The sequence below is a fragment of the Streptomyces sp. NPDC016469 genome (genome assembly GCF_040632905.1).
GTDB lineage: Bacteria > Actinomycetota > Actinomycetes > Streptomycetales > Streptomycetaceae > Streptomyces.
The window spans coordinates 167,476-225,146 of record NZ_JBEYCQ010000009.1; the positions used below are offsets into that span (position 1 = coordinate 167,476).

The 57,671-nt window shown below is 72.9% G+C and carries 45 protein-coding genes and 1 tRNA gene (2 of these 46 only partly in view); 26 read left to right on the forward strand and 20 right to left on the reverse strand.

The annotated features are described in order from the left end of the window. The 4 genes from eccCa to ABZ565_RS13045 form a co-directional block, all read right to left on the reverse strand. Positions 1–3,780, reverse strand: partial view of a type VII secretion protein EccCa gene (eccCa, locus tag ABZ565_RS13030; protein WP_361024528.1) — the 5' portion only. It extends 231 nt beyond the left edge of the window; only the first 3,780 of its 4,011 coding nucleotides appear in the window; the start codon lies at positions 3,778–3,780; its stop codon lies off the left edge, out of view. Between the two features lie 97 nt (positions 3,781–3,877). Beyond that, positions 3,878–5,026 carry a MinD/ParA family protein gene (locus tag ABZ565_RS13035; protein ID WP_361024531.1) on the reverse strand — a complete coding sequence of 383 codons (1,149 nt, stop codon included), beginning with the start codon at positions 5,024–5,026 and terminating at the stop codon, positions 3,878–3,880. Positions 5,027–5,090: 64 nt separating this feature from the next. Continuing rightward, positions 5,091–6,431, reverse strand: coding sequence for a type VII secretion integral membrane protein EccD (gene eccD / locus ABZ565_RS13040; protein ID WP_361024534.1), 1,341 nt, complete (start codon positions 6,429–6,431; stop codon positions 5,091–5,093). 59 nt (positions 6,432–6,490) lie between these two features. Further along, a complete protein-coding gene (locus ABZ565_RS13045; RefSeq protein ID WP_161212351.1) occupies positions 6,491–6,748 on the reverse strand; it encodes a hypothetical protein in 258 nt (85 codons plus the stop codon). Between the two features lie 191 nt (positions 6,749–6,939). Between ABZ565_RS13045 and speB the strand changes: the two genes are divergently transcribed. The 3 genes from speB (at position 6,940) to ABZ565_RS13060 (ending at position 10,661) form a co-directional block, all read left to right on the forward strand. Next, a complete protein-coding gene (gene speB / locus ABZ565_RS13050; protein WP_361024537.1) occupies positions 6,940–7,908 on the forward strand; it encodes an agmatinase in 969 nt (322 codons plus the stop codon). After that, positions 7,905–9,590, forward strand: a complete 1,686-nt coding sequence (locus ABZ565_RS13055) for a thiamine pyrophosphate-binding protein (protein WP_361024540.1) — start codon at positions 7,905–7,907, stop codon at positions 9,588–9,590. The genes speB and ABZ565_RS13055 overlap by 4 nt, the downstream gene beginning before the upstream one ends. Positions 9,591–9,701: 111 nt before the next feature. Beyond that, the gene (locus ABZ565_RS13060) at positions 9,702–10,661 is read left to right on the forward strand and encodes a serine hydrolase (protein ID WP_361024543.1); all 960 of its coding nucleotides are present in this window, start codon (positions 9,702–9,704) and stop codon (positions 10,659–10,661) included. Positions 10,662–10,725: 64 nt separating this feature from the next. Here the strand turns inward: ABZ565_RS13060 and ABZ565_RS13065 are convergent, their stop codons facing one another. Further along, entirely contained in the window at positions 10,726–11,487 is a 762-nt protein-coding gene (locus ABZ565_RS13065) for a ZIP family zinc transporter (protein WP_361024546.1), read from the reverse strand. Positions 11,488–11,653: 166 nt separating this feature from the next. Here ABZ565_RS13065 and ABZ565_RS13070 point away from each other — a divergent pair, with 166 nt between their 5' ends. The 3 genes from ABZ565_RS13070 to ABZ565_RS13080 all read left to right on the forward strand — a co-directional run bounded on the left by ABZ565_RS13070 (position 11,654) and on the right by ABZ565_RS13080 (position 16,879). Then, positions 11,654–12,154, forward strand: coding sequence for a metallophosphoesterase (locus ABZ565_RS13070; RefSeq protein ID WP_361024765.1), 501 nt, complete (start codon positions 11,654–11,656; stop codon positions 12,152–12,154). Positions 12,155–12,359: 205 nt separating this feature from the next. Then, the gene (locus ABZ565_RS13075; protein WP_361024549.1) at positions 12,360–12,893 is read left to right on the forward strand and encodes a hypothetical protein; all 534 of its coding nucleotides are present in this window, start codon (positions 12,360–12,362) and stop codon (positions 12,891–12,893) included. 188 nt (positions 12,894–13,081) lie between these two features. Continuing rightward, entirely contained in the window at positions 13,082–16,879 is a 3,798-nt protein-coding gene (locus ABZ565_RS13080; protein ID WP_361024552.1) for an ABC transporter ATP-binding protein, read from the forward strand. Positions 16,880–16,881: 2 nt separating this feature from the next. Here ABZ565_RS13080 and ABZ565_RS13085 read toward each other — a convergent pair whose 3' ends face one another. Further along, a complete protein-coding gene (locus tag ABZ565_RS13085) occupies positions 16,882–17,373 on the reverse strand; it encodes a hypothetical protein (protein ID WP_361024555.1) in 492 nt (163 codons plus the stop codon). A gap of 185 nt (positions 17,374–17,558) precedes the next feature. Here ABZ565_RS13085 and ABZ565_RS13090 point away from each other — a divergent pair, with 185 nt between their 5' ends. Both ABZ565_RS13090 and ABZ565_RS13095 read left to right on the forward strand, forming a co-directional pair. Next, a complete protein-coding gene (locus ABZ565_RS13090) occupies positions 17,559–17,975 on the forward strand; it encodes a hypothetical protein (protein WP_361024558.1) in 417 nt (138 codons plus the stop codon). 144 nt (positions 17,976–18,119) lie between these two features. Next, the gene (locus tag ABZ565_RS13095) at positions 18,120–19,595 is read left to right on the forward strand and encodes a S28 family serine protease (RefSeq protein WP_361024561.1); all 1,476 of its coding nucleotides are present in this window, start codon (positions 18,120–18,122) and stop codon (positions 19,593–19,595) included. Between the two features lie 53 nt (positions 19,596–19,648). Here ABZ565_RS13095 and ABZ565_RS13100 read toward each other — a convergent pair whose 3' ends face one another. The 3 genes from ABZ565_RS13100 to ABZ565_RS13110 form a co-directional block, all read right to left on the reverse strand. Further along, a complete protein-coding gene (locus ABZ565_RS13100) occupies positions 19,649–21,499 on the reverse strand; it encodes a glycoside hydrolase family 3 protein (protein ID WP_361024564.1) in 1,851 nt (616 codons plus the stop codon). Positions 21,500–21,681: 182 nt separating this feature from the next. After that, the gene (locus ABZ565_RS13105; protein ID WP_361024567.1) at positions 21,682–22,470 is read right to left on the reverse strand and encodes a sugar phosphate isomerase/epimerase family protein; all 789 of its coding nucleotides are present in this window, start codon (positions 22,468–22,470) and stop codon (positions 21,682–21,684) included. A gap of 80 nt (positions 22,471–22,550) precedes the next feature. Further along, a complete protein-coding gene (locus ABZ565_RS13110; protein ID WP_361024570.1) occupies positions 22,551–23,615 on the reverse strand; it encodes a LacI family DNA-binding transcriptional regulator in 1,065 nt (354 codons plus the stop codon). A gap of 117 nt (positions 23,616–23,732) precedes the next feature. On the opposite strand from ABZ565_RS13110, the gene ABZ565_RS13115 reads away from it, so the two are divergent. From ABZ565_RS13115 to ABZ565_RS13125, 3 genes are read left to right on the forward strand one after another with little or no spacing between them, the layout of a single operon-like run. Next, on the forward strand, positions 23,733–24,884 hold the full coding sequence (locus tag ABZ565_RS13115; RefSeq protein WP_361024573.1) for a Gfo/Idh/MocA family oxidoreductase: 1,152 nt from the start codon (positions 23,733–23,735) through the stop codon (positions 24,882–24,884). 37 nt (positions 24,885–24,921) lie between these two features. Then, entirely contained in the window at positions 24,922–26,067 is a 1,146-nt protein-coding gene (locus ABZ565_RS13120; RefSeq protein WP_361024575.1) for a dihydrodipicolinate synthase family protein, read from the forward strand. Then, the gene (locus ABZ565_RS13125; protein WP_361024578.1) at positions 26,064–26,891 is read left to right on the forward strand and encodes a sugar phosphate isomerase/epimerase family protein; all 828 of its coding nucleotides are present in this window, start codon (positions 26,064–26,066) and stop codon (positions 26,889–26,891) included. The genes ABZ565_RS13120 and ABZ565_RS13125 overlap by 4 nt, the downstream gene beginning before the upstream one ends. A 57-nt stretch (positions 26,892–26,948) precedes the next feature. Here the strand turns inward: ABZ565_RS13125 and ABZ565_RS13130 are convergent, their stop codons facing one another. Then, a complete protein-coding gene (locus ABZ565_RS13130) occupies positions 26,949–27,302 on the reverse strand; it encodes a helix-turn-helix domain-containing protein (RefSeq protein WP_361024768.1) in 354 nt (117 codons plus the stop codon). A 127-nt stretch (positions 27,303–27,429) separates the two neighbouring features. Here ABZ565_RS13130 and ABZ565_RS13135 point away from each other — a divergent pair, with 127 nt between their 5' ends. Beyond that, on the forward strand, positions 27,430–28,074 hold the full coding sequence (locus ABZ565_RS13135) for an NAD(P)H-binding protein (protein WP_361024581.1): 645 nt from the start codon (positions 27,430–27,432) through the stop codon (positions 28,072–28,074). A gap of 11 nt (positions 28,075–28,085) precedes the next feature. On the opposite strand, the gene ABZ565_RS13140 is transcribed toward ABZ565_RS13135, so the two are convergent. Continuing rightward, the gene (locus ABZ565_RS13140; protein ID WP_361024584.1) at positions 28,086–28,343 is read right to left on the reverse strand and encodes a Txe/YoeB family addiction module toxin; all 258 of its coding nucleotides are present in this window, start codon (positions 28,341–28,343) and stop codon (positions 28,086–28,088) included. Next, complete coding sequence (locus ABZ565_RS13145) at positions 28,340–28,615, reverse strand: type II toxin-antitoxin system prevent-host-death family antitoxin (protein WP_361024587.1); 276 nt, start codon at positions 28,613–28,615, stop codon at positions 28,340–28,342. Before ABZ565_RS13145 ends, ABZ565_RS13140 begins: the two co-directional genes overlap by 4 nt. Before the next feature lie 104 nt (positions 28,616–28,719). Here ABZ565_RS13145 and ABZ565_RS13150 point away from each other — a divergent pair, with 104 nt between their 5' ends. Further along, positions 28,720–31,041 carry an ATP-dependent RecD-like DNA helicase gene (locus ABZ565_RS13150; protein ID WP_361024591.1) on the forward strand — a complete coding sequence of 774 codons (2,322 nt, stop codon included), beginning with the start codon at positions 28,720–28,722 and terminating at the stop codon, positions 31,039–31,041. A gap of 129 nt (positions 31,042–31,170) precedes the next feature. Further along, positions 31,171–32,469: a citrate synthase gene (locus tag ABZ565_RS13155; protein WP_018518088.1), complete on the forward strand. Its 1,299-nt coding sequence runs from the start codon at positions 31,171–31,173 to the stop codon at positions 32,467–32,469. A 525-nt stretch (positions 32,470–32,994) separates the two neighbouring features. On the opposite strand, the gene ABZ565_RS13160 is transcribed toward ABZ565_RS13155, so the two are convergent. The 3 genes from ABZ565_RS13160 to ABZ565_RS13170 all read right to left on the reverse strand — a co-directional run bounded on the left by ABZ565_RS13160 (position 32,995) and on the right by ABZ565_RS13170 (position 36,640). Next, a complete protein-coding gene (locus tag ABZ565_RS13160) occupies positions 32,995–35,427 on the reverse strand; it encodes a heavy metal translocating P-type ATPase (RefSeq protein WP_361024594.1) in 2,433 nt (810 codons plus the stop codon). A gap of 115 nt (positions 35,428–35,542) precedes the next feature. Beyond that, positions 35,543–35,851 (reverse strand): heavy-metal-associated domain-containing protein, encoded by a 309-nt coding sequence (locus ABZ565_RS13165; protein WP_073965131.1) that lies wholly within the window; start codon positions 35,849–35,851, stop codon positions 35,543–35,545. A 78-nt stretch (positions 35,852–35,929) separates the two neighbouring features. Further along, positions 35,930–36,640, reverse strand: a complete 711-nt coding sequence (locus ABZ565_RS13170) for a TetR/AcrR family transcriptional regulator (protein ID WP_361024599.1) — start codon at positions 36,638–36,640, stop codon at positions 35,930–35,932. A gap of 184 nt (positions 36,641–36,824) precedes the next feature. On the opposite strand from ABZ565_RS13170, the gene ABZ565_RS13175 reads away from it, so the two are divergent. Further along, entirely contained in the window at positions 36,825–39,029 is a 2,205-nt protein-coding gene (locus tag ABZ565_RS13175; RefSeq protein ID WP_361024602.1) for an MMPL family transporter, read from the forward strand. Between the two features lie 49 nt (positions 39,030–39,078). Here ABZ565_RS13175 and ABZ565_RS13180 read toward each other — a convergent pair whose 3' ends face one another. After that, positions 39,079–39,507, reverse strand: a complete 429-nt coding sequence (locus tag ABZ565_RS13180) for a peptidoglycan-binding domain-containing protein (RefSeq protein ID WP_361024605.1) — start codon at positions 39,505–39,507, stop codon at positions 39,079–39,081. A gap of 288 nt (positions 39,508–39,795) precedes the next feature. Between ABZ565_RS13180 and iolC the strand changes: the two genes are divergently transcribed. Genes iolC through ABZ565_RS13200 form a run of 4 tightly spaced genes read left to right on the forward strand, consistent with a single transcriptional unit; the run spans position 39,796 to position 45,064 of the window. Then, positions 39,796–40,782 carry a 5-dehydro-2-deoxygluconokinase gene (gene iolC / locus ABZ565_RS13185; protein ID WP_361024608.1) on the forward strand — a complete coding sequence of 329 codons (987 nt, stop codon included), beginning with the start codon at positions 39,796–39,798 and terminating at the stop codon, positions 40,780–40,782. Then, entirely contained in the window at positions 40,779–41,660 is an 882-nt protein-coding gene (gene iolB / locus ABZ565_RS13190) for a 5-deoxy-glucuronate isomerase (RefSeq protein ID WP_361024611.1), read from the forward strand. The genes iolC and iolB overlap by 4 nt, the downstream gene beginning before the upstream one ends. After that, positions 41,657–43,552 carry a 3D-(3,5/4)-trihydroxycyclohexane-1,2-dione acylhydrolase (decyclizing) gene (iolD, locus tag ABZ565_RS13195; protein ID WP_361024614.1) on the forward strand — a complete coding sequence of 632 codons (1,896 nt, stop codon included), beginning with the start codon at positions 41,657–41,659 and terminating at the stop codon, positions 43,550–43,552. Before iolB ends, iolD begins: the two co-directional genes overlap by 4 nt. Before the next feature lie 12 nt (positions 43,553–43,564). Then, positions 43,565–45,064, forward strand: a complete 1,500-nt coding sequence (locus tag ABZ565_RS13200) for a CoA-acylating methylmalonate-semialdehyde dehydrogenase (RefSeq protein ID WP_361024617.1) — start codon at positions 43,565–43,567, stop codon at positions 45,062–45,064. A 40-nt stretch (positions 45,065–45,104) separates the two neighbouring features. Here the strand turns inward: ABZ565_RS13200 and ABZ565_RS13205 are convergent, their stop codons facing one another. After that, positions 45,105–45,575 (reverse strand): GNAT family N-acetyltransferase, encoded by a 471-nt coding sequence (locus ABZ565_RS13205; RefSeq protein ID WP_361024620.1) that lies wholly within the window; start codon positions 45,573–45,575, stop codon positions 45,105–45,107. 96 nt (positions 45,576–45,671) lie between these two features. After that, a complete protein-coding gene (locus tag ABZ565_RS13210) occupies positions 45,672–46,391 on the reverse strand; it encodes a VC0807 family protein (protein WP_361024622.1) in 720 nt (239 codons plus the stop codon). Between the two features lie 249 nt (positions 46,392–46,640). Here ABZ565_RS13210 and ABZ565_RS13215 point away from each other — a divergent pair, with 249 nt between their 5' ends. Together ABZ565_RS13215 and ABZ565_RS13220 are read left to right on the forward strand one after the other, a co-directional pair. Continuing rightward, positions 46,641–47,456: a hypothetical protein gene (locus tag ABZ565_RS13215; RefSeq protein ID WP_361024625.1), complete on the forward strand. Its 816-nt coding sequence runs from the start codon at positions 46,641–46,643 to the stop codon at positions 47,454–47,456. A 55-nt stretch (positions 47,457–47,511) separates the two neighbouring features. After that, complete coding sequence (locus ABZ565_RS13220; RefSeq protein ID WP_361024628.1) at positions 47,512–48,129, forward strand: DUF4291 domain-containing protein; 618 nt, start codon at positions 47,512–47,514, stop codon at positions 48,127–48,129. Here ABZ565_RS13220 and ABZ565_RS13225 read toward each other — a convergent pair. Then, on the reverse strand, positions 48,126–48,656 hold the full coding sequence (locus tag ABZ565_RS13225) for a hypothetical protein (protein ID WP_361024631.1): 531 nt from the start codon (positions 48,654–48,656) through the stop codon (positions 48,126–48,128). The genes ABZ565_RS13220 and ABZ565_RS13225 overlap by 4 nt on opposite strands. A 162-nt stretch (positions 48,657–48,818) precedes the next feature. Here ABZ565_RS13225 and ABZ565_RS13230 point away from each other — a divergent pair, with 162 nt between their 5' ends. The 3 genes from ABZ565_RS13230 to ABZ565_RS13240 all read left to right on the forward strand — a co-directional run bounded on the left by ABZ565_RS13230 (position 48,819) and on the right by ABZ565_RS13240 (position 54,079). Continuing rightward, entirely contained in the window at positions 48,819–51,482 is a 2,664-nt protein-coding gene (locus tag ABZ565_RS13230) for an alpha/beta fold hydrolase (RefSeq protein WP_361024634.1), read from the forward strand. Continuing rightward, positions 51,479–52,357, forward strand: coding sequence for an ABC transporter permease (locus ABZ565_RS13235; protein ID WP_361024637.1), 879 nt, complete (start codon positions 51,479–51,481; stop codon positions 52,355–52,357). Before ABZ565_RS13230 ends, ABZ565_RS13235 begins: the two co-directional genes overlap by 4 nt. A gap of 132 nt (positions 52,358–52,489) precedes the next feature. Beyond that, positions 52,490–54,079: a von Willebrand factor type A domain-containing protein gene (locus ABZ565_RS13240; protein WP_361024639.1), complete on the forward strand. Its 1,590-nt coding sequence runs from the start codon at positions 52,490–52,492 to the stop codon at positions 54,077–54,079. 154 nt (positions 54,080–54,233) lie between these two features. On the opposite strand, the gene ABZ565_RS13245 is transcribed toward ABZ565_RS13240, so the two are convergent. Continuing rightward, positions 54,234–54,306: transfer RNA gene (locus tag ABZ565_RS13245), tRNA-Arg, on the reverse strand. A gap of 318 nt (positions 54,307–54,624) precedes the next feature. Here ABZ565_RS13245 and ABZ565_RS13250 point away from each other — a divergent pair. Then, a complete protein-coding gene (locus tag ABZ565_RS13250; protein WP_361024772.1) occupies positions 54,625–56,277 on the forward strand; it encodes a dynamin family protein in 1,653 nt (550 codons plus the stop codon). Further along, positions 56,274–57,671 carry the 5' portion of a YfjP family GTPase gene (locus ABZ565_RS13255; RefSeq protein WP_361024642.1) on the forward strand. 501 nt of this gene lie beyond the right edge of the window, so only the first 1,398 of its 1,899 coding nucleotides appear in the window; the start codon lies at positions 56,274–56,276; its stop codon lies off the right edge, out of view. Before ABZ565_RS13250 ends, ABZ565_RS13255 begins: the two co-directional genes overlap by 4 nt.

Below are 57,671 nucleotides of genomic sequence, written 5' to 3' on the forward strand. Positions count from 1 at the left end.
GCCGATGTCCACGGCGGAGGGGATGTACGGGAGGAACGCGGCCAGCGGCGACTGGCCCGCCGTCGTCAGCACGTCGTAGTCGTCCACCAGGACCACGATGCGCGGGCCCGTGCCCCAGCTGCCCGGCTCCAGATCCTCCAGAGGGGCGTTCTCGTCCGGCAGCCGCTTCTCCAGCTCGGAGGCGATCGCGGCCGAAAGGCCCATGCAGAGCTTGGAGTTGTACGCGTAACCGCCGTTCAGCTCCTCCGGGACCACCCCGCGCAGCGACCGCCGGGGGTCCATCACCGCGAAGACGAGGTCGTCCTCGCCGTAACGGTCGGCGAGACCCTGGGCGACCGCCCGCAGCAGGTTCGTCTTGCCGCACTCGCTGTCGCCGAGCACCAGCAGGTGCTGGTCGTGGCCGAACAGGTCCAGCAGCACGGGCGCCAGGGCCGACTGGTCCAGGCCCAGCGGCACCCGCTCCGGCTCCGCCGCCCGGCCGGGCAGCAGGGACGGTTCGAGCAGGTGCGGCAGCACCCGTACCGGCTGGGCGACCTCGCCGTGCCAGGTGGCCCGGACCGTGCGCGCGGCGCGTTCGAGGACCGCGCCCAGCTCCGCCGTCTCCGCGACCCCGTCCGTGCGGGGCAGGGCCACCTGGGCGAAGAGCTTCCCGTCGGTGAGGACGCGGCCCGGCTCGTCGGGGGAGAGGGTCTCGGCGAGCTTGCGGTCGACGCTCGACTCGCCCGGGTCGTTGAGCCGCAGCTCCACGCGGGTGCCGAAGTTGGACTGGATCGCGATGCGCACGTCGTTCCACCGGAGCATCCCGGCGACGACGTGGATGCCGTAGCCGCCACCCCGCTTGAGGATGTCCGCGACCGCGTCGTCCAGCTCGTCGAAGTCGTCGCGCAGCGCGCCGAACCCGTCGATGACGAGGACGATCTCGGCGGACGCCAGCTGCGGCAGGCCGCCCGCCGCGTGCAGGGCGCGCAGCTGCTCGACCGAGTCGATGCCGTGCTCGCGGAACAGCTCCTCGCGCAGGGTGAGCATCGCGCGCACCTCCTCGACCGTGCGCGCGGCCCGCTCCCGGTCGGCGCGGCCGGCCACGCCGCCGACGTGCGGCAGCTCGGCGAGGGCCTGGAGGCCGCCGCCGACCAGGTCGAGGCCGTAGACGCCGACCTCCTGCGGGGTGTGCGTGAGCGCGAGCGAGAGGACCAGGGTGCGCAGCAGCGTCGTCTTGCCGGACTGCGGGCCGCCGATGACCGCCGCGTGCCCGCCGGCCACCGTGAGGTCCAGGAGCCACTGCCCCTGCCACTGCTTGGCCGGGTCGTCCAGCAGCCCGAGCGGCACCAGCAGCGGGCCCCGCTGCCGGGTGCCCGGCCTCCCCGCGTCCGGGCGCACCCCGGTCAGCCGCATCCCGCGCGGCCCGGCGTCCAGCGGTCCGGCGACGGCGTCCAGGGTGACGGCATGGGGCAGCGGGGGCAGCCAGATGCTCCGTACGCCGGGTGCGGCGCCGGTCAACTGGTCCACCATGACCGCGAGTTCGGTCGGCCCGGTCTCGCGGCGGCGGGCCGGGGGCTCGTGGTCCTGCGGGGCGCTCTCCGGCCCGGCGAGGGTGTTGTACGCCTCGTACGGGAGGGCGAGCGGCCCGGTCTCCTCCTCGTCGGCGCTCCGCACGGGCCCCCGGTACGCGCCGGAGACGTAACCCGCCTTGAAGCGCGTGTAGTGGCTGGTGTCCACCTTGAGGAAGCCGAAGCCGGGCAGCGGCGGCAGGTGGAAGGCGTCCGTGGTGTCCAGGACCATCCGCGACTCGTCGGCGGAGAAGGTCCGCAGGCCGAGGCGGTACGAGAGATAGGTCTCCAGGCCCTTGAGCTTGCCGCTCTCGATGCGCTGGCTGGACAGCAGCAGATGCACGCCGATGGACCGGCCGATCCGGCCGATGGAGAGGAACAGGTCGATGAAGTCCGGCTTGGCGGTGAGGAGTTCACCGAACTCGTCGATCACCACGAACAGGTGCGGCAGCGGCTCCAGGTCCGGCCGCTTCTGCGCGCGCAGCGCCGCGTAGTCCCCGATGTCCGCGACGTTGCCCGCGTCCTTCAGGGCCTGCTGGCGGCGCTTGACCTCGCCGGCGAGCGAGGAGTGCACCCGTTCGACCAGACCCGCCTGGTTCTCCAGGTTGGTGATGACCCCCGCGACGTGCGGCAGGTCCGCGAACGGGGCGAAGGTGGCGCCGCCCTTGTAGTCGACCAGGACGAGCGCCAGGTCCTCCGGCGGATGGGTGGCCGCCAGGCCGAGGACGAGGGTGCGCAGCAGCTCCGACTTGCCGGAGCCCGTCGCGCCCACGCACAGCCCGTGCGGGCCCATGCCCAGCTCGGAGGACTCCTTGAGGTCCAGGAGCACCGGCTCGTGCGCGTCGCTGATCCCGATCGGCACCCGCAGGAAGGCGCGTTCGCCGCGCGGCGCCCACAGCCGGTCCAGGTCCAGCGCCGCCACGTCCTGGATGCCGAGCATCGCGGCGAACTCGACCGGACCGGCCAGCGGCGCGTCGGCCAGGGACTCGGCGGACAGACGCAGCGGCGCGATCATCCGGGCCAGGCCCTCCGCGAAGTCCACCCCGACCTCGTCCACGGTGCCGTGCGCCTCGACGGTCTCCGCCGCGCGCAGGTCCTCCACGACCACGTCGGTGGAGTCCACGGTGAGGCGCACGTTGACGTGGTCCGGCTCCTGGACCCGCCGGTCGAGCAGGTGCACCACGGTCACGCCCATCTCGCGCAGCCCGACCGCGTCGTCGGGGCGCGGCAGGTCCACGGCGTCCTCGCCGTGCCCGTCGACCACCACGAGCAGCCGGGAGTTCATCGCGAGCGCGTCCCGTCCGGCCAGGCCCCGGCGCACCTCGGCGGCGTAGGAGGCGCGGCGGCGCAGCTCGGGTCCGAGGAGGCGGGCCAGCCGGGCGGCGGAAGGCGCGATGCGGCGGGCGGCGACCGGACCGTCGGACTGCTCGGGGTCGAGCAGATGCGGCAGCCACTTGGCCCACTCCCAGTCGGCCATGCGCTCACCGGAGGCGGCGACCGCGATCGCCACGTCGTCCGGCGCGTGCAGGGCGGCCGCCTGGACGAGCAGGGCGCGCACGACCCGCAGGCCGTCCTCGCGGGGGCCGACCACGCTGACGTTCCCGGCCCGGTCCAGCGGGACGGTCAGGGGCAGCTCGGTGCCGTTGCGGAACCGCTTCACCACGGCCGACGCCTCGTTGAGCATGAAGAGGTCGGGCGGGGTGAGGACGGACGAGCCCTGCTCGCCGATCCGGAGGTCCCGCAGCGGCATCTCGCCCGTGCCGGCCCGTATCCGCAGGAAGTCGTCGTCGGCCCTGCGCCGCTCCCAGAGGCGGGCCGGGTCGCGCACGATGTCGTAGAGGGCGTACGGGGACGGGTTCAGCACGTCCGCCTGCTCGCGCCGGGCCCGCTCCTCGGCCGACAGCTCCTCGCGCAGGTCCTCCACATAGGCGAGATACGCCTCGCGCTGGGTGCGCCGGGTCCGCTGCGCCTTGCCGCGCTGGGAGAGCAGCAGCACCGCCGAGCCGATGACCGTGACGACGAGGATGATCGCGCCGAGCCCGGCGAACTGGCTGTTGCGGACCACCGTCATCATCACCACGGACGACATGACCCCGGCGACCGGGAGCAGCGACATCGCGATGTTCCCGGACTTGCCCTCGGGCAGGTTGGGCGGCGCCTCGATGGTGCGCGGCTCGGAATCGGCCGGCGGGCGCGTGGTGCGGGCGGGGCGGTGGATCAGGCGGGTGCTCATCGGCTCCGTCCGGGGATCTCGGCCGGGTGGGCGTACGGGCTCGGGCACGGTGTCGCGCGGCGGACGGGAAGGGCGGGACAGGCCATCGGCACCGGGATCACCGGCGCTTCTGGGACAGCTCGAAGACCTCGGCGGCGAGGCGGGTGGCGGCCAGCCGGGCCGGGCGGGCGAGCAGTCCGGTGCGCAGCGGTCCGCCCGCCGCCAGGTGCCGGTCGTAGGGCAGGACGTGGACGCGGGCGCCGGTCGTCGCGAGGCGTTCGGCCGCCGCGTCGATGTCGATGCCGGGGCGCGGGGTCGTCACGGAGAGCGCGACGACGGTCCCCTCGATGACGTGCCGGGGCAGCGCCCGGAGCCATTGCAGCACGGCGTACGTGCTGGTCACGCCGTCGAGCGTGGCGGGGGCCGCGAGCACCCGGGCCTGCGCGGCGGACAGGGCGACCCGGGCGACCTCGGCGGGCAGCGTCTCGCAGTCCACCACGGTCACCCCGAAGTAGCGGCGCAGGGCGACCATCACCCGTTCGTACGTGACGGTGTCGACCATGGCCCCGATCCGGCCCTGGCTCCCGGGCAGCAGCCAGGCGTTGTCCGGGAGCTGGACGAGATAGCCGGTGACGTCGAGCAGCGACATCTGCGGCGCGGCGATGTCCGCCAGGTCGGCGGTGGTCCACCGCAGCGTCTCGGCGCCCAGCCGCAACGGCAGCGAGCCCAGGGCCGGGTCGGCCTCCACGAGGAGGACCGGGTCCTGCCGGTAGTGCGCGTACGTGGTGCCGAGCAGCGCGGTCACCGTCGTCTTGCCGGCGCCGCCCCGGATGGACGTGACCGCGATCTGCCGCCCCGTCGTCACCGGCTGCTGGAGCACTTCGGCGGTACGGGTGAGCGCGGCGACCTCCCGCGCGGCGGACCCGGAGACGATACGGCGCACGGCGCGCGCGGCCCGTACGACGGCCGCCTCACCGCGCACCGGCCGCCGCGCCACGGCGGCCATCGCCTGGTCGAGGACGGGGAGCGAATCGGGGGTGGGCGGAGGCGCGGGGGTCCCGGGCCAGGCGCCGGCGGCGGGCCCGGCCGGGGCGGGGGCGTGCGTCGCCTCCCGCGCGGGGGCGGCCGGGGCGGCGGGCTCGGGCCGCGCACGCGGCACCGCGGGGCGCGGGTCCGCCGGGGTCCCGGTGTCGCCGGCCCCGGCCGGGTCCGGCCCCTTCAGGTCGCGCAGGAGGTCGCCCTGCCAGTTGTGGTCCGCGTTCGGCATGTCTGCCCTTCTTCGCCGCTTCGATGCCCCGCCGGGAGCGCCCGCGTCGGTGGTGTCGGAGTCGTCAGAACTTGTTCAGCAGCTGCCCGTAGACGCCGAACACCCCGACCGCGAGCGGGAAGAGCCCCACGACGCCGATGGACTCGATGAGGTCGGCCGTCCGCCGCAGCCGCACCCGTACGTGCTCCGGCGGCTCCGCCACCAGCGCGAGCAGGGGCAGCAGCGCCGCCGCGCACAGGACCGCGACCGGCCCCGCGCCCCCGGAGTGGTCCAGCCACAGCACCACCAGCCGCACCGACACGAACGCGGCGGCGGCGAACAGCGCCACCACCTCCGCCACCAGCGGGAACGCCCGCGCCCGGGACAGCAGCACCACCGCCACCAGGCACGCCAGCAGCACCGTCCACACCGTCGGCCGGTCCGCCGTGGTGAGGAGGTACCCGCCGGCGGCGGCCGAGACCCCCGTGACGAGCGTCGCCAGGGCGAGGCCCCGGTGCGTGGCGGCCAGCGCGTTGCCCACGTCGTGGCGGCTGACCGAAGCGCCTCCCGAACGGCGGTCGTCCAGCCCCGTGAGGCCGGACGCCATCAGGGCGAGCCGGGGGAGCAGGCCGAGGAGGACCACGGAGAACACGGCCATCACGGCGCCGAGCCGGGCCCGGTCCTCCGCCACGGCGGCGACGACCTCCCAGACCCCCGTCACCACGGCCGTGGCCAGCCCGCCGATCAGCCCGCCCCGGCCCAGCGGCGACAGCAGCCCGAGCAGCACCAGCGACAGGGCGACCGCCCCGGCCACGGCCGCCAGCCGCAGCGCACCGGACCAGTCGTGGGCGTCGGCGGCCGTCCACGCCGTGAGGACGCCGAGAGCGGCCGAGACGAGGAGCAGCGCGGTCGCCGGCGAGCGGTTGCCCCGGCCGAGCCGGGCGACCAGGGCGCCGGCCACCAGCAGCAGGGCCGTGACGCCCGTCAGCGCCCCGGCCAGGGCGCCCAGCGGGAACTCGCGGCGGGCGAGCAGTGCGGCGATCACCGCGAAGACCACGGCCGCCGCGCCCGCGCCGGCACGGCGGGCGGCCGGACGCCAGCGCCAGGTCTGGAGGTCCAGGCTGTCGGCCACCTGGTCCGTGACGTCGTGGACCACGGGGGCCGGCGGGGCCGCGTGGATGCGGACCAGCCGGAGCACGGCACCGTCGCCGATGCCCGCCGAGGCCAGGGTGGCGTCGAGCGGCAGCGCCGAGCCGTCGGCGGTGAGCAGCTGCCTGGTCAGCGGGCGGGACGCGGCCCGGTCGTCCAGCAGCCGGAGAATGTCCGGAAGGAGCTGCCCGACCGGGGTGTCGGACGGCAGGACGAGATCCGCGCGGCGCCGCTCGCCGACGAGGGTCACCCGGCTCATTTCCGCTCGGGAAGCCATTGCCGTACTCACTGACGAAAACCAATCATCGCGACGTCCAGGAATTCGGGGTGAACCGGTCAGCGGTTGTACTGCTGGTACTGCCGCTGCTGCTTCTCCTGCTCGGCCTTCTGCTTGTCCAGGGTGTGCTGGAGGAAGGACCAGCCGACGCAGCCCGCGCACAGCACGGCGGTGATCGCGATGCCCGCGAACACCTTGCCCAGGCGCTCGTCGGCCGTCCGCCGCGCACGGCCGGTGCCGAACAGGAGCGCGTCGCGCATCCGCCGGCGGCGTACTCCCACCGACTCCAGCAGCTGACTGTCGTAATCCCGCGCCATGCGACCCCCCTTTGCCACTGCAACATAAGCCATGGGGCGCTGCAGGGGACACCTCAGGGTGGCCGGATCAGGGGGCGCGGGTGGTTTCATCCGTTCCGGTGGGTGAGTGGACGAAACGTACACTTCAGTCCGGCCCCGCGGCCGCCTAGCGTCGCCTCGGCACACGCATCCCAGGAAAGGGCACCCCCCTCATGACCAGCAACGAGACGCCCCGCGGCCCCGTCGACTCCTCGCGCATCCCCCGGTACGCCGGGCCCGCGACGTTCGCCCGGCTGCCCCGCCTGGACGAGGTCGGCACGGCGGACGTGGCCGTCGTCGGGGTGCCGTTCGACTCGGGTGTCTCCTACCGGCCCGGCGCCCGCTTCGGCGGCAACGCGATCCGTGAGGCGTCGCGCCTGCTGCGCCCCTACAACCCGGCGCAGGACGCCTCGCCGTTCGCCCTGGCGCAGGTCGCCGACGCGGGGGACATCGCGGCCAACCCGTTCAACATCGAGGAGGCCGTGGAGACCGTCGAGGCGGCGGCCGACGAACTGCTGTCCACGGGCGCCCGGCTGATGACGCTCGGCGGCGACCACACCATCGCGCTGCCGCTGCTGCGCTCCGTCGCCAAGAAGCACGGCCCGGTCGCGCTGCTCCACTTCGACGCCCACCTCGACACCTGGGACACCTACTTCGGCGCCGCCTACACCCACGGCACGCCGTTCCGCCGGGCCGTCGAGGAGGGCGTCCTCGACACCTCGGCGCTCTCCCACGTCGGCACGCGCGGCCCGCTCTACGGCAAGCAGGACCTGACCGACGACGCCAAGATGGGCTTCGGGATCGTCACCTCGGCCGACGTGATGCGCCGCGGCGTGGACGAGATCGCCGACCAGTTGCGGCAGCGCATCGGCGACCGGCCGCTGTACATCTCGATCGACATCGACGTGCTGGACCCGGCGCACGCGCCCGGCACCGGCACCCCCGAGGCCGGCGGCCTCACCTCCCGCGAGCTCCTGGAGATCGTGCGCGGGCTGTCCTCCTGCCACCTGGTCTCCGCGGACCTGGTCGAGGTCGCCCCCGCGTACGATCACGCGGAGATCACCTCCGTCGCCGCCTCGCACACCGCGTACGAGCTGACGACGATCATGACCCGCCAGATCGCGGAGGCCCGGCAGCGTTGAGTCACGACCACCACGACGAGCGGCCCGAGCTCACCCCGGCGCAGATCGAGGCCGCGCTGAATCCCCCGCCCGGGCGGACCGGCGGCGACCTCGTCATCGAGACGCTGCGCGGGCTCGGCGCGACCACGGTCTTCGGGCTGCCCGGACAGCACGCGCTGGCGCTGTTCGACGCGCTGCGCCGCTCGTCGCTGGAGTACGTGGGGCTGCGCGTCGAGAACAACGCGGGCTTCGCCGCCGACGCCTACGGGCGGATCACCGGCGAGGTCGCCCCGCTGTTCCTGTCCACCGGGCCCGGCGCGCTGACCTCGCTCGCCGCGCTCCAGGAGGCGGCGGCCGCCTCCGCGCCGGTCCTCGCGGTCTCCAGCCAGATCCCGGTCAGGGGTCTGGGCGGCGGACGCCACGGCCATCTCCACGAACTGCGCGACCAGCAGGCGTCGTTCCGGGACGTGGTGAAGTCCGTCCACACCGTGCGCGCCGCCTCGCAGATCCCGTCCGCGATCGCCGCCGCCTGGGAGTCCGCGCTGACGGCCCCGCACGGCCCCGTCTGGGTCGAGATCCCGCAGGACGTCCTGGACGCGGAGACCGCGCTGCCCGTCGTCCTCGCCCCGGACGCCACCCCGCGCGAGCTCCACGCCCGCCCGGAACTCATCGCGGTCGCCGCGCACCTGCTGTCCCACGCGGAGCGCCCGGCGATCGTCGCGGGCGGCGGAGTCGTACGGTCGGACGCGTCCGGCAAGCTGCGCGCGCTGGCCGAGAAGCTCGACGCCCCGGTCGTCACGACGTACGGCGGGAAGGGCGCCTTCCCCTGGGGCCACCCGCTCTCGCTCCAGTCGTGGGTGGAGGACCGGCACGTCACCGACTTCCTGGAGGACGCCGACGTCCTGCTCGTCGTCGGCTCCGGACTCGGCGAACTCTCCTCGAACTACTACACGTTCGCCCCGCGCGGCCGGGTGATCCAGATCGAGGCGGACGCAGGCAAGCTGGAGGCCAACCTCCCGGCGCTCGGCATCCACGCGGACGCCCGCGACGCGCTCGCCGACCTCATCGACGCGGTCGCCCCGCGCGAGGACCCGGCCGCCGCCGACCGGGCCGCCGGGGTCCTCGCCCGGGTCCGGGACCGGATCGCCGGCCAGGGCCGGGACCTGGAGCAGGGCCTTCTCGCCGCGATCCGGACCGCCCTGCCCGACACCTCGCCCAGCTTCTGGGACATGACGATCCTCGGCTACTGGGCCTGGGCCGCGTTCGACGCCCGCCGCCCGAACACCATGCACTCCGCCCAGGGCGCGGGCGGCCTCGGCTACGCGTTCCCGGCGGCGCTGGGCGCGGCGGTGGCCGACCCGGCGCGGCCGGTCCTCGCGGTCTCCGGCGACGGCGGCGCGATGTACTCGGTCGCGGAACTGGCCACCGCCCGGCAGTACGGCCTGCCGGTGACCTGGCTGATCGTGGACGACGGCGGCTACGGCATCCTGCGCGAGTACCTGACCGGTGCGTTCGGCGAGACCACCGGTACGGAGCTGGCCCGCCCGGACTTCACGGCCCTCGCCGAGTCCTTCGGCGTCCCCGCCGTCCGTACGAGCCCCGAGACGCTCGCCGCCGACCTGGCCGAGGCGTTCGGACGGCCGGGACCCTCGGTCGTCGTCCTCCCGGTCCACCTGACGATGTTCGAGCCGACGCACAGGTAACAGGCCCTCATCGGCCCCTGTGGCGCGTACAACCTTCCGGCCCCCCGGGAGTCATCTCTTGCGGGCGCGCCGGGGGGGCCGCCCGCAGGAACCATTCAGGGGGAACGCTCCATGACCATGTCCCGTACCACCGGGCGCACCCGCGCCGCGCTCTGTGCCGCCGTCGCGGCCGGGGTCCTCGCACCCATCGCCCTCGTCGCGGCGCCCGCGTCCGCCGCGACCGCGCAGGTGAGCTGCACCTCCAAGCGGGCCGGGCTCGCCGCCCAGCTGACCAAGGACATCACCGCAGCGCTCAAGGGCCGCAAGTCCACCGTCGCGCTCGCGCTCTACGACCGGTCCACCAACACCACGTGCACGCTGCGCGCGACGAGCACGTACGACTCCGCGAGCGTCGTGAAGGCGACCGTGCTGGCCACGCTGCTGTGGGACAACGCCAAGCACAACCGCTACCTCACCCAGCGCGAAATCGACCTCAGCACCAAGATGATCACCAAGTCCGACAACGACGCGACCACCAGCCTGTGGAAGCAGCTCGGCGTCAGCAAGGTCAACGCCTTCCTCAAGGCGGCCGGGATGAGCCACACCGTGCCCGGCTCCGGCGGCTACTGGGGCCTGACCCAGATCACGGCCCAGGACGAGCAGCGGCTGCTGACCCTGCTCACCTCGAAGAACTCCGTGCTCACCGACAGCGCCCGCTCCTACGAACTGGGGCTGATGAAGAAGGTCGTCTCCTCGCAGCGCTGGGGCACCCCGGCCGGCGCCGTGACCGGGACCACCGTCCAGGTCAAGAACGGCTGGCTGCCGCGCGCCACGCACGGCTGGCGGGTCCACAGCATCGGCGCCTTCACGGGCAACGGCCACGACTACGGGCTGACCGTGCTCACCCAGGACAACAAGACGATGAACGACGGCATCAACACCATCCAGGCCGTCGCCCGGGCCGTCCACAAGGACCTCAACCCGCGCATCATGCAGCCCAGGGCCGTCGCCGTCCCCGCCGCCCCGCAGGAAGCCGTCCCGCCGGTCCCGGAGGCTCCCGCCGGCCGCATGCTCACCGCCAAGCGGAGCTAGCGGGCCTTCCGCCCGGTTCGGGAGCGGGCCCGGACCGGACGGGGGACCCGGCCCGCAGCGCGGGTCAGGTGTGGGAGAGGGCGAAGGAGACGAGGAAGCCGCTCACCGTGACGAGGCCGATCGCCAGGTGGGCCTCCTGGAACGCCTCCGGGATCATGGTGTCGGCGACCATCGCGAGGATCGCCCCGGCGGCGACGGCGGTCACGGCGGCGATCACGGCGGGGGAGAAGCCGCCGACCACGCTGTAGCCGAGAACCGCGGAGAGGGTGCCGGCGGCGGCGATGGCACCCCACACGCCGAAGACGTAGGCCTTTCCGCGGCCGGCCTTCTTCATTCCGGCCGAACTGGACAGCCCCTCGGGCACGTTGCTGATGAAGACCGCCGCCACGGTCACGAGGCTCACCGCACCGCCGTCGAGCAGGCTCACACCGATGACCGCCGACTCGGGAACGCCGTCGAGCAACGCACCGAAGGCCAGCGCGAGGCCCGAGCCGCTCTGCTGGGCCTCGGAGGGCTGGGCCTGCTTCCGATCGTGCCCGGACCGTTTGCGGTGCCGGGCGCCCCGGCCCGCCAGCCACATGTTCCCGCCGGTGTAGGCCAGGGCGCCGGCCAGCGTGCCGACTGCCGCGGGCATCAGTCCCGCCTGCTCGTACGCCTCCCCGACCAGTTCGAAGCTGACCGCGGACAACAGGACCCCGGCCCCGAAGGCCATCACCGTCGCGATCACCTTCTGCGGAATCCGCAGACCGTACCCCGCCACCGCCCCGACCAGCAGCGCCGAACCCGCCACCAGCCCCCACATACCCGCCTGAACCGCTCCCGCCATGATCCCCTGGGTACCCGGTACGGACGGCGCCATGTGCGTCCGCGCCGGAGTCCGGGGGCCATCCGGCCCGGACCCGGCACCGATACGGGTGGAACAGGGCGACGAACCAGAGGAACGGCGGGCGAAGATGGACGGTGACACGACCTCGGCGCGGGTGCACCCACCCGTGCGGCTGGTGCTCGTCTCGGACACCCATGTCCCGCGGCGCGCCAAGCGGCTCCCCGGTGAACTGCTGGACGAGGTGGACCGCGCGGACGTCGTCATCCACGCCGGGGACTGGGTCGACGTCGCCACCCTCGATCTGCTGGAGCGACGCGCCCGGCGCTTGGTCGGCGTGTACGGCAACAACGACGGCCCCCCGCTGCGGGCCAGGCTGCCCGAGGTGGCCCGTGTTCGGCTGGGAGGCATGCGTTTCGGCGTCGTCCACGAGACCGGCGCCTCCCGCGGCCGGGAGGCGCGCTGCGCCGCGCTCTACCCGGACCTGGACGTCCTGGTCTTCGGCCACAGCCACATCCCCTGGGACACCCGGGCACCGGGCGGGCTGCGCCTGCTGAACCCCGGGTCGCCGACGGACCGCAGACGGCAGCCGTACTGCACGTACATGACGTGCACGGTGACGGACGGCGCACTCACCGAGGTCACCCTGCACCGCCTGCCCGGACGCTGAGCCGGACGTGACGCCTGCGCACCCGGGGCCCGGCGCGGTGTCGTCATCCGGGCGGGCGAGGGCCGCTACGCCCCGGGCCCGATCCCCTTGCCGGGAGCCTGCGCCGGAAGGCGTGTCCGAGCCGCCGCGGGGGCGGATGTGGGCGAGCGGCGCCGGTGACAGCCTCGGGGTGTCGCCACTCGCTCCGCCATCGAGGAGCCGTCCTGTGACCAGCAGCGCGTTGCCGTCCGCCCCCGCGCTCCCTGCCCCCACGGCCCCCGCCCCGTTGTGGGCGCGGCGTGCGGCGTCCGCGGTCCTATGGGCGTCGATGCCCTCGGCGCTGTGGCGGTTCGCCGTGGTGGCCGGTGTCCCGTTGGGGCTTGCCGAGTCCGAGTACGACGCGATGCTCATTCCCGGCTGGGGATACCTCGTCGTGCCGTTGCTCTCCGTGTTCCAGGAAGCCCTGGCCTTCCTGACGCTGGGGCTCGTGCGGCCCTGGGGCGAAGTGTGGCCGCGGTGGATCCCGCACCTGGGCGGGCGCCGCGTTCCCGTCATGGCCGCGACCGGGCCGGCGGCGGTGGGGGCGCCGGCCTGCACGGTCTACGGCGTGCTCTTCGTCTGGACGACGCTGCACGCCGACATGGCGATCACACCGTGGGGACAGTGGGTGATGAACCTCTGCTACCTGCCGATCATCGCGTGGGGGCCGCTGCCGGCGGTCGTCACCGCCCACTACCACCGGCGTCGCACACGCCCCTGACCGGCCCGGGCCGCGCTCGGCGCCGACCCGCACGAGCAGGGCGGTGAAGACCTTCTCCTTGCCCCCGCCGCCGGCCGGCCGGGAGGAAGGACCTAGGTCCCAGGTCCCGTATTTGTTGCGGAGGGATGAAATCCGCACCACACCGTGTTGGTGCCTTCCGTCGGATCAGGTCGGACGGGAGGCACCGGGTGGCGGACGCACGGGAGACGCAACAGGGGCAGCGGGGTGGCTGGGCGCGGAGACTGAGCGGCTACGCCTGGCGGTACCGGCGCAATGTCCTGCTGGCGCTCGGCTCCTCGCTCGCGGGCATGGCCGTGATGGCCCTCGTCCCCCTGATCACTAAGGTGATCATCGACGATGTGGTCGTCGGCCACACCCGCTCCCTCGCCGTCTGGACCGGCCTGCTGATCGTGGCGGCCGTCCTCGTCTACGCCTCCACCTACATCCGCCGCTACTACGGCGGCCGGCTCGCCCTCGACGTCCAGCACGACCTGCGGACCGGCATGTACGGGACGATCACCCGGCTGGACGGCAGGCGTCAGGACGAGCTGTCCACCGGTCAGGTCGTCGGGCGCGCCACCAGCGACCTCCAGCTCATCCAGAGCCTGCTCTTCATGCTCCCGATGACCATCGGCAACGTGCTCCTGTTCCTGATCTCCCTGGTCATCATGGCCTGGCTGTCGCCGCTGCTGACCCTCGTCGCCGTCGCCGTCGCCCCCGCCCTCTGGTACATCGCCCGCCGCTCCCGCGCCCGCCTCTTCCCCGCCACCTGGTACGCCCAGTCGCAGGCGGCAGCCGTCGCCGGCGTCGTGGACGGAGCCGTCTCCGGCGTCCGCGTCGTCAAGGGCTTCGGACAGGAGGAGCAGGAGACCGGCAAGCTGCGCGAGGTCGGCCGCAGGCTGTTCGCCGGCCGGCTGCGCACCATCCGGCTGAACTCCCGCTACACCCCCGCCCTCCAGGCCGTGCCCGCCCTCGGCCAGGTCGCGATGCTGGCCCTCGGCGGCTGGCTGGCCACCCGGGGCGAGATCACCCTCGGCACGTTCGTCGCGTTCTCCACGTACCTCGCGCAGCTCGTCGGCCCGGTCCGGATGCTCGCCATGGTCCTCACCGTCGGCCAGCAGGCCCGGGCCGGCGTGGAGCGCGTCCTGGAACTCATCGACACCGAACCCACCCTCACCGACGGCACCAAGGAGCTGCCCGCCGACGCCCCGGCGAGCGTCGAGTTCGACGACGTCCGGTTCGGCTACGCCCCGCAGCGCCCCGCCTCCGCCGGTGACGAGGACCTCGGGGGCGGGGCCGAGACCCGCCGCCCGGTCCTCGACGGCTTCTCGCTGACCATCGAACCCGGCGAGACCGTCGCCGTCGTCGGCGCCTCCGGCAGCGGCAAGTCCACCGTCTCGCTGCTGCTGCCGCGCTTCTACGACGTGACGCACGGCGCGGTCCTCGTCGGCGGCCACGACGTGCGGGAACTGACCCTGGACTCGCTGCGCGCCGCGATCGGGCTCGTTCCCGAGGACAGCTTCCTGTTCTCCGACACCGTCCGCGCCAACATCGCGTACGGCCTGCCCGGCGCCACCGACGAGCAGATCGAGCAGGCCGCCCGCTCCGCCCAGGCCCACCGCTTCATCGCCGAACTGCCGAACGGCTACGACACCAAGGTCGGCGAGCACGGACTCACCCTCTCCGGCGGCCAGCGCCAGCGCATCGCCCTCGCCCGCGCCATCCTCACCGACCCCCGCCTCCTCCTCCTGGACGACGCCACCTCCGCCGTGGACGCCCGCGTCGAGCACGAGATCCACGAGGCCCTGCGCCAGGTGATGGCCGGCCGTACGACGCTGCTCATCGCCCACCGCCGCTCCACCCTGAATCTCGCGGACCGCATCGCCGTCCTCGACGACGGCCGCCTCGCCGACCTCGGCACCCACGAGGAGCTGGAGCGCCGCTGCGCCCTCTACCGGCGCCTGCTCACCGACCCGGACGAGCTGGGCGCCCCGTCGCCAGGCCACCGCCCGGCCGCCGCCCCGAAGGCCGTCGAGAACGCGGAACGGGACCGCGCGCTCCAGGAGGAGATCGACGCCGAGTTCGACGCCGAGCGCGGCATCACGCCCGAGCTGTGGGTCCGCAGGGAGGAGGGCCGGGGCACCGACACGGCGGGCACGCCCGCCACGCCGGAACTGCTCGCCCAGGTGGACGCCCTGCCCCCGGCGAACGACACCCCGGACGTGGACGAGGCCCGCGCCGTGCACCCCGAGGACTCCTACGGGCTGCGCAGGCTGCTGCGCGGCTTCGGGCTGCCGCTCCTGGTCAGCCTCGGCCTCGTCGCCGTGGACGCCGGGGCCGGACTGCTGCTCCCGGTCCTGATCCGGAACGGCATCGACGACGGGGTCACCCAGCTCGCGCTGGGCGCGGTCTGGACGGCGTCCGCCTTCGCCCTGGCCGTCGTCCTCGTGCAGTGGGCGGCCCAGATCGGCGAGACCCGGATGACAGGCCGCACCGGTGAGCGGGTGCTGTACGCGCTGCGGCTGAAGATCTTCGCCCAGCTCCAGCGGCTGGGGCTCGACTACTACGAGCGCGAGCTGACCGGCCGCATCATGACCCGGATGACGACGGACGTGGACGCGCTGTCCACGTTCCTCCAGACCGGCCTGGTCACCGCCTTCGTCTCCGTCGTCACCTTCCTCGGCATCATGGTCGCGCTGCTGGTCCTCGACGTGGAGCTGGCCCTCGTCGTCTTCGCGACCCTGCCCGTTCTCGTCGTCGGGACCGTCTTCTTCCGCCGCAAGAGCGTCAAGGCGTACGAGCTGGCCCGGGAGCGGATCAGCGCCGTCAACGCCGACCTCCAGGAGTCCGTCGCCGGCCTCCGCATCGTGCAGGCGTTCCGACGCGAGCGGGACGGGGCCGACGCGTTCGCCGCCCGCAGCGACGAGTACCGCGAGGCGCGGGTGCGCGGGCAGTGGCTGATCTCCGTCTACTTCCCGTTCGTCCAGCTGCTGTCGTCGGTGGCCGCGGCGGCGGTGCTGATCGTCGGCGCGGGCCGGGTCGACGACGGCACGCTCACCGCGGGCGCGCTGGTCGCCTACCTGCTCTACATCGACCTGTTCTTCGCGCCCGTCCAGCAGCTCTCCCAGGTCTTCGACGGCTACCAGCAGGCCGCCGTCTCCCTCGGCCGCATCCAGGAACTCCTGCGCGAGCCCGCCTCCACCACCGACCGCGACGAGGCACGGCACGTCCGCGAGCTGCGCGGTGAGATCGCCTTCGAGGACGTGTCGTTCGCTTACGGGGACGAGGAGGCGGCCCTCCGGGGCATCGACCTGCGCATCCCGGCCGGGCAGACCGTCGCGTTCGTCGGGGAGACCGGGGCCGGGAAGTCGACCCTGGTCAAGCTGGTCGCCCGGTACTACGACCCGACGGACGGCAGGATCACGGTGGACGGCGCCGACCTGCGCGGCCTCGGGCTCACCGCGTACCGGCGCCGGCTCGGGGTCGTACCGCAGGAGGCGTACCTCTTCGCCGGGACCGTGCGGGACGCCATCGCCTACGGGCGGCCGGACGCCACCGACGCGGAGGTGGAGGCGGCCGCCAGGGCGGTCGGCGCGCACGACATGATCGCCACGCTGGACGGCGGCTACCTCCACGAGGTCGCCGAGCGGGGCCGCAACCTGTCGGCCGGACAGCGCCAGCTGATCGCGCTCGCCCGCGCCGAGCTGGTCGACCCGGACATCCTGCTCCTGGACGAGGCGACCGCCTCGCTCGACCTGGCCAGCGAGGCGCAGGTGAACCAGGCGACCGACCGGCTCGCGGGCCGCCGCACCACGCTGGTCGTCGCCCACCGCCTGACCACCGCCGCCCGCGCGGACCGGGTCGTGGTGATGGACCACGGCCGGGTCGTGGAGGACGGCACGCACGACGAACTCCTGGCCCGCGACGGGCACTACGCGGTGCTGTGGCGCACGTTCATAGGGGAGGACGAGCCGGCCGGGGTGTGAGGCTACGCGCCGTCGCGGATCGCCGAGATCTTCCCGGTCGCCAGGTCGGATCGCACGGTCAGATAGGTGTACGTGGGGTCCTGGGGCGATCCCCAGGTGAGCCGGACCGTGGACCAGGTGTGGCCGGCGCCGCTGTGGCCCGGGGTGACCAGGTGGTCCACCGGGACGTCCTGGGCGAGGAGCACGCCGTCCGCGTGGTTCGCCGCCTCCCAGTCGGCGAGGCGGGCGCGGAACCCCGGGGTGAGGTAGAAGCCGCGCAGCGCGGAGGCGAGGTCCCCGCCGTCCTCGGCGGCCACCGCGTCGACGTACGCGCTGTAGAAGTCGTCCACCAGCCGGGATTCCTGGGTCGAGGTGTCGTCCCGGACCGTCGCCCCGGCGGACGCCTCGCGCGGGGCGGCCGTGGCGGCGGCGGGCACGGCGACGGCGGCGGCGAGGAGCGTGGAGGCGAGCAGTGTACGGCCGGCGGTGCGCCGGGCGGAGCGGGTGCGGGTCATGACGGTTCCTGCCTTTCGTGGTGATCTGTCCTGTCCGGCTCCATGGTGGGGCGCTCCGGTCCGCGCGGGCGCCGGGCCCGCCGGATGCAACCTCCGGATGGCCTCCCGCGTCGTACGCAGGTACAGGCGTATGCGCCCAGGTGTCGGGTAGAGGCGCGGATGTTCGATGAGGCGATGGGGCTGCTGTGATCAGAGGGACCGAAGGACACGCTTGGGGCGCGCGGCGCGGGCTCCGCCGGCATGCCGTGGTCCTGGCCCTGGCCACCGTCCTGGCACTGGTGACCGGCGGGGCGGTCGCGGGGAGCGCGGACGCCGCCTCGGTCTGCGCGGGGCGCCCGAAGAAGACGGTGCCGTTCGCGACGGGCGAGCTGCGCGTCTACAAGTCGCGTACCTACGCCTGCGTCACCGCCGTCGCCGCCGAACCCGGCAAGCGCCGCCCCATGTCCGTGACCATCCAGCCGCGCGGCGGCCTCCCCGTCACGGACAGCGGCCGCTACACCCAGCGGGCGGGCCCGGTGACCGTCCACGCGCTGAACCGGTGCGTGCGGGTCTCCGGCAAGGTCGACGGCAAGGGCGCCCGCACGGGCTGGATCCTGTGCTGACCGGGTGACGCCTCCCGGACGTCGGCAAGGAGGTCTGGCGGTACGTGTGTTGCCCCGCTAGGTTCACCGCGTCAGCTGTGAAGCAAGAGGCGTCTCCCGGGGCTCCGGTCGAGCGGCGGGGCGCCTCCCCAGGGGAGGACGCGCATGCGCAAGGCGCTCAGAGGAATCCTGTCGCTCGCGGTGCTCATCGGCACGGTGAGTGCGACGGGTGCCTCGGCCGGGGCGGCCACCGCCGCCGGACCGGCCTCGCTCCGCACCGCCGTGAGCGACAGCGGAACGAGCACGGACATCAAGGACCGCATCCTGGCCATCCCGGGCATGAGTCTCATCGAGGAGAAGCCCTACGCGGGCTACCGCTACTTCGTCCTCAGCTACACCCAGCCGGTCGACCACCGCCACCCGTCCAAGGGAACGTTCCAGCAGCGGATCACCCTGCTGCACAAGGACACCTCCCGCCCCACGGTCTTCTACACCGGCGGCTACAACGTCTCGACCAACCCCAGCCGCTCCGAGCCCACCCGGATCATCGACGGCAACCAGGTCTCGCTGGAGTACCGGTACTTCACCCCGTCGCGCCCCTCGCCCGCCGACTGGTCCAAGCTCGACATCTGGCAGGCGGCCAGCGACCAGCACCGCGTCTTCACTGCGCTCAAGCGGATCTACTCCCGGAACTGGCTGACCACCGGCGGCTCCAAGGGCGGCATGACCGCCACGTACTACGAGCGCTTCTACCCGAAGGACATGGACGGCGTCGTCGCCTATGTCGCCCCCAACGACGTGGTGAACAAGGAGGACTCGGCGTACGACCGGTTCTTCGCCCGCGTCGGCACCGAGGAGTGCCGCGACAAGCTCGGGGGCGTACAGCGCGAGGCACTGGTGCGCCGCGCGCCGCTGGAGGAGAAGTACGCCCGGTACGCCGCAGACAACGGCTACACCTTCGACACCGTCGGCTCGCTGGACAAGGCGTACGAGGCCGTCGTCATGGACTACGTGTGGGCGTTCTGGCAGTACAGCCTGCTCGCCGACTGCGACACCCTCCCGGCCGACGCGAAGAAGGCCACCGACCAGGAGATCTGGGACTCGGTCGACTCGATCTCCGGCTTCTCCGCCTACGCCGACCAGGGCCTGGCCAACTACACGCCGTACTACTACCAGGCGGGCACCCAGCTCGGTTCGCCCGACATCAAGCAGCCCTGGCTGGGCGAGCTGAGCCGCTACGGCTACCAGCCGCCGCGCAACTTCGTGCCGCGCTCCATCCCGATGAGGTTCCAGCCGTCCGTGATGCGCGACGTCGACACCTGGGTGAAGCACCACGCCACGCACATGCTGTACGTCTACGGCGAGAACGACCCGTGGGGCGCGGAGCGGTTCCGGCTCGGAGCCGGCGCCCGTGACAGCTACGTGTTCACCGTGCCCGGCGGGAACCACGGCTCGAACGTCGCCGGTCTGGTGCCCTCGGAGAACGCCACGGCCACGGCCGCGATCCTGCGCTGGGCGGGCGTCGCTCCGGCCGCCGTACAGCAGGACGAGTCCAAGGCGAAGCCGCTCGCGAAGTTCGACGCGCGGCTCGACAACAAGGACCTGACGACCGACCACCGCCTCGGCGTCCGGCGCCCGTGAGGTGAACCCGCCCCGGCAGCCGTGGTGACGCGGCCGCCGGGGCGGGACCCGGGTCAGTACGTCAGCCCGTACCCCACCGGGTACAGCACCTTCGACGGATCGTCCGCCCGCTGCACCGGCACCGGCAGCTTCCCCTCCGGCCGGACCCGGCCCGCGATCACCCGGGCCGCCGCGCGCAGTTCGGCATCGGTCCAGGAGTACGCGGCCAGGTGCGCCCTGTGCCCGGTCCCCGCCAGTTGCGCGATGTCGTACGGATTGCGGATGGCGATCGTGATCACCGGGACGCCCGTCGCGGCCAGCGCGGTGACCAGGGTGCGCTGCGAGCTGGTCGCCGAGACGTTGTACGTCCCCACGACCACCGCGTCCTTGCCCTGTGCCGCCGCCACTGCCGCGTCGATGGCCGCCTTGGCCGGCGCGGTCCCGGTGGACAGCGCGGTCGCGGCGAAGCCCAGCTCGTTGAACGCCCCGGCCAGCGTCGTCGTCGGCGGGCCCGTGGTGCCGGAGGGCGAGGCCGGGTCGGCCCCCACCACCAGCAGGTTCCGGTGCGAGCGGCGCGACAGCGGCAGCAGCCGGCCCTCGTTGGCCAGCAGGGTCGTCGTGCGCTCGGCGATCCGGTCGGCGGCGGCCAGGTGCGCCCGGGTGCCGACCGTACGGTCCACCCCGTGCCCGGAGACGAACGGCTGGTCGAAGAGCCCCAGCTTCGTCTTCAGGCGCAGGATGCGCAGGATCGATTCGTCGAGCCGGGCCTCGCTGACCTCACCGCTCTTCACGGCCGCCAGCAGCGCGTTCCACGAGACGTCCAGGCTCGGCGGGTTGAGCAGCTGGTCCACCCCGGCCCGGAGCGCGAGCACCGGCACCCGCTCGTCCCCGTACTTCGTGCGCACGCCCTGCATGCCGAGCGAGTCGGTGACCACGACCCCGTCGTAGCCCAGCTCCTCGCGCAGGATGCCGGTGAGGATCGGCTTCGAGAGGGTCGCCGGGTCCTCGGCCGGGTCGAGCGCGGGCACCACGATGTGCGCGGTCATGATCGAGTCGATGCCCGCCGCGATGGCCGCCCGGAACGGGGGCGCGTCCAGCTCCGCCCACTGCTCCCGGGTGTGGCCGATGACCGGCAGGCCCGTGTGGCTGTCGGTGCTCGTGTCGCCGTGGCCCGGGAAGTGCTTGGCCGTGGAGGCGATCCCGGCGCTCTGATACCCCTTCACCTGCGCGGCCACCATGCCCGCCACGGACTGCGGGTCCGAGCCGAAGGAGCGGACGCCGATGACCGGGTTGGCCGGGTTCACGTTGACGTCGGCGTCCGGCGCGTAATTCTGGTTGATGCCGATCGCCGCCAGCTCGGCGCCCGCGATCTGCCCGGCCCTGCGGGCGTCGGAGCGCGAGCCGCCCGCGCCCAGCGCCATCGCGCCCGGCATCAGCGTGGCCGGTTCGCCGACGCGGCAGACGATGCCGTGCTCCTGGTCGGTGGAGATGAGGAGCGGCAGGCCGGACGGGCCCGCGAGGCCCGCGCGCTGGATGCCGTTGGAGAGCTCCGCGATCTGGTGCGGGTCGCGGGTGTTGTGGGCCCAGGCGAAGTAGATGATCCCGCCGACGTGGTACTTGGCGATCATCTCAGCGGCCGTACGCACCCCGATCTCGGCGAGGTTGGCGTCGATGTCGGCCTGGTCGGGGTCGGTGGCGGAGTGCCCGTAGACCCGCATGACGAAGAGCTGGCCGACCTTCTCCTCCAGGCTCATCCGGGAGATGAGCCGCTTCAGCCGCCGGGTCGTGGCGGCGGAGGTGTGACTGCTGTGCGCGGAGCCCTGGGAGGCGAGGGCCCCGGGGGCGGTCGCCATGCCCGCTGCCGCCGCGACGGCGGTGGCGGCGGTGGCGGTGAGGAGGGTGCGTCTGGAGGTGCGGTGGTGCACGTGAGCTCCTTCGGCCGTTCTCGGTGACGAGGGGGTGAAAGAAACTTCCAAGGAGCACGGATATCCAGAAAATAACTTCCGGTCAAGGGTGCGGGCTGTTTTGAGCGCGTCCCGGACGCCCTCGCCCGCCGCAGCCCTCCCGCACCCGTCCGCCCCGCGGACCGCCGCCCGCCCGATACCGCTTACTGCTTGGGCGCGCCCAGCCGCAGCAGGTGCTCGCGCCCCGCGCCCAGCAGCCCCGGCAGCTCCGCCGCCCCCGGGTACCAGCGCTTCTCGTACTCCCAGCAGACCCAGCCGTCCGGGTCCAGCGTGTCCAGGCACGCCCGCAGCGGCAGCACCCCGGCCCCGAGGGCGAGCGGCGTGGTGTCGTCGGCCGACGCGATGTCCTTCACCTGTACGTAGCCGAGGTGCGGGGCCAGCACCGCGTGACTGGCCACCGGCTCCTCGCCCGCCAGCCAGGTGTGCATGACGTCCCACAGCGCACCGATGCTCTTGTGCCCCACCGTGCCGGCCACCCGGGCCACATCGGCCCCCGCCCGGTGCGAGTCATGGGTCTCCAGCAGGATGCGTACGCCCAGGTCGGCGGCGTACGGGGCGGCGGCGCCCAGTCGCCGCGCGGCGATCTCGTCGGCCTCCGACGGGTCCTGGTCACCGCCGCCGGGGAACACCCGGACGTACGGAGCGCCCAGGTCCCGGGCCAGCTCGGTCAGCGCGGCCAGCTCGTCCAGGACCGGCTGGTCGTATCCCTCGGCGGCGACCTTCGCGTACCCGGCCACGCCCAGGACCTCGACCCCGCCGCGCTCGAACTCGGCCACCACCGAAGCGCGTTCGGACTGCCCGAGGCCCAGGTGCACCGGCTCCTCGGGCTCGGCGCGCAGCTCCACCCCCTGGTAGCCGTTCTCGGCGGCCAGCCGGACGACGTCGGCGATGGGCAGCCCCGGCACCCCGAGGGTGGAGAAAGCGAGCTTCACGTGCGTGTTCCTTCCGTCGTTCCGTGCGGCCGCACCCTACGAGAGGCGGGCGCCCTGACACGTACCCCACCCCGTGCGGCTCACCCCCGGGGCGCCGCCGTCGAGCCGCGCACCATCAGCTCGGCCGGGATCAGCGCGATGCCGCCGGGCGGCGGGTCCTCCTTGCCCATGGCCAGCCGCCCCGCCCGCGCCCCCGCCTCCACGAGCGGCAGCCGCACGGTCGTCAGGGCCGGGACCACGTCCACCGAGAACGGCAGGTCGTCGAAGCCGGCCACCGAGATGTCCTCGGGGATGCGCAGTCCCCGGTCGCGGATCGCCGCCGCCGCACCGAGCGCCACGGTGTCGTTCGCGGCGACGACCGCCGTGATCTCCGGTTCGCGGCGCAGGAGTTCGACCGTGGCGTCGTAGCCGGAGCCCCGGTCGTACGAGCCGTGCACGGTCAGCCGGTCCTCGTCCCCGGCCGCCCCCGCCGCGCGCATCGCCTCCCGGTGACCGGCCAGGCGGTGGCGGGTGGTGGTCCGCTCCAGCGGGCCCGCGACATAACCGATCCGGCGGTGGCCCAGGGAGAGCAGGTGAGTGGTGAGGCGCCGGGCGCCGCCCTGGTTGTCGAAGGCGAGCGCGGCCACCACGGACGCCCCGTCCGGCAGCGGGGGCCGCCCGCACAGCACGACCCGGGTCCCCGCCTCCGCCAGCTTGGCGAGCTTCGCGGCCATCGCCGCCTGGTGCTCCGGGTCCTCCACCGCGCCCCCGGTGAGGACGACGGCGGCGGCGCGCTGGCGCTGGAGCAGGGTGAGGTAGGTCAGCTCGCGGGCGGGGGAGCCCCCGGTGTTGCAGACGACCGCCAGTTTCTCGCCACCCGCCCGCCCGGACCCGTCGCCGGGCCCGCCGATCTCGGTCTGCGCGGCGCCCGCCATGATCCCGAAGAAGGGGTCAGCTATGTCGTTGACGAGGACGCCGACCAGGTCGGAGGTGGCCGCCGCCAGGGCGCTGGCCTGCCCGTTCAGCACGTAGTCCAGGTCGTCCACCGCGCGCAGGACCCGTTCCCGGGTGGACGCCGCCACCGGGTAATTGCCGTTCAGTACACGGGAGACGGTGGCCGGGGACACCCGGGCGCGGGCCGCCACGTCCGCCAGGGTGACTGTCATCGCTTTCCTCCGTGGCCTGTGACCGATTGACGGGCCCCTCTTGTCCGGGCCGCTGTCGGCAGGCTAGCGTCATCCCGCATAGAAAGCGCTTGCTACGGCTGTACGGAGGGAACTTTCGTGACACGCAGGACAGTGCGCATCGCCATGAACGGCGTGACGGGACGCATGGGATACCGGCAGCACCTGGTGCGCTCGATCCTCGCGATCCGCGAGCAGGGCGGCCTCGACCTCGGCGACGGCGATGTGCTGTGGCCCGAACCGATCCTCGTCGGCCGCCGCGCCCACGCCCTGGAGGAGCTGGCCGCCCGCCACGGTCTGACCGAGTGGTCGACCGACCTGGACGCGGTCCTCGCGGACGACACCGTCGACATCTACTTCGACGCCCAGGTCACCCAGGCCCGGGTCGAGGCGATCAAGAAGGCCGTCGCCGCCGGCAAGCACATCTACACCGAGAAGCCCACCGCCACGGACGTCGAGGGCGCCCTCGACCTCGCCCGCCTGGCCCAGGAGGCCGGCATCAAGCACGGCGTCGTCCAGGACAAGATCTTCCTGCCGGGCCTGCTGAAGCTGAAGCGCCTCATCGACGGCGGCTTCTTCGGCGAGATCCTGTCCGTGCGCGGCGAGTTCGGCTACTGGGTCTTCGAGGGCGACTGGCAGGAGGCCCAGCGCCCGTCCTGGAACTACCGCGCCGAGGACGGCGGCGGCATCGTCGTGGACATGTTCCCGCACTGGGAGTACGTGCTGCACGAGCTGTTCGGCCGGGTCACCACGGTCCAGGCGCACGTCCAGACCCACATCCCGGAGCGCCGGGACGAGCGCGGCGAGCCGTACGCGGCGACCGCCGACGACGCCGCCTACGGCATCTTCCAGCTGGAGGGCGGCGCGGTCGCCCAGATCAACTCCTCCTGGGCGGTCCGGGTCAACCGCGACGAGCTGGTCGAGTTCCAGGTGGACGGCACCCACGGCTCCGCCGTCGCGGGCCTGCGCAACTGCCGGGTCCAGCACCGCTCGGCCACCCCGAAGCCGGTCTGGAACCCGGACCTGCCGGTCACCGAGTCCTTCCGCGACCAGTGGCAGGAGGTCCCGGACAACGCGGTCTTCGACAACGGCTTCAAGGCCCAGTGGGAGCTGTTCCTCCGCCACATCGTGCTGGACGAGCCCTACACCTGGGACCTCATGGCGGGCGCCCGTGGCGTACAGCTCGCGGAGCTGGGCCTGAAGTCCCACGCGGAGGGCCGCCGCCTGGACGTCCCGGAGCTGTCCCTGTGAGCCGCCGCCTCCCCCTCGGCCCCCTGGAGCCGTCGCCGTGACCATCCATCTCCCGCAGGGCCCGTACGAACCCCGGGCCACCCCGCTGGACCTCGCCCCCACGGGGGCGCCGCTCGCCTCCCGTACGGTCTTCTCCGCCGCGCACGTCGTGGCCGACCCGTACGCCGACGTCACGCCGGACTCCCCGGCCGCCGTCGACTGGGATGCCACCCTCGCCTTCCGCCGCCACCTCTGGTCGCACGGCCTGGGCGTGGCCGAGGCCATGGACACTGCGCAGCGCGGCATGGGCCTGGACTGGGCGGGCGCCGAGGAGCTGATCCGCCGCTCGGCCGCCGAGGCCAAGTCGGTCGGCGGCCGCATCGCCTGCGGTGTCGGCACGGACCAGCTGCCGCCGGGCCCGGCGACGCTCGCCGAGGTGCGTGCGGCGTACGAGGAACAGCTCGCCGTGGTCGAGGAGAGCGGCGCCCAGGCGATCCTGATGGCCTCCCGCGCGCTCGCCGCCGCGGCGAAGGGCCCCCAGGACTACCTGGAGACGTACGCCCATCTGCTGCGCCAGGCCACCGAACCGGTCGTCCTGCACTGGCTGGGCCCGATGTTCGACCCGGCGCTCGACGGCTACTGGGGCTCCACCGACCTGGACCGGGCCACCGACACCTTCCTCCAGGTCATCGCGGAGCACCCGGACAAGGTCGACGGCATCAAGATGTCCCTGCTCGACGCGGACCGCGAGATCGACGTCCGCCGCCGCCTGCCGGGCGGGGTCCGCTGCTACACCGGCGACGACTTCAACTACCCGGAGCTGATCGCGGGCGACGACCGGGGCTTCAGCCACGCGCTGCTCGGCATCTTCGACCCGCTGGGCCCGCTGGCCGCGCACGCGGTACGGGTGCTGGACACGGGTGACACAAAGGGCTTCCGCGAATTGCTCGACCCCACGGTCGAGTTGTCCCGGCACCTGTTCCAGGCACCGACGCGCTTCTACAAGACGGGCGTCGTCTTCCTGGCCTGGCTGGCCGGCCACCAGGACCACTTCACGATGGTGGGCGGCCTGCAGTCGGCCCGCTCGCTCCCGCACCTGGCGAAGGCGTACCGACTCGCGGACGAGCTGGGCCTGTTCCCGGACCCGGACCTCGCGGAGTCCCGGATGCGCGCGCTCCTCACGGTCAACGGAGGCACCCGATGAGCGACGGCCGTCTCTCCGTCAACCAGGAGACCATCAAGCAGTGGTCGCTGCCGGAGCTGGCCGAGGGCTGCGCGAAGGCGGGCATCGACAAGGTCGGCCTGTGGCGGGCCCCGGTGCAGTCGTACGGGGTCGAGGCGACCGCCCGCCTGCTCTCCGACCACGGCCTGACGGTCACCAGCCTGTGCCGGGGCGGCTTCCTCACCGCCACGGACCCGGCCGGGCGCGCCCGCGCCCTGGACGACAACCGCGCCGCGCTGGACGAGGCGGCGGGCGTGGGCACGGACACCCTGGTCCTCGTCTCGGGCGGCCTGCCGGAGGGCAGCAAGGACCTGTACGCGGCCCGCGAACGCATCGCGGACGCCCTGGCCGAGCTGGCCCCGTACGCCGCCGAACGCGGGGTGCGCCTGGCCATCGAGCCCCTGCACCCCATGTTCGCCTCGGACCGCTGCGTGGTCTCGACGCTCTCCCAGGCCCTGGACCTGGCCGAGCGCTTCCCGGCCGACCAGGTGGGCGTGGTCGTGGACACGTACCACCTCTGGTGGGACGACCAGGCCCCCGCCCAGATCGCACGGGCCGGCGCGTCCGGCCGCATCCACTCCTTCCAGCTCGCGGACTGGATCACCCCGCTCCCGGCGGGCGTCCTGCTGGGCCGGGGCCAACTCGGCGACGGCAGCGTCGACTTCCGCTTCTTCCGCGAGGCGGTGGAGACGGCGGGCTTCGACGGCCCGATCGAGGTGGAGATCTTCAACGAGGCGCTGTGGGCGAGGGACGGCGCGGAGGTCCTGGCGGAGGTGGCGGCCCGGTACGCGGAACACGCCTGCTGAGTGCGGTTCGCCCGGGGCCCGCCTGTGCGGTGCGGGTCCCGGGGCGGGCGCTGCGGCTCAGGCGTCTGAGCCCGCCAGGTGCTCATACGCCTCGCGGGCGCCCTCCACCTCCGGCAGATGCGCGGCGGCCCAGGCGCAGCAGGCCGCCATGGGGGCGAGCACCGAGCGGCCGAGCGGGGTGAGCGCGTAGTCGACGCGGGGCGGGATGCCGTCGCCGACGGTACGGGTGACCAGGCCGTCCCGTTCCATGGAGCGGAGGGTCTCGGTGAGGACCTTCGGGGTGATGCCGCGCAGGGGGACCGCGAGTTCGGAGAAGCGCCGGGGGCCCTCCTCCAGGCACCGGACGATCTTCGCGGTCCACTTGCCGCCCAGGCGGAACGGCGATTCGGTGTGGTCGCAGGCGGTGAACATGTCGGCATCAAGGGGTTGGCTCACGCCGTCGAGCGTACGTAACTATCGTTGCGGAAACCATGGGGCGCCGGTCTAGCGTCGCGGCAACGGCCCACGGACGACGCGGGCCCTGGCGAGGGGACAACCCATGGGCAGGATCGTCGTGTTCGGAGCCGGTGGACGCGCGGGGCGGCGGGCGGTCGGGGAGGCCGTGGAGCGGGGGCACCGGGTGACGGCCGTGGTGCGGGACCCCGCCGCGTATCCGGGGCTCGGCGGACCCGGGGTGGACGTGGTCCCAGGGGACGTGACCGACGCGGAGAGTGTGGCGGCGGTGGCGGAGGGGCACGACGCGGCGATCGGGGCGGCGGCGCCGAGGGACATGCCGTCCGCCGAGTTCTTCGTGAGCGCGGCCCACGCGCTGCTGGGCGGGCTGGAGCGGGCGGGCGTGCCCCGGCTGGTGCTCGTCGGAATCGGTACGACATTGGAGGCGGCGCCGGGCGTGATGCTCCACGACACCCCCGGATTCCCGGCGGACGCCCGGACCTTCTCGCTCGGCCACGCGGCGGAACTGGACGTACTGCGCGCCGCCGAAACAACCGTCGACTGGCTGGTGCTCGCCCCGCCGGCGGTCTTCCTGGACGACGAGGCCGACCGCACCGGCCGCTACCGGACGGGCGGCAACGCACTGTTGCCGGACGCCGACTTCCTCTCCTACGCGGACCTGGCGGTCGCCCTCGTCGACGAGATCGAGACCCCGAAGCACAGCCGCTCATTGACCGCGGTGGCCTCCTGACCGCCGCCAGGTCAGGTGTAGTGGTATCGGGCCTGCACGACGACGAGTTCCGACTCGGTTGCTCTGTAGACCAAGCGGTGTTCGTCATCGATGCGCCTCGACCAGTAGCCGCTCGGATCGCCACGCAGAGGTTCGGGTTTCCCGATGCCGTCGAAGGGATCGCGCAGCGCGTCGGTGATGAGCCGGTTGATGCGACGCGTCATACGCCGGTCGCTCCCCGACCAGAAGGTGTAGTCGTCCCAACCGCGCGTGGTGAACGCGAGTTTCACGCGCGGCCCTCGCCGTCGTCGTCCGGCACGTCCGCCAGTTCGTGGTACTCCGTCCCGCCCGCCTCGGCTTCCGCGATGGAGTCGAGCAGTCGACGCGCGTTGGCGGGGGTGCGCAGCAGGTAGATCGTCTCCTGCCACGAGGTGAAGTCCTGCTCGGACATGAGGACCGCGTTGCCCTTGCGCGAGGTGATGTGCACGGGGGCATGGTCCTCGTTGACCTGCTCGATCAGCGGGAAAAGGTGCTTCCGGGCTTCGCTTGCCGTTATCGACATCTCGGACCTCTCCCACTGCGACCGACTGGTACTGCTTATGGTACCAGTCGGTCCCTTCTCGTGCTGATGCTCGCGCTGTCGCACCCGCCCGATACCGTCGCCCCATGGCCACCACCGCGTCCCACACCCCCAACCTGGCCGTCCTCGAAGGCGTGCTCGAACGCATCACGTACGCGAACGAGGAGAACGGGTACACCGTCGCCCGCGTCGACACCGGGCGGGGGAGCAACGACCTGCTCACCGTCGTCGGGGCGTTGCTCGGGGCGCAGCCCGGGGAGTCCTTGCGGATGGAGGGGCGTTGGGGGTCCCACTCGCAGTACGGCAAGCAGTTCCACGTGGAGAACTACCGGACCGTCCTCCCCGCCACCATCCAGGGCATCCGGCGCTACCTGGGTTCCGGGCTGATCAAGGGCATCGGGCCGGTCATGGCGGACCGGATCACCACCCACTTCGGGGTCGACACGCTCGACATCATCGAGCGGGAGCCGAAGCGGCTCGTCGAGGTCCCCGGGCTCGGCCCGAAGCGCACGAAGATGATCGCCGCCGCGTGGGAGGAGCAGAAGGCGATCAAGGAGGTCATGGTCTTCCTCCAGGGCGTCGGCGTCTCGACGTCCATCGCCGTGCGGATCTACAAGAAGTACGAGGACGCCTCGATCTCCGTCGTGAAGAACCAGCCCTACCGGCTGGCCGCCGACGTCTGGGGCATCGGCTTCCTGACCGCCGACAAGATCGCCCAGGCCGTCGGCATCCCGCACGACAGCCCGGAACGGGTCAAGGCCGGGCTGCAGTACGCGCTGTCGCAGTCCACCGACCAGGGGCACTGCTTCCTGCCCGAGGAGCGGCTGATCGCGGACGCGGTCAAGCTGCTCCAGGTGGACACCGGGCTCGTCATCGAGTGCCTGGCCGAACTGGCCGAGGAGCCGGAGGGGGTCGTACGGGAGAAGGTGCCGTCGCCCGAGGGCGGCGAGCCGGTCACGGCGGTGTATCTGGTGCCGTTCCACCGGGCCGAGATCTCGCTCGCCGCGCAGGTACGGCGGCTGCTGCGGACGCCGGAGGAGCGGATGCCGGCCTTCGCGGACGTGGACTGGGAGAAGGCGCTGAAGTGGCTCGGGGGCCGGACCGGCGCCACGCTGGCCCCCGAGCAGGAGGCCGCCGTGCGGCTCGCGCTCACCCGCAAGGTCGCCGTGCTCACCGGCGGCCCCGGCTGCGGCAAGTCCTTCACCGTCCGGTCCATCGTGGAGCTGGCCCGGGCCAAGAAGGCGAAGGTGGTGCTGGCCGCGCCGACCGGGCGGGCCGCCAAGCGGCTGTCCGAGCTGACCGGGGCCGAAGCCTCCACCGTGCACCGCCTCCTCGAACTGAAGCCCGGCGGCGACGCGGCGTACGACAAGGACCGCCCGCTCGACGCCGATCTGGTCGTCGTGGACGAGGCGTCGATGCTCGATCTCCTGCTCGCCAACAAGCTCGTGAAGGCGGTGGCACCGGGTGCCCACCTGCTGCTCGTCGGCGATGTGGACCAACTGCCGTCGGTGGGGGCGGGGGAGGTGCTGCGGGACCTCCTCGCCGAGGGCGGCCCCGTGCCCGCGGTCCGGCTGACCACGATTTTCCGCCAGGCCCAGCAGTCGGGCGTCGTCACCAACGCGCACCGCATCAATTCCGGCGTACCGCCGCTCACTCAAGGGCTCAGTGACTTCTTCCTCTTCGTGGAGGACGAGACGGAGGATGCCGGGGTGCTCGCGGTGGACGTCGCGTCCCGCCGTATTCCGGCCAAGTTCGGGCTGAACCCGCGCCGGGACGTCCAGGTGCTCGCCCCCATGCACCGGGGCCCGGCAGGGGCAGGACATCTCAACGGTCTGCTCCAGCAGGCGATCACCCCGGGCCGGCCGGACGTGCCCGAGAAGCGGTTCGGCGGCCGGGTGTTCCGGGTGGGGGACAAGGTCACCCAGATCCGCAACAACTACGACAAGGGCGAGAACGGTGTCTTCAACGGCACGGTCGGCGTCGTCACCGGCCTCGACCTGGACGAACAGCGGCTGACGGTCCTCACCGACGAGGACGAGGAGATCGGCTACGACTTCGACGAGCTGGACGAGCTCGCCCACGCGTACGCCATGACGATCCACCGCTCCCAGGGCAGCGAGTACCCGGCCGTGGTCATCCCCGTAACGAAGAGTGCCTGGATGATGCTCCAGCGCAACCTGCTCTACACCGCCGTGACCAGAGCCAAGAAGCTCGTCGTCCTGGTCGGCTCGCGGCAGGCGATCGGCCAGGCGGTCCGCACGGTTTCCGCAGGCAGACGCTGTACGGCGCTGGATCACCGGCTCCGCGGAGGCGGCGACGGAGGATCGTCGGTAAAAATGATCGATCAAATCGGTGGGAAACATCACGGAGGTCTTCCGGAACCGCAGTCAAGGGGGCAGGATGGCTAAGTTCGCGGCACTCAGTGCCGCGAGTAGGTCCAATGGACGACCCCGAGTGCACTCTCCTGAGCCAAATGGGGGAGGGTGGAGACAGTCAGGGAACCTCGAAGAAGAGGCACTACGTCGGTGAGGGATGACGTGAGCGAGCACACCAACAACGCTGTGGTACTGCGGTACGGCGATGGCGAGTACACCTACCCGGTGATCGACAGCACCGTCGGCGACAAGGGCTTCGACATCGGGAAGCTCCGGGCGAACACCGGCCTGGTGACGCTGGACAGCGGATACGGCAACACCGCTGCCTATAAATCGGCCATCACCTACCTCGACGGCGAGCAGGGCATCCTGCGCTACCGCGGCTACCCGATCGAGCAGCTCGCGGAGCGTTCGACCTTCCTCGAGGTCGCGTACACGCTGATCAACGGTGAGCTTCCCAAGGTCGACGAGCTGTCGACCTTCAAGAACGAGATCACCCAGCACACGCTGCTGCACGAGGACGTCAAGCGGTTCTTCGACGGCTTCCCCCGCGACGCCCACCCGATGGCCATGCTGTCCTCGGTCGTCAGCGCGCTGTCCACGTTCTACCAGGACAGCCACAACCCGTTCGACGAGGAGCAGCGCCACCTCTCGACCATCCGGCTGCTCGCCAAGCTCCCGACCATCGCCGCGTACGCGTACAAGAAGTCGATCGGTCACCCGTTCGTCTACCCGCGCAACGACCTGGGCTACGTCGAGAACTTCCTGCGCATGACCTTCTCGGTCCCCGCCCAGGAGTACGAGCTGGACCCGGTCGTCGTCTCGGCGCTCGACAAGCTGCTCATCCTGCACGCGGACCACGAGCAGAACTGCTCGACCTCCACCGTCCGCCTGGTCGGCTCCTCGCAGGCGAACATGTTCGCCTCGATCTCCGCCGGCATCTCGGCGCTCTGGGGCCCCCTGCACGGCGGCGCCAACCAGTCCGTCCTGGAGATGCTGGAAGGCATCCAGGCCAACGGCGGCGACGTCGACTCCTTCATCCGCAAGGTGAAGAACAAGGAGGACGGCGTCCGCCTGATGGGCTTCGGCCACCGGGTGTACAAGTCCTTCGACCCGCGCGCCAAGATCATCAAGGCCGCCGCGCACGACGTGCTGTCCGCCCTCGGCAAGTCCGACGAGCTGCTGGACATCGCGCTCAAGCTGGAGGAGCACGCGCTCTCCGACGAGTACTTCGTCTCGCGCAACCTCTACCCGAACGTGGACTTCTACACGGGCCTCATCTACCGCGCGATGGGCTTCCCGACCGAGATGTTCACCGTGCTCTTCGCGCTCGGCCGGCTCCCCGGCTGGATCGCCCAGTGGCACGAGATGATCAAGGAGCCGGGTTCCCGCATCGGCCGCCCGCGCCAGATCTACACCGGCGAGGTCCTGCGCGACTTCGTCCCGGTCGAGGGCCGCTGAACGCCTTCCTCCGCATCACCCGGCCCTGACTGACGCCGGATCCCCGCGCCCCCGTCTGCCGCGCCCTCGCCCCGAGCGACGCGGCGGGCGGGGGCGTGTGGTGTTCCGGGGGGGGTGCGTGGGGTGTACGCCGGGCGCGCGCGCCGGTCCGGGAGCGCTCCCGCGCAAGAGAGAAGCGCCTCGCCATCGATCCCCCCACGGGCCGACGGCGAGGCGCTTCCCATGTCCCGGAGCGGATTCCCCCCACGGGATCCGGCCGGGCGTTCAGTGGGAGCCGTAGCTCCTGGGCTGTGCCTCGGTACTGCTTGTCCTGCTCACTGCGCTGTGGTCTGCCGGGGTACGTACCGACGGGAGGGCCGCTCAAAGCTCCCCGGTGTACGTGCCCCGGCCCACTCTTGCCCGGAGCATCCCCCAAGATGCTCCGCAGGACGTCCCCCAAGACATCCTTGGCATCGCACTCTAAGACTTACGAACCCATCGAATGGTTACCCTGAAACCGATGTGATCTGGATCTCATTGTGGAAATTACGTGAAGGACCGCAGGCGCAGGCTGTTCGTCACGACGAAGACCGATGAGAAGGCCATCGCCGCTCCGGCAATCATAGGGTTGAGCAGCCCAAATGCCGCAAGGGGTAGGGCGGCCACGTTGTAACCGAATGCCCAGAAGAGGTTGCCCCTGATGGTGGTGAGGGTGCGCCGGGAGAGGCGGATGGCGTCTGCTGTCACCTTGAGATCTCCACGAACCAGCGTCAGGTCGCTCGCCTCGATCGCGGCGTCCGTGCCGGTTCCCATCGCCAGACCCAGGTCCGCGGTGGCCAGCGCGGCGGCGTCGTTGACCCCGTCGCCCACCATGGCGACCACCCGCCCCTGAGCCTGCAGACCCCGGATGACGTGCGCCTTCTCCTCCGGCAGCACCTCGGCGCGGACCTCCTCGATCCCGGCCTCGCGGGCCACGGACTCCGCCACGGCGCGGTTGTCGCCGGTCAGCAGGATCGGCGTGAGGCCGAGCTCACGGAGCGCGGCGACGGCCTCCGCGCTGGTGTCCTTGATCGCGTCGGCGACCTCCAGGACCGCGCGCGTCTCGCCGTCCCAGGCGACCGCGACGGCCGTACGCCCTTGAGCGGCGGCGTCCGTGACGGCGGCGGCCAGGGCGTCGGGGAGGGGCATTCCGGCCTCGGTGAGCAGCCTGGGGCGCCCGACGAGGACGGTGTGGCCGTCGACCACGCCCCGGACGCCGAGTCCGGGGACGTTGGTGAAGCCCTCGGCGGCGGGGAGGGGGGCGCCGGTGCGTTCGGCGGCTCCGGTGGCGACCGCTTGGGCGATGGGGTGTTCGGAGGCGTGTTCGAGGGCTCCGGCGAGGCGGAGGGCGTCGTTTTCGGTGGTTCCGGGGGTGGTGTGGACGGCCCGGAGGGTCATCCGGCCCGTGGTGACGGTGCCCGTCTTGTCCAGGACGATCGTGTCGACCCGGCGGGTGGACTCCAGGACCTCGGGGCCCTTGATCAGGATGCCGAGCTGGGCGCCGCGCCCGGTGCCGACCATGAGCGCGGTGGGCGTGGCGAGGCCGAGTGCGCACGGGCAGGCGATGATCAGGACCGCCACCGCCGCCGTGAACGCGGCCGTCACGTCGTCGGTGGCCAGCAGCCATCCGATGAGGGTGGCGAGGGCGAGCAGCAGGACGACCGGGACGAACACCGCCGAGATCCGGTCCGCGAGCCGCTGCACCTCGGCCTTGCCGTTCTGCGCGTCCTCGACCAGCTTCGCCATCCGGGCCAGCTGGGTGTCCGCGCCGACACGGGTCGCCTCCACGACGAGGCGGCCGCTCGCGTTGAGCGTCGCGCCGGTCACCGGGTCGCCGACGCCCACGTCCACGGGGACGGACTCGCCGGTGAGCATGGACGCGTCGACGGCCGAGGTGCCCTCGACCACGGTGCCGTCCGTGGCGATCTTCTCGCCGGGGCGGACGGTGAACCGGTCGCCCACGACGAGCCGGCCGACGGGCACGCGGACCTCGGTGCCGTCGCGCAGGACCGTCACGTCCTTGGCGCCGAGGTGCATCAGGGCCCGCAGCGCGGACCCGGCCCTCCGCTTGGACTTCGCTTCCAGGTAGCGGCCCAGCAGGATGAAGGTGACGACGCCCGCCGCGACCTCCAGGTAGATGGTGGTCGAGGCGTCGGCCCGGGAGGCCGTCAGGTCGAAGCCGTGCCGCATGCCGGGCATCCCTGCGTCCCCGAGGAACAGCGCCCACAGCGACCAGCCGAAGGCGGCGAGGGTCCCGACGGACACGAGGGTGTCCATGGTCGCCGCGCCGTGCCTCAGGTTGGTCCAGGCGGCCCGGTGGAAGGGCAGCCCGCCCCAGACCACGACGGGCGCGGCGAGGGTGAGCGACAGCCACTGCCAGGAGTCGAACTGGAGGGCGGGGATCATCGCCAGGGCGACCACGGGGGCGGCGAGCAGGGCGGAGACGACGAGCCGCTGCCGGAGGGCGGTGAGAGCGGAGTCGGGGGCGTCGCCCGGGTGGGGCGGGGCTTCCGGTTCGGGTTCCGGTTGCGGTCGGGTCGGGCGCGGCCGTTCCGGTTCCGGGCGGGAGGGCCCGGCGGGCTGCGGGGCTTCGGCGGTGGCGGGCTCGGCAGGTTGCGTGGCCTGCGTGGCCTCTGAGCCGGCCGTGGGCTCGGGGGCCTGCGGGGCAGGCCCGGGCACCGGTTTCGCCGTGTAGCCGGTCCTCTCCACCGTAGCGACGAGGTCCGTTACGGAGACGGCGGCGCCGTCATAGCTGACGCGGGCCTTCTCCGTGGCGTAGTTCACGCTGGCCGTGACGCCGTCCATCCGGTTGAGCTTCTTCTCGACGCGGGCCGCGCACGAGGCGCAGGTCATCCCGCCGATCATGAACTCGGCCCGGGAAGGCTCCGCAGCCGGGGCGCCGGCCTCCGTCGCGCTGTGGGTGTCCGATGCGCTGTGCATGTCCGAGCTCCTGGAACGCCGACCGGGCCGTACCCCACCAGTATCTGCTGGTCGGGCCGGCCCGGCGGCGAAGGGGTGGTGCGAGTGGTGCGGGACGTGATGGCTCCCGGGGCGGTCAGGCGCGGCCGGTGAGCTCGTAACCGGCCTCGTCGACGGCGGCGCGTACGGCCTCGTCGTCCAGCGGGCCCTGCGAGACCACCGTCACCTGCCCGGTGGACGCCACGGCCTTCACGGAGGTGACACCCTCGATGGCGGAGACCTCCTCGGAGACGGCGCCCTCGCAGTGGCCGCAGGTCATGCCGGTCACCTGGTAGACGGTGGTCACGCCGGACTGCCCGGCGTCCGCGCCCGCGCCGTCGTGGCAGGAACCGCTGGGCGAGCAGCAGGAGCCGGTCGCCTGGGGCAGCTGGGTCTCGGCGGTCATCGTGTTCTCCTCTTCGACGGGCACACAGGGGTGGAGGGACGCACACCGGTGCGCCTCCACGGTCCCCACTTTATACCCCTAGGGGGTATGACGCGAGTGAGGCCCGTGTGCCGTGTCGCCGGGAATCATGGGTTCGAGGTACCGGTGGAGAACCGTCTTCAGCTCCCGGATGTACGCCTCCCGCTCGTCGCCCTCGTGCTCCATGATCACGTCCAGGCCGGACTTGAAGATGTTGAAGATCATCGTGGCGATTCGGGCGACCTCGGCGGGCTGCTTGTCCGCCAGGTATCCGGCGAGGATCGTCTCGACGCGGCTGAGCATCGTGACGTGCACGGCGTCGTGCTCCTTGGCGGGCATGCCGGGGATCTCGGGCCCGTGCATCAGGACCGTGAAGGCGGGGTTCGCGCAGTTGAACTCGATCAGCGGGTCAAGGGTGGCGTCGAGCATCCGGTCGAGGGGGAGTTCCAGGTGGTCGGCCAGGAAGGCGGCCCCGTAGGTCTCCCGCCAGCGGGTCAGGAGATGGTCGCCGAGCTCGACCGCGATGGCCTCCTTGTTCGGGAAGAACTGGTAGAGCGTGCCGGGGGAGACCCCGGCCTCACGCGCGATCGCGTTGGTGCTCGCCGCGGTGTAGCCGGTCGTGCAGAACACGTTGGCGGCGGCCTTGAGCAACTGCGCGATACGGGCCTCGCCCCGGGCCTGCCGCCTGCGCGGCCGGGCGGGGGCGGCGGCCCTGTCGGTGGACCCGGCGTCTTCGGCGGCCCCGGCGCCCGCCGCTCTGGACTGCGACACGGTGAATCCCCAGCTTTCGTGCGCGGTTGACAAACACGAGTGGTCGCTCGCATTCTTGAGAAACGCGAGCGATGACTCGTGTTTGCCAGTGTAGGTGGCAATGACTGATCCATGCTGCCCTGTGCGGCTGCCTCGTGCTGCCGCCCCGCGCGCCCGGATCCGGGGGAAAAGGGGACATCGCACCATGCCCGAAGTCAACGGCCCGCAGCGCCTGGGAGGCTGGACGCGCTTCGTCACCGCGCGTCCCCGCCTCTCGCTGCTGGCGGCTCTGCTGATCACCGCGCTCGCCGTCCTCGCGGGCAGCGGGGTCGCCGACCGGATGGGCAGCGGTGGCTGGGAGGCCCCGGACGCCGAGTCGACCTATGCCACGCAGGCGCTGGAACGCGAGTTCCCCGCCTCCCAGCCGAACCTGCTGCTGCTCGTCGACAGCGGCGGCGCCTCCGTCGACGAGCCGGCCGTGGCCGCCGAGGCGGCGCGCCTGGCGAAGCGGCTGGCCGGGGAGGCGGATGTTGTGGGCGTCCGCTCCTACTGGCAGGACAAGGCCCCGGCGCTGCGCGCGGAGAACGGCAAGGTGGCGCTGATCGCCGCCCGCATCGAAGGCGACGACAAGGCATCGGGCGAGGTGCTGGACCGGATTGCCCCGGCCTACCGGGGCGAGCACGGACCGGTGCGCGTCTCGGTCGGCGGTCCGGTCGCCGTGCGGCACGAGATGCAGACGATCATCCAGGAGGACCTGCTGAGGGCCGAGATGATCGCCCTGCCGGTGACACTGGTGCTGCTCGTCATGGTCTTCGGAAGCGCGATCGCCGCCCTGCTGCCCCTGGGGGTGGGCATCGTCGCCATCCTGGGGACCAACGCGGTGCTGCGCGGGATCACCGAGTTCACCGACGTCTCCGTCTTCGCTCAGAACCTCACCACCGCACTCGGGCTCGGACTCGCCATCGACTACGCCCTGTTCATCGTGCGCCGGTTCCGCGAGGAGCTGGCGGCCGGCGCCCCGACCCGCACGGCCATCGGGACGACGCTGCGCACGGCGGGCCGGACCGTGCTGTTCTCCGCGCTGACCGTCGCGGTGTCGCTCGCCGCGATGCTGGTCTTCCCGCAGTACTTCCTGCGCTCCTTCGCCTACGCGGGGATCGCCGTGGTGCTCCTCGCCGCCGCGTCCGCGCTGATCCTCCTGCCGGCCGCGCTCATGCTCCTCGGCCCCCGGATCAACTCCTTGGACCTCCGGAAGCTGCTGCGGCGGGGGCGCGCGCAGCCGCAGGGGGAGGCCGGCGCGGGCTGGGCCCGGTTCACCTCTCTGGTGATGCGCAGGGCGCCGGTGTTCGCGGTGGTCACGAGCGTCGGGCTCGTACTCCTCGGACTGCCCTTCCTGGGCGTGAAGTTCGGTACGGCGGACGACCGGCAGCTGCCCGCCTCCGCCGAATCCCGCGTGGTGCAGCAGCACCTGCGGGACGGCTTCCCCGGCAGCCCCGGCGGGAGCCTCGACATCCTGGCCGAGGGCGAGGCGACCCCCGCCCAGTACGCCGAGTACCGCGGCCGGCTCACCGCGCTTCCCGGAGTCCTCCGCGTCGACGGCCCGGTCACGGAGGGGCGGACCGCCTACTTCAGCGTGCTGGGCAAGGGCGAGCCGGTGGGGGAGGAGGCCCAGCGGCTGGTGAAGGAGGTGCGCGCCGAGTCCGCCCCGTTCGACACCTCGGTGACGGGGGCGGCCGCGGTCCTGGTGGACTCCAAGTCCGCCATCGGCGACCGGCTGCCGTGGGCACTGGGCATCATCGCCGTGGTGACGCTGCTGCTGGTGTTCCTGCTGACCGGAAGCGTCCTGATACCCGTCCAGGCCGTCGTGCTCAACGCCCTGAGTCTGACCGCGATGTTCGGGGCCGTCGTCTGGGTCTTCCAGGACGGCCACCTGTCCGGGCCGCTCGCCTTCACCAGCACGGGGGACATAGAGACGACGCTGCCGGTGCTCATGTTCTGCGTCGCCTTCGGACTCTCCATGGACTACGGCGTGTTCCTGCTCTCCCGGATCAAGGAGGAGTACGACCGCACCGGCGACCACGAGCAGGCGGTCTCCTTCGGACTGCGGCGTACCGGCGGGCTGATCACCGCGGCGGCCGTGATCCTGGCGGTCGTGATGGTCGCCATCGGCACCTCGCGGGTGACCAACACCAAGATGCTCGGCCTCGGCATCGCGCTCGCCGTGCTGATGGACGCGATGGTGGTCCGCAGCCTGCTCGTTCCGACGGTGATGAAGCTGATGGGCCGGGCGAGCTGGTGGGCGCCGGCACCGCTGCGGAGGTTCCACCGGCGGTTCGGCCTGAGCGAGGGTGACGCGGGGCGGCCGGAGGCGGCCGAGTCCATACCGGAGCGGGTGCCCAGCAGGGCGTGAGCCGGACGGGGGCGTCCGGGCGGGGGCGGCGGGACCGCCCCCGCAGCCCTTACGCCGCGCCGTCGACCGCGCCGTCGACCGGGACGTCCCCGCGCCAGAGCGCGGCCCAGGTGTCCGCGTCGACCAGGCCGGTGCCGAGCAGGGGCGGGTGGTCGGCCTGGAAGCGCCGGACGGCGTCCAGGGTCCGCAGGCCGAACGTCCCGTCCACCGCGTCCCACGGCAGGTAGCGCCGGTTGGCCAGCATGCACTGCACCTGGAAGGCGCGGTCGCCCTGGTCGCCGAAGACGGTCAGCCCGTCCCCGTCGTAGAAGGCGCACACCGGGCTGGAGCCGGCCGGGGGCACGTTCTGAGCGTCGGCGTCGGCGGCGGCCCCCGGGGCCACGGCCACGGCGGCGGCCAGCGTGACGGCGGCCAGGAGCCCGGTGGCCAGGGCCGAGGTGCCGGCGGATCGGCGCGGGGACAAGCGGGCGCGGGACATGGAGGTCGCTCCTCGGTGAGTGCGGGGGGCGGGCCCGGGGGCCCGGTCTCACCGAGGACAACAGCCCGCACCGGCCTCACGTCACTGCCGGCGGCCGTCGAACCCCACGAGGGGTGAGTGGCGCTATGCCGCCGACATGCGCCCAGGTCCGGCCCCAGGAGCCCGGTCCGTGGTGCAATCCGGGAGACGGATCGGTCCCCAGAATTAGTCAGTACGTCCGTACAAATGATTGACGATGAACCAAGCGGAGATGATCCAGGTACAGGTGCCCAGCCGAAGGGATGTTGCATGCCTGAGCAGCCGTACGACGTCATCACCATGGGGCGGATCGGGGTGGACCTCTACCCCCTGCGGACGGGAGTGCCGCTGGCCCGGGTCGACACCTTCGGGAAGTTCCTCGGCGGCTCCCCGTCCAACGTGGCCGTCGCCGCCGCCCGCCTCGGCCGGCGCACCGCCGTGGTCACCCGGACCGGCGCGGACCCCTTCGGCGACTATCTGCGCGAGCAGCTCCGGGAGTTCGGGGTCGACGACCGGTGGGTGACGCCCGTCGCCGCCTACCCGACCCCGGTCACCTTCTGCGAGGTCTTCCCGCCCGACGACTTCCCCCTGTACTTCTACCGGCAGCCCAAGGCCCCCGACCTGGAGATTCACGCCTCCGAACTGGACCTCGAAGCGGTCCGGGCCGCCCGGGTGTTCTGGATGACCGGCACCGGCCTGTGCGCCGAGCCGAGCCGTACGGCGACACTCGCCGCGCTCCGCGCCCGCGACCGCTCCGGCATTACCGTCTTCGACCTCGACTGGCGCCCGATGTTCTGGCCGTCCGACGAGGGGAACGGCTCCTCCGGGCCGAACCCGTCCGCCCGTTACCGCGAGGCCCTGGCGTACGCGACGGTCGCCGTCGGCAACCTCGCCGAGTGCGAGATCGCCACCGGCGAGCGCGAACCGTACGCGGCGGCCCGCGCCCTCATCGCGGCCGGCGTCGAGCTGGCGGTCGTCAAGCAGGGCCCCGCGGGCGTCCTCGCCGTCCACCGGGACGGGACCGTCGCCGATGTGCCGCCGCTCCCCGTCGACGTGGTCAACGGCCTCGGCGCGGGCGACGCGTTCGGCGGCGCCCTCTGCCACGGGCTGCTCGGCGGCTGGGACATCGCGCACACCATGCGTTACGCCAACGCCGCGGGCGCCATCGTCGCCGCCCGGCTCGCCTGCTCCTCCGCCATGCCGTTCCCGCACGAGGTCGAGGCAGCCCTTACGACCGCACCCCGCGAAAGGGCATGAGCATGCGAGACGAACCGGCGTACCACCTCCCGGCGGGCAGCACCGCGCACGGCCCCTACGCCCTCGACATCGGCCCGGACCAGGCCGGCTGGGAGCGGTCCGGCCTCCGGGTGCTGGAGCTGGAACCGGGAGGAGTTCACACACTTGTCACCGGGGAGAGCGAGTGGATCGTACTGCCGTTGACCGGCAGCTGTACGGTGCACACCTCAGATGAGATCTTTGAACTGCTGGGCCGTAGGGGCGTGTTCAGCGGCGTTTCCGACTTCGCCTATGTACCGCGCGACGCCCACGCACAGATCGCCTCCGGCGCAGGCGGCCGCTTCGCCCTGGCAGGAGCGAAGTGCGAGCGACGACTCCCCGCTCGCTACGGCCCCGCGCCGGAGGTACGCGTGGAACTGCGCGGCGCCGGCGACTGCTCCCGCCAGGTCCACAACTTCGCCGCCGCCGACGCCTTCGACTGCGACCGGCTCATCGCCGTGGAAGTCCTCACGCCCGGCGGCAACTGGTCCTCCTACCCGCCGCACAAACACGACGAGCACCACCCCGGCGAGGAATCCGTCCTGGAGGAGATCTACTACTTCGAGGTCGAGGACGGCGGCCTCGGCTACCACCGGGTCTTCCCCTCCCGCCCCGGCGGTACGGACGTGCTGGCCGAGGTCCGCAGCGGCGACGCGGTCCTCATCCCGGACGGCTGGCACGGCCCGTCCATCGCCCAGCCCGGCCGCACCCTGTACTACCTCAACGTCATGGCGGGCCCCGGCGAGAAGCGGGAGTGGCTCATCCGCGACCACCCCGACCACCGATGGGTGCGGGACACCTGGCCGTCCCAGCCGGTCGACCCCCGGCTGCCGCTCCACGGACCGGAGGACCACGCATGACAGCCACGCCCGGGACCCCCGGCACCCGCCGCCTCACCACCGCCCAGGCGCTCGTCGCCTTCCTCGCGAACCAGTACGCCGAACGCGACGGCGAGCGCCACCGGCTGATCGCCGCCACCTGGGGCATCTTCGGCCACGGCAACGTCGCGGGCATCGGCCAGGCGCTCCTGGAGACCGGTCCCGCCATGCCGTACCTCCAGGGCCGCAACGAACAGGCCATGGTCCACGCGGCCGTCGGCTACGCCCGCCAGTCGGGCCGGCTGTCCGCCCAGGCCGTCACCACGTCCATCGGCCCCGGCGCCACCAACCTCGTCACCGGCGCCGCCCTCGCCACCGTCAACCACCTCCCCGTCCTGCTGCTGCCCGGCGACACCTTCGCGACCCGCCCCGCCGACCCCGTACTCCAGCAGCTGGAGGTGACGTACGCGGGCGACGTCTCCGTCAACGACTGCCTCCGCCCGGTCTCCCGCTACTTCGACCGGATCACCCGCCCCGAGGCCCTGATCCCGGCCGCGCTGCACGCCATGCGGGTCCTCGCCGACCCGGCGGAGACCGGCGCGGTCACCCTCGCGCTGCCTCAGGACGTCCAGGCCGAGGCGTACGACTGGCCGGCGGAGTTCTTCGCGGACCGCGTCTGGCACGTACGCCGCCCCGCCCCCGACCCGTACGAGCTCGACCGTGCGGTACGGGCCGTGCGCGCCGCACGCCGCCCCCTGGTCGTCGCGGGCGGCGGGGTCCACCACAGCGCCGCCGAGGACGCCCTCGCCGCGTTCGCCGCCGCCACCGGCATCCCCGTCGCCGCCACCCAGGCGGGCAAGGGCTCGCTGCGCCACGACCACCCCGCTGACGTCGGCGGCATCGGCCACACCGGGACCGCCACCGCCGACGACCTCGCCCGCACCGCCGACCTCGTCATCGGCATCGGCACCCGGTACACCGACTTCACCACCGCGTCCGCGACCCTCTTCGAGAACCCCGGCGTCCGCTTCCTCAACGTCAACCTCACCGGCTTCGACGCCCACAAGCTCGCCGCGCTCCCCCTCGTCGCCGACGCCCGCACCGCCCTCGACGCCCTCACCGCAGCTCTGGCCGGACACCGTACGGACCCCGCGTACGTGGCCGAGTACACCGAGGCCAAGGCCCGTTGGGAGCGGCGCGTCGACGCCGCGTACGCCACGCCCGACCCGCACGCCCGCCCCACCCAGACCCAGGTCCTCGGTCTCCTGGACGAGCTGGTCACCGACGAGGACATCCTCGTCAACGCGGCGGGTTCGCTCCCCGGCGACCTGCACAAGCTCTGGCGGACCCGCTCCCCGCGCCAGTACCACGTGGAGTACGGCTACTCCTGCATGGGTTACGAGATCCCGGCCGCGATCGGCGTCCGGATGGCGGCCCCGGACCGTCCCGTCTGGGCACTCGTCGGCGACGGCACCTACCTCATGAACCCCACCGAGATCGTCACCGCCGTCCAGGAGAACCTGCCGGTCAAGCTGGTCGTCCTCCAGAACCACGGCTACGCCTCGATCGGCGGCCTCTCCGAGGCGACCGGCGGCGAACGCTTCGGCACGGACTACCGCCACCGCGCCGCCGACACCCGCTTCACCGGCCCCCCGCTCCCCGTCGACCTCGCCGCCAACGCCGCCTCGCTCGGCATGCGGGTGCTGCGCGCCGGGACGGTGGGCGAGCTGCGCGCGGCCCTCGCCGAGGCCCGTGCGGCGGACCGGCCCGTCTGCGTGCACGTGGAGACCGAAACACCCGGCGCCGGACAGGGGCCCCCGGAGGCGCAGGCGTGGTGGGATGTTCCCGTGGCCGGGACGGCCACCCGCCCCGCGGCGGTCGAAGCACGGAAAGAGTACGAACGACACAGCGCCGGCCGACGCCGCCACCTCTGAAGGAGCCACAGCATGAAGACCGTGAACCACTGGATCGGTGGCAAGACCGTCGAGGGCACCTCGGGCAACTACGGCGAGGTCACCGACCCCGCCACCGGCGCCGTCACCACCCGGGTCGCGTTCGCCTCGCCCGACGAGGCCGATACGGCGGTGGCCGCCGCGAAGGACGCGTACCGGACCTGGCGCGACTCCTCGCTGTCCGCCCGTACGGCGGTCCTGTTCCGCTACCGCGCGCTGCTGGACGCCCACCGGGACGAGATCGCCGCGCTGATCACCGCCGAGCACGGCAAGGTGCACTCCGACGCGCTGGGCGAGGTGGCGCGCGGCCTGGAGATCGTGGAGCTGGCCTGCGGGATCACCACCCAGCTCAAGGGCGAGCTGTCCACCCAGGTCTCCCAGCGGGTCGACGTGTCCTCGATCCGGCAGCCGCTGGGTGTCGTCGCGGGAATCACCCCGTTCAACTTCCCCGCCATGGTGCCGATGTGGATGTTCCCCCTCGCCATCGCCTGCGGCAACACCTTCGTGCTCAAGCCCAGCGAGAAGGACCCGTCCGCCGCCAACCTGCTGGCCGGGCTGGCCGCCGAGGCCGGGCTTCCGGACGGCGTGCTCAACGTCCTGCACGGGGACCGGGTCGCCGTCGACGCTCTCCTGAACCACCCGGACGTCGCCGCCGTCTCCTTCGTCGGCTCGACGCCCATCGCCCGCCACATCCACGCCACCGCCTCGGCCAACGGCAAGCGCGTGCAGGCGCTCGGCGGCGCGAAGAACCACATGCTGGTGCTGCCCGACGCGGACCTGGACGCCGCCGCCGACGCCGCCGTCTCCGCCGCCTACGGCTCGGCGGGGGAGCGCTGCATGGCGATCTCGGCCGTCGTCGCCGTGGGCGCCATCGGCGACGAGCTGGTCGCCCGGATCAAGGAACGGGCCGGCCGGATCAAGATCGGCCCCGGCACGGACCCCTCGTCCGAGATGGGCCCGCTCATCACCGCCGCCCACCGCGACAAGGTCGCCTCCTACGTCACCGGCGCGGCCGCCCAGGGCGCCGAAGTGGTCCTCGACGGCACCGGATTCACCGTCGACGGCTTCGAGGACGGCCACTGGATCGGCCTCTCGCTCCTCGACCACGTCTCCACCGACTCCGACGCGTACCGGGACGAGATCTTCGGCCCGGTCCTGTGCGTGCTGCGCGTCGGGACGTACGAGGAGGGCGTCGCCCTCATGAACGCCTCGCCGTACGGCAACGGCACCGCGATCTTCACCCGCGACGGCGGCGCGGCCCGCCGCTTCCAACTGGAGATCGAGGCCGGCATGGTCGGCGTCAACGTGCCGATCCCGGTCCCGGTCGGCTACCACTCCTTCGGCGGCTGGAAGGACTCCCTCTTCGGCGACCACCACATCTACGGCAACGACGGCGTCCACTTCTACACCCGCGGCAAGGTCACCACGACCCGGTGGCCCGACCCGGCCGACACCCCGGCGGGCGTGGACCTGGGCTTTCCCAGGAACCACTGACCCCGCGGTACGGGCCCGGGGCCCCGGCTCCGGCCCGTACTCAGCCCAGCTCCAGCACCCCGACCGTCTGGCCCCCGCTCGTCTCACCCGTGGGCCGGAAGCCGAGACCGAGGTAGAAGCCCTCGGGCCCGTCGTCGCCCGGGTGCCAGGTGACGTACATGCGGGTGCCGCCGCGCCGGCGGATCTCGGCGGCCACGGACTCGACCGCGAACCGGCCGTAGCCGCGCCCCTGTTCACCCGCAGCGATGTTGAGGCGCCACAGCCCCGAGCGGATGTCGCGGCCCGTTCCGTCGCCCGCGAAGTCGATGTCCAGGAAGGCCATCAGGAAGCCGACGAGCCGGTCCCCGTCGAGGACGAGCCGGGGCCAGGCGGCCTCCTGATGCGCGTACGCCTCGGCGAGGGACTTCACGACCGGGGCCACCAGGTGCTCCTGGTCGGGCCGGACGCGCAGGCCGATCGCGGCATCGACGTTGCCGGCGGCGACCTCGGCCAGCCTCAGCGAAGTAGTCATGCGAGAACGGTAAACGGCGAGGTCAAGCGGTTTTCGGGGCGCGAATGACCGCAGGGCCACTCCCCCGGAGTGGCCCTGCGGCGTTCTGGTGGGCGGTCAGCGGTCCGAGGAGGCGGCGGCCTCGGCCGCGATCATGTGCTCCATCGGGACGACACCGAAGCGCCCCGAGACGAGGAAGGCCGGCACCATCGTGGCGATCATGACCACCGTCCCGGCCCACACCATCGTCTCGACCGGCACGGTGTACGCGCCCACGGCCCGCACCGCGCACTCGGCGAGCAGCGCCCCGCCCCAGATCGCCGAGAACCGGTTCTCGGCCCTGCGGAAGTCCGCCGAACCGGCGGAGAGCCGTTCCCAGGCGGCCGTCTTGGCGGCCTCGCCCCGGGTCAGCCACGGCCGCAGGCCCGCCGACAGCATCGGCCGCCCCCGCAGCGCCGTCACCAGGAACGCCAGCCCGATGATGCTGCTCACCCCGCTGTCCTTGAGGAGCATCAGCCGGGGGTCACCGGCCACCAGGCCCAGCAGCAGCGAGACCACGTTGACCGACACCATCAGCGCCGCGAGGCCGTTGAGCCGGCGCTCACGCACCGCACCCCACACCGTGCGGACCGCCGGGACCACGCTGCTCCAGGCCAGCGCGCCGAAGGTGGAGAGCCCCGCCGCCTTCAGCGCGTAGTACGCGGCGAGCGGCAGCGCGACGTCCACCAGCAGCGGCTTCAGGCTGTCCACGAGGGCCTTGCGGGGCGCGATCGGGGTGGCGGCGCCGGCCGGGGCGTCGACGGCGGGGGCGGTGAGTGTGGCGGCCGGGCTGCTCATGTCGGTTCCTCCCGTTGCGGCGGCGCCTTCGTGGCTCCCGCTCTCGACACGTACAGACTGCCGACGCGGACCCCTTCCCCGGCAGAGCCGCGTGTACTGACCTCCGCATGACGAATGTCATGGCGTTCAGGCGCAGTTGTACGGCTCCGAGGGCGTGATCCGATCGTTGCCGTGGGGCGTACAACCGCGTCGGGTCCTCCCTGGTCCCACTGACGTTGCGGTTTTCAAAGGGAGGGGACGGTCTCGCGTATGGCGAAGACGATGTGGAACACAGTGGTGGCCGTGGGAGCGGCATCCGTGTTCACCGCGATGGCGGCGGTACCGGCCGATGCCGCGACGGGCGGGGTCTCGTACTCCCGTGTCTCGATCAACGGCGGGAAGCCGATCGTGATCGGTATCCAGGACGAGGTCACGGTGCCGGTGACCTTCCGGATGACGACCTCGCGCACCTGGCACTGGCAGCCGATCGTCTACCTCTTCCGGAAGAAGGCCGACTTCTGGGAGTCGGAGGACATCTCCAGCGGCTTCGGCGCTTCCGACCACAGCTGCCCGACCGAGGGGACGGGCAGTTGCGTGATCGATGACGGGATACTGACCATCGACCCGGCGGCCATTGAGGCGAATGCGACCGCCGGTGCCTGGAAGAGCGCCGCATACCTCTCCCTCCCCGGGGGAGACGGGGTCTCCACCGACCTGAAGCACGCGGTCCAGATCCAGCGCGCCACCCGCGTCACCGTCAACGCCGCGCCCGAGCCGGTCCTGTGGGGCAAGACGATCACCGTCACCGGCAAGGTCACCCGGGCGAACTGGGAGACGCACACCTACCAGGGGTACGCGGGCCGCACGGTCAGCCTCCAGTTCAAGGCGGACGGCACGTCCTCGTACAAGACGGTCAAGAAGGTGACGTCCGGCTCGACGGGGGCGCTCAAGACCACCGTGAAGGCCACCGGCTCCGGCACCTGGCGGTGGAACTACTACGGAAACTCCACGGCCGGCGCGAAGGCGTCGGCCGGCGACCACGTCGTCGTGTCGTCCGGTGTCCGCGTGATGCACGCCGCCCGCTAGCGCCCGGCCGGAAACTCGTTCGCCGTTCCCCCGCCGCCGGTGCTGGGATGGCTGCATGACCGCATCCGCAGCCATCCCGCCCCAGCACGAGATCCGCGCGCTCCACACGGCCGGGACCGTGACCGTCTACCAGGCGTACACGCCGTCGCTCGGGCTGCCCGCCGCACGCGACGGGCGTTTCCCGGCCGCCTGGAAGCGCGACCGCATGACGTGGATCAAGCCGAGCTTCCTGTGGATGATGTACCGCTGCGGCTGGGGGACGAAGGAGGGGCAGGAGACCGTTCTCGCCGTCGAGATCACCCGCGAGGGCTTCGACTGGGCCCTCGCCCACGCCGAACTCAGCCATTACGAGAGCGGCGTGCACCCCGACCGCGCCACCTGGCAGCGCGACCTGCGCCGGGCCCCCGCCCGCGTCCAGTGGGACCCCGAGCGCGACCTCCGCCTGAACCGGCTTCCGTACCGCTCGCTCCAGCTCGGCCTGGCGGGGGAGGCGTCACGGCGGTACGCGGACGAGTGGACGGTCTCGATCCGCGACGTCACCCCGCTCGCCCGGGAGATCCACGCGCTGGCCGGGGCGGGCGAGACGGAGGCCGCGACCGCGCTGCTGCCCGCCGAGACGCCGTACCCGCTGCCCCAGGGCACCCCGCTGCCCACGGCCCGGGAAGCCGTCTAGACCCAGCCCGTCAGCTCCACGACCTCCCGCGCGATGTCCACCACCGCCCGCCCGTCGGTCGCCACCCGCACAGTGTCCGCCGGAGCGTGCGCGTCGAGCAGCCGGGCCTTGCGGCGGCTGCTCCGCAGCTCGTGCTCCAACTCGGAACCGATCTCCCGGCCGGTGAGCCGCCGCGCGGCCGTCGCGTCGGACGCGGTCAGCAGCACCCGTACGCACCGCGCCCCCGCCCCCATCGCGCGCTCGAACATCGGCGCTGTGCCGGCCAGCACGCTCACCGTGTTCGTGTAGACGAGGCGGCGCAGGCCCAGGGCCGCGTAGTTGGCCCACACCGCCGTCAGATTGCGTTCGGTGATCAGGGAGCGGTGCGGGTCGCCGTCAGGTGCGGGATGCACGGCGCCCATGAAGTCGCCGTCCACCACCGCGTGCGCGGCCCCCGCCTCGCGCAGCCGCGCCGACACCTCCCAGGACACGGTCGTCTTGCCCACGCCCGCGCGGCCGCCTATGAGCAGTACCTCAGGGTGATCCATGGCGGCAGCGTCGCAGAGCGCGGGACCGGCGCGCGAGGCGATTGCAGGCCCGGCGCATACCGCGTGCGCAGTACGAGGGCCGCTCCCGTACGCCTTGAGGATGCCCGGGAGTTCCGCCCGGCGGCAGGTGGGGCGGCATCCGGGGCCGCATAGGCTCGACGCATGGACTCCCCTGATGCGCGTACGTCCCGGTGGCGACGGCTGCTGCCCCGCACCCGCGGCCGGTGGGCGGCGGCCGGTGCCGCGCTCCTCGTGCTCGCCGGTGCGGGCACCTGGACGGCGGTGGCCGACGACAGCGCGTCCGCCGTGCACCGTCAGGACCGGATGATGCGCGTCGACGGGGTCTCCCTGGACACCTCGTACTTCACGGCCGGGGGCGGCGGGCCCCGGCCCGCCGTGCTCATCGGCCACGGATTCGGCGGCAGCAAGGCGGAGACCCGGGCGCAGGCCGAACAGCTGGCCCGCGACGGGTACGCCGTGCTCACCTGGTCCGCGCGCGGTTTCGGCGAGTCGGGCGGCAAGATCGCGCTGAACGCGCCCGACCGCGAGGTCAAGGACGTGTCCCAGCTGATCGACTGGCTCGCCGGCCGCCCCGAGGTACGGCTCGACGCCGAGGGCGACCCCCGTGTCGGCGTCACCGGGGCGTCCTACGGCGGTGCCGTCTCGCTGCTCGCCGCCGGCTACGACCACCGGGTCGACGCGATCGCCCCGCAGATCACCTACTGGAACCTCGCCGACGCACTCTTCCCGGACGGGGTGTTCAAGAAACTCTGGGCCGGGATCTTCGTCAACTCCGGCGGCGGCTGCGGCAACTTCGAGAAGGAGCTGTGCGACCTGTACGAGCGGGTCGCCGTCAGCGGCAAGCCGGACGCAGCCGCGCGCGCCCTGCTCACCGAGCGCTCCCCGAGCGCCGTCGCCGACCGCATCAAGGCCCCCGCGCTCATCGTGCAGGGCCAGACCGACTCCCTGTTCCCGCTCGGCCAGGCCGACGCCATGGCGAAGGCCATCGCCGCCAACGGCGCCTCCGTCTCCGTCGACTGGGCGGCCGGCGGGCACGACGGGGGTGACATGGAGACCGGCCGGGTACAGAAGAGGATCGCCACCTGGTTCGACCGCTACCTGAAGGGGGAAGAGGGCGCCGACACCGGCCCCGCCTTCCGCGTCACCCGGACCGGCGGCATCGACTCCACGGACGGCGCCGCCCTCACCCGGGGCGCGAGCAGCGAAACGTACCCGGGCCTGCACAGCGGCCCCAGGACCGTCGAACTGCACGGGCGCACCCAGAAGATCAGCAACCCCGCGGGGGCCAACCCGCCGTCGATCTCCGCCGTACCGGGCGTCGGCGGCTCGCTCGCCCAGCTCTCCTCCCTCGGCGTCGGCGGCCTCGCCCTCGACTTCCCCGGCCAGTACGCCCGCTTCGACTCGGCCCCGCTGCCCGCCGCCCGCCGCGTCACCGGCGCCCCCACGGTCCGGGTGACCGTGAAGGCCGACCACGGCGACGCGGTCCTGTTCGGCAAGGTGTACGACGTGTCGCCGGACGGGAAGCGGCAGGTGCTGCCCGCCCAGCTCGTCGCGCCGTACCGGATCACGCCCGCGCAACAGGGCAAGCCGCTGGAGCTGACCCTGCCCGCCGTCGACCACGAACTCGACGCGGGCCACCGCCTCCGCCTCGTCCTCGCCGCGACCGACCTCGGCTACGCGTCCCCGGCCGAGCCCGACACGTACACCGTCTCCCTCGACGGGCCCCTCACGCTTCCCACCGCACCCGGTCTGAAGACCGCCTCGGCCGCCCTGCCCTGGTGGACCTGGGGGCTGCCGGCCGCCGCCCTGGTGATCGCCGCAGCCCTGCTGCTCACCGCCCGCCGCCGTACCGCGACGCCCGCACCCGACCCCGCGCTCGCCGACGTACCGCTCCAGATCACCGGCCTGTCGAAGAAGTACGCCAAGTCGGCCGACAGGTACGCGGTGCGCGACCTCTCCTTCCGCGTCGAGAAGGGTCAGGTGCTCGGCCTGCTGGGCCCCAACGGTGCGGGCAAGACCACCACCCTGCGCATGCTCATGGGGCTCATCACCCCCGACGACGGCGAGATCCGCGTCTTCGGGCGGGCCATCCGCCCCGGCGCGCCCGTGCTGTCCCGGGTCGGCTGCTTCGTGGAGGGCGCGGGCTTCCTGCCGCACCTGTCAGGGCGCGCGAACCTGGAGCTCTACTGGAAGGCCACCGGACGCCCCGACGAGGACGCGCGCATCGAGGAGGCGCTGGAGATCGCCGGTCTCGGTGACGCCCTGGCCCGCGCCGTGCGCACGTACTCCCAGGGCATGCGGCAGCGGCTCGCCATCGCTCAGGCCATGCTCGGCATGCCGGACCTGCTCATTCTGGACGAGCCGACCAACGGGCTGGACCCGCCGCAGATCCGCGAGATGCGGGACGTGATGATCCGGTACGCGGCGGGCGGCCGCACCGTGATCGTCTCCAGCCACCTCCTGTCCGAGGTCGAGCAGTCCTGCACGCATCTGGTCGTCATGGATCGCGGTCGGCTCGTGCAGGCGGGCCCGGTCGCCGAGATCACCGGCTCCGGCGACATGCTCCTGGTCACCGCCGCCGAGCCGCTCACCGAACCCCTCGTGGAGAAGGTCGCCGCCCTGCCGGGCATCGGCTCCGCCGCCCGCACCGACGACGGGCACGGACTGCTGGTCCGCCTCGACGGGGCGACCTCACCGCAACTGATCGCCGAGCTGGTCCGCCTCGACGTGCCGTTGACGGGCGTCGGCCCGCACCGCCGCCTGGAGGACGCCTTCCTCACCCTGATCTCCGGAGGCTCCGCATGAGCACCGCAGCCGGCCTCACCGAGGCCCCCGAGGCGCCCGGCTACCGGGCCCGCCACACCCTCCCGCTGCGCGTCGAGGCGGTCCGGCAGCTGCGCCGCCGCCGCACCCTGCTCATGGGCGGGGTGCTGGCCGCGCTGCCGTTCATCCTGATCATCGCGTTCGCGATCGGCGGCACCCCGGACGGCGGGTCCGGCGGCGGCGACCGGATCACGCTGATGGACACGGCGACCGCGTCCGCCGCGAACTTCGCCGCGACCTGCCTGTTCGTCTCGGCGGGCTTCCTGCTCGTGGTCCCGGTCGCGCTGTTCTGCGGCGACACCGTGGCCTCCGAGGCGAGCTGGTCCTCGCTGCGCTATCTGCTGGCCGCGCCCGTGCCCCGGGCCAGGCTGCTGTGGAGCAAGCTCGTCGTCGCGCTGGGCTTCAGCCTCGCCGCGATGGTGCTGCTGCCGCTCGTCGCGCTCGCGGCGGGGGCGGCGGCCTACGGCGTGGGGCCGCTCCAGCTGCCGACCGGGGGAGCGCTGTCGGCCGGGGACGCGGTGCCGCGCCTCGCGCTGGTCGTCGCGTTCGTCTTCGTGTCCCAACTGGTGACCGCTGGGCTCGCGTTCTGGCTGTCGACCAAGACGGATGCCCCGCTCGGCGCGGTGGGCGGGGCGGTCGGGCTGACCATCGTCGGCAATGTGCTCGACGCGGTGACCGCTCTCGGCTCCTGGCGCGACTTCCTGCCCGCGCACTGGCAGTTCGCCTGGGCGGACGCGCTCCAGCCCGCCATCGAGTGGGGCGGCATGGCGAAGGGCGCGGCCGTATCGGTGACATATGCCCTGATCCTGTTCGCTTTCGCGTTCCGCGGGTTCAGCCGTAAGGACATCGTGTCCTGACCTTGACATTCCGCCGGTTACGCGCTCGTCGTTGCCGCATCGAGATCGTTCCGCAACGCTTCCGTCCGGTCCGGACCACCCCTTCGCACGTCACATTCACAAGTGCTGACGTGACGACACAGGGGGTACGGGATGGAACACCGCACACGGAAGTACCGGGGCGCAGTGGGTCTGCTGCTCGCGGCGGGCGTGCTGCTCACCGGCTGCTCGGGCGAGAACGACGAGGGCAGGGCGACGTCCGACCAGCGGCGCGCGGGGGCGCCCGCACCGGCCTACACAGGCGGGGCCAAGGGCGACGCGAAGGGCGCGGACAGGGACGGGGCGAAGAACGGCGACGAGTCGGACCGGCTCAAGGAGACCGCCCCGCCCGACTACCTCTCCACCTTCGCGCTGGACGTCGACACCGCCTCGTACGGCTACGCCCGCCGCACCCTCGCCGACGGCCGGCTGCCCGGTCCGGAGACCGTACGGCCCGAGGAGTTCGTCAACAGCTTCCGCCAGGGCTACCACCGCCCCGAGGGCAACGGCTTCTCGGTCTCCGTCGACGGGGCCGGGGCCGCCGGCGAGGCCGACGACTGGTCGCTGGTCCGGGTCGGCCTGGCCACCAGGGCCGCCCCCACCGCCGCCGAACGGCCCCCGGCCGCGCTCACCTTCGTGGTCGACGTCTCCGGATCGATGAACTCGCCCGACCGCCTCGGCCTGGTCAAGACCTCGCTCGGCATCCTCACGGACGAGCTGCGCGACGACGACTCGATCAGCCTGGTGACCTTCAGCGACGAGGCGGAGACCGTTCTGCCGATGACCCGGCTGAGCGGCCACCGGAGCAGGATCCGCGACGCGGTCGACTCGATGGAACCCGCCGCCTCCACCAATGTCGGGGCGGGCATCGAGCGCGGGTACGAGGAAGCGGTGGAGGGCCGCCGCAAGGGAGTCAACAACCGTGTCGTCCTGCTCTCCGACGCGCTGGCCAACACCGGCGACACCGAGGCCGACGACATCCTCGAACGGATCGACTCCTCCCGCCGCGAGTACGGCATCACCCTCTTCGGGGTGGGCGTCGGCAGCGACTACGGCGACGCGTTCATGGAGGAGCTGACGAACAAGGGCGACGGCCACACCACGTACATCGCCGACGAGGAGCAGGCCCGCAAGGTCTTCGTGGACCAGCTCCCCGCCCACCTCGAACTGACCGCCCGGGACGCCAAGGCGCAGGTCGCCTTCGACCCGAAGACCGTCGAGAAGTTCAAGCTGATCGGCTACGAGGACCGCAAGGTCGCCGACGACGACTTCCGCGACGACACCGTGGACGGCGGCGAGGTCGGCCCCGGCCACACCGTCACCGCCCTGTACGCCGTGCACCTGCGCGACGGCGCCTCCGGGCATGTCGCCACCGCGACCGTGCGCTGGCTCGACCCGAAGACCCGCGAGCCGCACGAGAAGACCGGCTCCGTGGCGACCGGAGCGATTACCGGCAAGCTCTGGGGCGGCCGGAGCACCCGCCTCCAGGTGACGGCCGTCGCCGCCTACTTCGCCGAGAACCTGCGCGGCACCGGCCTGCCCGGCGCCCCGGGCCTCGGCGAACTCGCCGACCGGGCCGAAGTGCTGGCCACCACGACCGAGGACGCCTCCGTGACGAAGCTGGCCGACGCGATCACCCGCGCGGACCGGCTGAAGGGCGGCGGGGACACCGTGGAGGACACGGGAGAGGGAGAGATGGACTGACGCCAAGCCCCCGGGGGGAGCGGCGCGCCCCCTGGGGGCCCGGCGGTGCTTACGCCGTCGCTACACGGGCCGCGCTAGCGTGCTGTGCTCCGCTGTGTTCCGCGGGAAGAAGGACCTCCCTGGGGGAGGCCCGGCGCGGGCGGCTGGGCTGAGGTGCCCCCGGCAGGACTCGAACCTGCGGCCAAGCGCTTAGAAGGCGCCTGCTCTATCCACTGAGCTACGGGGGCCGGGTGGTGGCTGCGATGGTCAGGGGCCCCGGGGCCCGGGCGGTCCGTGACCTTGCCGGGACAAGGATAGGGCTCCGATTGGCTCGACCTCGTTGCTTCACCTGCGTGGCACGATGTGGAGGTTCGGTGAAGCGAAATGATAATCGCAGGTAGGTGCGGATCACGCACCGCTTTTGACGCTCCACGCCACGGGTGTTGTGCACTCGTTATGCCTGCGCCCCACTCATCCCCTCTGTCCGGACGGAGGAACCGGCGCGCAGAGGTGGCTATACGCTTCAAAAAGGCGCCAAAATTGGGCATTCTTCGCATGTGGTGACCTTGGACGTACGGCCTCAGCTCATCGACGCACTCTCCGCCCTGCGCGACAGTGTCGCCGCCGTGCGTCTCCCACTCCCGCTCCCAGGGGCCCCCCGCGCCAGGCAGACCCGGACCGAGCTGCTCGCGCAGCTGGACGACTACCTGCTGCCCCGGCTCAAGGACCCCGAGGCGCCCCTCCTCGCCGTCATCGGCGGATCGACCGGCGCCGGCAAGTCGACGCTCGTCAATTCCCTGGTGGGACGCCGGGTCAGCGAGGCCGGGGTACTGCGGCCCACCACCCGCACGCCCGTCCTCGTCTGCCACCCGGACGACCAGCACTGGTTCGCGGGCGTACGGGTGCTGCCGCAGCTCACCCGGGTCTGGCTGCCGCCCGGGGAGTACGCCGAGCCCGGCCAGTGCGACGACCTCGACGGCCCGGACGGCCACGCGGCCGAGGAAGGCACCGCGCTGCGCGTCGAGACCGCGGCCGGGCTGCCGCGCGGGCTCGCCCTGCTGGACGCCCCCGACATCGACTCCCTCGTCGTCCGCAACCGGGTCCTGGCCGCCGAACTCATCTGCGCCGCCGACATCTGGGTCATGGTCACGACGGCCTCCCGGTACGCCGACGCCGTGCCCTGGCACCTGCTGCGTACCGCCAAGGAGTACAACGCCTCGCTCGTCACCGTCCTCGACCGCGTCCCGCACCAGGTGATCGCCGAGGTCTCCCGCCAGTACGGGGCCCTGCTCACCAAGGCCGGGCTCGGCGAGGTGCCCCGGTTCACCATTCCCGAGCTGCCCGAATCGGCGGGCGGCGGCAGCGGTCTCCTGCCCACCACCGCGGTCGCCCCGCTGCGCGCCTGGCTCGCCCACCGCGCCCAGGACCCGGCCGCCCGCCAGCAGGCCGTCGGCCGGACCGCCGCCGGGGTCATCGACTCACTGGACGTCCGGATGCCCGCGCTCGCCGGAGCCGTCGCCGCGCAGTACGCCGCCGCCGTACGCCTCACGGGTGTGGTCGAGGAGGCGTACGGGAAGGAGGGCGCCCGGCTCCGGCGCAGGCTGAAGAACGGCGGCGCGCTCGCCGGAGACGCCCGGACCCGGTGGCGCGGCTACCCCACGTACAGCACCTCCGAGGAAGTGCTCGACGCGCTGGTCGAGAGCCTGGCCGCGCTCCTGGAGTGCGGCGTCGCCGCCGCCGACGAGCAGATCCGCGCCGTCTGGCGCAAGGAGCCCGCGGCGGCGGCCTTCGCCTTCGAGGCGGCGGGCCGCGAGGAGGGCGGCTGGGGACCGGCCGAGGACATCCGGGGCCGGATCGCCATGACCGTACGCAGGTGGCGCCGGATCCTGGAGGAACTGGCCGAGGAGGAGCTGCGCCTGATGGAGCGCAGCACCGCCCCGGACCCCGAGACCGTCGCCACCCTGCTGGCCGCCGCCCTGCTCGGCGGACGCCGCGCCCGCACCGCCGGCGAGCAGCTCGCCGAACGCATCGGGGCGCAGGGCGCGCTGCGGCTGCGCGACAAGGGCGGCGCGCTGCTCACCAACTGCCTCGACCACGTGCTGAACGGCGAACGCGACCGGCGGCTCGCCCCCCTGGACGCCCTCGACGTGGCCCCCGAACCACAGGCCGAACTGATCGCCGCGCTGTCCCTACTGCAGAAGGAGAGGTGGCAGCGATGACTGCCGTCACTGACGAGAATCCGGGGCAGGGCGGGACCGGGGAGCAGCTGTCCGACGCGTCGCGCCCCGGCACCGGCTGGGACGACGGGCTGATCGCGCGCCGTGCGCAGGCCACCCGGAAGGAGGCCGAGCAGACCCCGGACGAGGCCCCCGAGGAAGAGGACGACGGGCGGCCGCAGGTCGAGGCGTACGTGGACTCCGGCAGCCCGCTCCAGCCGCGCCTGGACGCCCTGCGCGAGCTCGTCGGCCTCTCCAGGGCCCGGCTGGACCGGGCCGCGCTCGCCGAGGCGGGCCGGGTGCTGGACGAGGCGGCGGCCCGCCGGCGGCTCTCCTCCCGGCACACCGTCGTCGCCATCGCCGGGGCGAGCGGCAGCGGGAAGTCGGCCCTCTTCAACGCGCTCGCCGGTGCCCAGCTCTCCGAGACCGGCCTGCGCCGCCCCACCACCTCCTCCCCGCTCGCCTGCTCCTGGACCGACGGGGCCGCCGGACTGCTGGACCGCCTCGCCGTACCCGGCCGGCTCCGGCGCAGGCCGGCGCCGGGCGCGGCGGCCGACGAGGCGCTTCAGGGCCTGGTCCTGGTCGACCTGCCCGACCACGACTCGGCGGCGAAGGGCCACCGCGACCAGGTGGACCGGGTGCTCGCGCTGGTCGACGCGGTGATCTGGGTGGTGGACCCGGAGAAGTACGCGGACGCCGCGCTGCACGAGCGCTACCTGCGGCCCCTCGCCGGACACGCCGAGGTCACCTTCGTGGTGCTCAACCAGATCGACCGGCTCCCGGGCGAGGCCGCCGACCTGGTCCTGGACGACCTGCGCCGGCTGCTGGACGAGGACGGCATGGCGCTCGGTGAGCACGGCGAGCCCGGGGCGACCGTCCTGCCCCTGTCCGCCCTCACCGGCGAGGGCGTCGGCGAACTGCGCGAGCTGCTGGGCCGGTTCGTCCAGGACCGCACGGCGGCGACCCGGCGCCTGTCCGCCGATGTGGACGCGGCGGCGGCCAGGCTCCGCCCGGTGTACGTCGCCGAGGGGCGGCCGGGTCTGGGTGAGCGGGCCCGGGAGGAGTTCGCGGACCGGCTCGCGGAGGCGGTGGGCGCGGCGGCGGCGGGTCAGGCGGCCGAACGCGAGTGGCGCCGCAACGCCGGACGGGCCTGCGGCACGCCGTGGCTGCGGCTGTGGCGCTGGTACGAGGCCACGCGGCAGCCCGGCAGCCGGGACCGCGCCCCGCTCGCCGCCCCGCCCGAGGAACGGCTCACCGCGCGCCAGCGCGTCGAGCAGGCCGTGCGCACGGTCGCGGACGACGCGGCGGCCGGACTGCCCGGGCCCTGGGCGCAGGCGGTGCGGGAGGCCGCGGTGCACGGGGCGAAGGGGCTGCCGGACGCGCTGGACGAACTGGCG

Bases quoted from the DNA above. Each gene is read 5' to 3' on its own strand.
- ABZ565_RS13035 (WP_361024531.1), bottom strand. From the start codon at position 5,026: ATGCCGAACGCGGACCACAACTGGCAGGGCGACCTCCTGCGCGACCTG.
- eccD (WP_361024534.1), bottom strand. From the start codon at position 6,431: ATGGCTTCCCGAGCGGAAATGAGCCGGGTGACCCTCGTCGGCGAGCGG.
- ABZ565_RS13045 (WP_161212351.1), bottom strand. From the start codon at position 6,748: ATGGCGCGGGATTACGACAGTCAGCTGCTGGAGTCGGTGGGAGTACGC.
- speB (WP_361024537.1), top strand. From the start codon at position 6,940: ATGACCAGCAACGAGACGCCCCGCGGCCCCGTCGACTCCTCGCGCATC.
- ABZ565_RS13060 (WP_361024543.1), top strand. From the start codon at position 9,702: ATGACCATGTCCCGTACCACCGGGCGCACCCGCGCCGCGCTCTGTGCC.
- ABZ565_RS13065 (WP_361024546.1), bottom strand. From the start codon at position 11,487: ATGGCGGGAGCGGTTCAGGCGGGTATGTGGGGGCTGGTGGCGGGTTCG.
- ABZ565_RS13085 (WP_361024555.1), bottom strand. From the start codon at position 17,373: ATGACCCGCACCCGCTCCGCCCGGCGCACCGCCGGCCGTACACTGCTC.
- ABZ565_RS13095 (WP_361024561.1), top strand. From the start codon at position 18,120: ATGCGCAAGGCGCTCAGAGGAATCCTGTCGCTCGCGGTGCTCATCGGC.
- ABZ565_RS13110 (WP_361024570.1), bottom strand. From the start codon at position 23,615: ATGACAGTCACCCTGGCGGACGTGGCGGCCCGCGCCCGGGTGTCCCCG.
- ABZ565_RS13125 (WP_361024578.1), top strand. From the start codon at position 26,064: ATGAGCGACGGCCGTCTCTCCGTCAACCAGGAGACCATCAAGCAGTGG.
- ABZ565_RS13130 (WP_361024768.1), bottom strand. From the start codon at position 27,302: ATGTTCACCGCCTGCGACCACACCGAATCGCCGTTCCGCCTGGGCGGC.
- ABZ565_RS13135 (WP_361024581.1), top strand. From the start codon at position 27,430: ATGGGCAGGATCGTCGTGTTCGGAGCCGGTGGACGCGCGGGGCGGCGG.
- ABZ565_RS13145 (WP_361024587.1), bottom strand. From the start codon at position 28,615: ATGTCGATAACGGCAAGCGAAGCCCGGAAGCACCTTTTCCCGCTGATC.
- ABZ565_RS13150 (WP_361024591.1), top strand. From the start codon at position 28,720: ATGGCCACCACCGCGTCCCACACCCCCAACCTGGCCGTCCTCGAAGGC.
- ABZ565_RS13160 (WP_361024594.1), bottom strand. From the start codon at position 35,427: ATGCACAGCGCATCGGACACCCACAGCGCGACGGAGGCCGGCGCCCCG.
- ABZ565_RS13165 (WP_073965131.1), bottom strand. From the start codon at position 35,851: ATGACCGCCGAGACCCAGCTGCCCCAGGCGACCGGCTCCTGCTGCTCG.
- ABZ565_RS13175 (WP_361024602.1), top strand. From the start codon at position 36,825: ATGCCCGAAGTCAACGGCCCGCAGCGCCTGGGAGGCTGGACGCGCTTC.
- ABZ565_RS13180 (WP_361024605.1), bottom strand. From the start codon at position 39,507: ATGTCCCGCGCCCGCTTGTCCCCGCGCCGATCCGCCGGCACCTCGGCC.
- iolC (WP_361024608.1), top strand. From the start codon at position 39,796: ATGCCTGAGCAGCCGTACGACGTCATCACCATGGGGCGGATCGGGGTG.
- iolB (WP_361024611.1), top strand. From the start codon at position 40,779: ATGAGCATGCGAGACGAACCGGCGTACCACCTCCCGGCGGGCAGCACC.
- iolD (WP_361024614.1), top strand. From the start codon at position 41,657: ATGACAGCCACGCCCGGGACCCCCGGCACCCGCCGCCTCACCACCGCC.
- ABZ565_RS13200 (WP_361024617.1), top strand. From the start codon at position 43,565: ATGAAGACCGTGAACCACTGGATCGGTGGCAAGACCGTCGAGGGCACC.
- ABZ565_RS13205 (WP_361024620.1), bottom strand. From the start codon at position 45,575: ATGACTACTTCGCTGAGGCTGGCCGAGGTCGCCGCCGGCAACGTCGAT.
- ABZ565_RS13210 (WP_361024622.1), bottom strand. From the start codon at position 46,391: ATGAGCAGCCCGGCCGCCACACTCACCGCCCCCGCCGTCGACGCCCCG.
- ABZ565_RS13215 (WP_361024625.1), top strand. From the start codon at position 46,641: ATGGCGAAGACGATGTGGAACACAGTGGTGGCCGTGGGAGCGGCATCC.
- ABZ565_RS13220 (WP_361024628.1), top strand. From the start codon at position 47,512: ATGACCGCATCCGCAGCCATCCCGCCCCAGCACGAGATCCGCGCGCTC.
- ABZ565_RS13225 (WP_361024631.1), bottom strand. From the start codon at position 48,656: ATGGATCACCCTGAGGTACTGCTCATAGGCGGCCGCGCGGGCGTGGGC.
- ABZ565_RS13230 (WP_361024634.1), top strand. From the start codon at position 48,819: ATGGACTCCCCTGATGCGCGTACGTCCCGGTGGCGACGGCTGCTGCCC.
- ABZ565_RS13235 (WP_361024637.1), top strand. From the start codon at position 51,479: ATGAGCACCGCAGCCGGCCTCACCGAGGCCCCCGAGGCGCCCGGCTAC.
- ABZ565_RS13240 (WP_361024639.1), top strand. From the start codon at position 52,490: ATGGAACACCGCACACGGAAGTACCGGGGCGCAGTGGGTCTGCTGCTC.